The sequence below is a fragment of the Streptomyces sp. NPDC090021 genome, assembly GCF_044748225.1.
In the GTDB taxonomy this organism is placed as follows: Bacteria; Actinomycetota; Actinomycetes; order Streptomycetales; family Streptomycetaceae; genus Streptomyces.
The window spans coordinates 168,027-223,990 of the sequence record NZ_JBIVFO010000001.1; the positions used below are offsets into that span (position 1 = coordinate 168,027).

General features: G+C 71.6%; 51 protein-coding genes and 1 tRNA gene (2 of these 52 cut by a window edge). 33 read left to right on the forward strand and 19 right to left on the reverse strand.

All coding sequences use genetic code 11. From position 1 onward, the window contains the following. On the forward strand, positions 1–1,039 hold the end of the coding sequence (locus ACIPXC_RS00790) for an ATP-dependent RNA helicase (RefSeq protein ID WP_401611820.1). The gene continues 1,922 nt to the left of window position 1, outside the view; 1,039 of the gene's 2,961 nt are visible here — the last part of the coding sequence; the start codon falls outside the window, past its left edge; it ends in the stop codon at positions 1,037–1,039. On the opposite strand, the gene ACIPXC_RS00795 is transcribed toward ACIPXC_RS00790, so the two are convergent. The 3 genes from ACIPXC_RS00795 to ACIPXC_RS00805 all read right to left on the reverse strand — a co-directional run bounded on the left by ACIPXC_RS00795 (position 1,026) and on the right by ACIPXC_RS00805 (position 3,737). Next, positions 1,026–2,012: a DUF3068 domain-containing protein gene (locus ACIPXC_RS00795; RefSeq protein WP_401611823.1), complete on the reverse strand. Its 987-nt coding sequence runs from the start codon at positions 2,010–2,012 to the stop codon at positions 1,026–1,028. The genes ACIPXC_RS00790 and ACIPXC_RS00795 overlap by 14 nt on opposite strands. 13 nt (positions 2,013–2,025) lie before the next feature. Next, positions 2,026–2,166, reverse strand: coding sequence for an SPW_0924 family protein (locus ACIPXC_RS00800; protein WP_401611825.1), 141 nt, complete (start codon positions 2,164–2,166; stop codon positions 2,026–2,028). Between the two features lie 164 nt (positions 2,167–2,330). Next, positions 2,331–3,737, reverse strand: a complete 1,407-nt coding sequence (locus ACIPXC_RS00805) for a lytic murein transglycosylase (protein ID WP_401611828.1) — start codon at positions 3,735–3,737, stop codon at positions 2,331–2,333. A 183-nt stretch (positions 3,738–3,920) separates the two neighbouring features. Here ACIPXC_RS00805 and ACIPXC_RS00810 point away from each other — a divergent pair, with 183 nt between their 5' ends. Then, positions 3,921–4,781 (forward strand): DUF4184 family protein, encoded by an 861-nt coding sequence (locus ACIPXC_RS00810; protein WP_401611830.1) that lies wholly within the window; start codon positions 3,921–3,923, stop codon positions 4,779–4,781. A 62-nt stretch (positions 4,782–4,843) separates the two neighbouring features. On the opposite strand, the gene polA is transcribed toward ACIPXC_RS00810, so the two are convergent. Beyond that, on the reverse strand, positions 4,844–7,570 hold the full coding sequence (polA, locus tag ACIPXC_RS00815; protein ID WP_401611833.1) for a DNA polymerase I: 2,727 nt from the start codon (positions 7,568–7,570) through the stop codon (positions 4,844–4,846). 200 nt (positions 7,571–7,770) lie between these two features. Between polA and ACIPXC_RS00820 the strand changes: the two genes are divergently transcribed. From ACIPXC_RS00820 to ACIPXC_RS00855, 8 genes are all read left to right on the forward strand, one after another. After that, on the forward strand, positions 7,771–10,041 hold the full coding sequence (locus ACIPXC_RS00820) for an FdhF/YdeP family oxidoreductase (RefSeq protein WP_401611835.1): 2,271 nt from the start codon (positions 7,771–7,773) through the stop codon (positions 10,039–10,041). A gap of 54 nt (positions 10,042–10,095) precedes the next feature. Beyond that, positions 10,096–10,587 carry a PaaI family thioesterase gene (locus tag ACIPXC_RS00825; RefSeq protein WP_401611838.1) on the forward strand — a complete coding sequence of 164 codons (492 nt, stop codon included), beginning with the start codon at positions 10,096–10,098 and terminating at the stop codon, positions 10,585–10,587. A gap of 201 nt (positions 10,588–10,788) precedes the next feature. Next, a complete protein-coding gene (locus tag ACIPXC_RS00830) occupies positions 10,789–11,202 on the forward strand; it encodes a hypothetical protein (protein WP_401611840.1) in 414 nt (137 codons plus the stop codon). A 540-nt stretch (positions 11,203–11,742) separates the two neighbouring features. After that, the gene (locus tag ACIPXC_RS00835) at positions 11,743–12,975 is read left to right on the forward strand and encodes a branched-chain amino acid ABC transporter substrate-binding protein (protein WP_401611842.1); all 1,233 of its coding nucleotides are present in this window, start codon (positions 11,743–11,745) and stop codon (positions 12,973–12,975) included. Positions 12,976–13,092: 117 nt separating this feature from the next. Continuing rightward, on the forward strand, positions 13,093–14,025 hold the full coding sequence (locus ACIPXC_RS00840; protein WP_401611844.1) for a branched-chain amino acid ABC transporter permease: 933 nt from the start codon (positions 13,093–13,095) through the stop codon (positions 14,023–14,025). Positions 14,026–14,030: 5 nt separating this feature from the next. Then, a complete protein-coding gene (locus tag ACIPXC_RS00845; protein ID WP_401611847.1) occupies positions 14,031–15,761 on the forward strand; it encodes a branched-chain amino acid ABC transporter permease in 1,731 nt (576 codons plus the stop codon). Between the two features lie 5 nt (positions 15,762–15,766). Then, complete coding sequence (locus ACIPXC_RS00850) at positions 15,767–16,957, forward strand: ABC transporter ATP-binding protein (RefSeq protein WP_401611849.1); 1,191 nt, start codon at positions 15,767–15,769, stop codon at positions 16,955–16,957. After that, entirely contained in the window at positions 16,954–17,670 is a 717-nt protein-coding gene (locus ACIPXC_RS00855; protein WP_401611851.1) for an ABC transporter ATP-binding protein, read from the forward strand. Before ACIPXC_RS00850 ends, ACIPXC_RS00855 begins: the two co-directional genes overlap by 4 nt. A 72-nt stretch (positions 17,671–17,742) precedes the next feature. Here the strand turns inward: ACIPXC_RS00855 and ACIPXC_RS00860 are convergent, their stop codons facing one another. Beyond that, the gene (locus ACIPXC_RS00860) at positions 17,743–18,372 is read right to left on the reverse strand and encodes an ANTAR domain-containing response regulator (RefSeq protein ID WP_386459032.1); all 630 of its coding nucleotides are present in this window, start codon (positions 18,370–18,372) and stop codon (positions 17,743–17,745) included. Between the two features lie 124 nt (positions 18,373–18,496). Here ACIPXC_RS00860 and ACIPXC_RS00865 point away from each other — a divergent pair. Both ACIPXC_RS00865 and ACIPXC_RS00870 read left to right on the forward strand, forming a co-directional pair. Beyond that, positions 18,497–18,571: transfer RNA gene (locus ACIPXC_RS00865), tRNA-Leu, on the forward strand. Between the two features lie 109 nt (positions 18,572–18,680). Further along, positions 18,681–19,427, forward strand: coding sequence for a transcriptional regulator (locus ACIPXC_RS00870; RefSeq protein ID WP_401611854.1), 747 nt, complete (start codon positions 18,681–18,683; stop codon positions 19,425–19,427). Here the strand turns inward: ACIPXC_RS00870 and ACIPXC_RS00875 are convergent. From ACIPXC_RS00875 to ACIPXC_RS00885, 3 genes are all read right to left on the reverse strand, one after another. Then, the gene (locus ACIPXC_RS00875) at positions 19,424–20,008 is read right to left on the reverse strand and encodes a GNAT family N-acetyltransferase (protein ID WP_401611857.1); all 585 of its coding nucleotides are present in this window, start codon (positions 20,006–20,008) and stop codon (positions 19,424–19,426) included. The two genes, ACIPXC_RS00870 and ACIPXC_RS00875, sit on opposite strands and share 4 nt — an antisense overlap. Before the next feature lie 264 nt (positions 20,009–20,272). After that, entirely contained in the window at positions 20,273–21,700 is a 1,428-nt protein-coding gene (gene pyk, locus ACIPXC_RS00880; protein WP_401611860.1) for a pyruvate kinase, read from the reverse strand. Positions 21,701–21,845: 145 nt separating this feature from the next. Continuing rightward, positions 21,846–22,559 (reverse strand): SIMPL domain-containing protein, encoded by a 714-nt coding sequence (locus ACIPXC_RS00885; protein WP_401611863.1) that lies wholly within the window; start codon positions 22,557–22,559, stop codon positions 21,846–21,848. Positions 22,560–22,694: 135 nt separating this feature from the next. Between ACIPXC_RS00885 and ACIPXC_RS00890 the strand changes: the two genes are divergently transcribed. Continuing rightward, a complete protein-coding gene (locus ACIPXC_RS00890) occupies positions 22,695–24,497 on the forward strand; it encodes a bifunctional metallophosphatase/5'-nucleotidase (RefSeq protein WP_401611865.1) in 1,803 nt (600 codons plus the stop codon). 383 nt (positions 24,498–24,880) lie between these two features. Here ACIPXC_RS00890 and ACIPXC_RS00895 read toward each other — a convergent pair whose 3' ends face one another. From ACIPXC_RS00895 to ACIPXC_RS00920, 6 genes are all read right to left on the reverse strand, one after another. Continuing rightward, positions 24,881–26,290: a lysine N(6)-hydroxylase/L-ornithine N(5)-oxygenase family protein gene (locus ACIPXC_RS00895; protein ID WP_401611868.1), complete on the reverse strand. Its 1,410-nt coding sequence runs from the start codon at positions 26,288–26,290 to the stop codon at positions 24,881–24,883. Then, complete coding sequence (locus tag ACIPXC_RS00900; RefSeq protein ID WP_401612025.1) at positions 26,287–27,615, reverse strand: pyridoxal phosphate-dependent decarboxylase family protein; 1,329 nt, start codon at positions 27,613–27,615, stop codon at positions 26,287–26,289. The genes ACIPXC_RS00895 and ACIPXC_RS00900 overlap by 4 nt, the downstream gene beginning before the upstream one ends. 1,042 nt (positions 27,616–28,657) lie before the next feature. Further along, the gene (gene pepN, locus ACIPXC_RS00905; RefSeq protein WP_401611871.1) at positions 28,658–31,174 is read right to left on the reverse strand and encodes an aminopeptidase N; all 2,517 of its coding nucleotides are present in this window, start codon (positions 31,172–31,174) and stop codon (positions 28,658–28,660) included. A 37-nt stretch (positions 31,175–31,211) separates the two neighbouring features. Beyond that, entirely contained in the window at positions 31,212–31,571 is a 360-nt protein-coding gene (locus ACIPXC_RS00910; RefSeq protein WP_401611873.1) for a chorismate mutase, read from the reverse strand. Positions 31,572–31,639: 68 nt separating this feature from the next. Then, on the reverse strand, positions 31,640–32,188 hold the full coding sequence (locus ACIPXC_RS00915) for an ATP-binding protein (RefSeq protein ID WP_401611876.1): 549 nt from the start codon (positions 32,186–32,188) through the stop codon (positions 31,640–31,642). A gap of 226 nt (positions 32,189–32,414) precedes the next feature. Further along, on the reverse strand, positions 32,415–33,167 hold the full coding sequence (locus ACIPXC_RS00920) for a S1 family peptidase (RefSeq protein WP_401611878.1): 753 nt from the start codon (positions 33,165–33,167) through the stop codon (positions 32,415–32,417). A 172-nt stretch (positions 33,168–33,339) separates the two neighbouring features. Between ACIPXC_RS00920 and ACIPXC_RS00925 the strand changes: the two genes are divergently transcribed. The 14 genes from ACIPXC_RS00925 (at position 33,340) to ACIPXC_RS00990 (ending at position 46,290) form a co-directional block, all read left to right on the forward strand. After that, a complete protein-coding gene (locus ACIPXC_RS00925; protein ID WP_401611880.1) occupies positions 33,340–34,233 on the forward strand; it encodes a hypothetical protein in 894 nt (297 codons plus the stop codon). A gap of 219 nt (positions 34,234–34,452) precedes the next feature. Then, positions 34,453–35,130, forward strand: a complete 678-nt coding sequence (locus ACIPXC_RS00930) for an HAD family acid phosphatase (protein ID WP_401611882.1) — start codon at positions 34,453–34,455, stop codon at positions 35,128–35,130. 393 nt (positions 35,131–35,523) lie between these two features. Continuing rightward, a complete protein-coding gene (locus ACIPXC_RS00935) occupies positions 35,524–36,063 on the forward strand; it encodes a flavin reductase family protein (protein ID WP_401611884.1) in 540 nt (179 codons plus the stop codon). After that, positions 36,060–36,461 (forward strand): chorismate mutase, encoded by a 402-nt coding sequence (locus ACIPXC_RS00940; RefSeq protein ID WP_401611886.1) that lies wholly within the window; start codon positions 36,060–36,062, stop codon positions 36,459–36,461. The genes ACIPXC_RS00935 and ACIPXC_RS00940 overlap by 4 nt, the downstream gene beginning before the upstream one ends. A gap of 58 nt (positions 36,462–36,519) precedes the next feature. Beyond that, on the forward strand, positions 36,520–38,016 hold the full coding sequence (locus ACIPXC_RS00945) for an FAD-binding oxidoreductase (RefSeq protein ID WP_401611887.1): 1,497 nt from the start codon (positions 36,520–36,522) through the stop codon (positions 38,014–38,016). Between the two features lie 47 nt (positions 38,017–38,063). After that, a complete protein-coding gene (locus tag ACIPXC_RS00950; protein WP_401611890.1) occupies positions 38,064–39,242 on the forward strand; it encodes an acyl-CoA dehydrogenase family protein in 1,179 nt (392 codons plus the stop codon). A 33-nt stretch (positions 39,243–39,275) separates the two neighbouring features. After that, positions 39,276–40,238, forward strand: coding sequence for a methionyl-tRNA formyltransferase (locus ACIPXC_RS00955; RefSeq protein ID WP_401611893.1), 963 nt, complete (start codon positions 39,276–39,278; stop codon positions 40,236–40,238). A gap of 3 nt (positions 40,239–40,241) precedes the next feature. Continuing rightward, a complete protein-coding gene (locus ACIPXC_RS00960) occupies positions 40,242–40,748 on the forward strand; it encodes a cupin domain-containing protein (protein ID WP_401611895.1) in 507 nt (168 codons plus the stop codon). Between the two features lie 61 nt (positions 40,749–40,809). Next, positions 40,810–41,403, forward strand: a complete 594-nt coding sequence (locus ACIPXC_RS00965) for a TetR/AcrR family transcriptional regulator (protein ID WP_401611897.1) — start codon at positions 40,810–40,812, stop codon at positions 41,401–41,403. A 134-nt stretch (positions 41,404–41,537) separates the two neighbouring features. Then, positions 41,538–42,734 (forward strand): MFS transporter, encoded by a 1,197-nt coding sequence (locus ACIPXC_RS00970; protein WP_401611899.1) that lies wholly within the window; start codon positions 41,538–41,540, stop codon positions 42,732–42,734. Positions 42,735–42,784: 50 nt separating this feature from the next. Then, on the forward strand, positions 42,785–43,534 hold the full coding sequence (locus ACIPXC_RS00975; RefSeq protein ID WP_401612027.1) for an SDR family NAD(P)-dependent oxidoreductase: 750 nt from the start codon (positions 42,785–42,787) through the stop codon (positions 43,532–43,534). Between the two features lie 134 nt (positions 43,535–43,668). After that, complete coding sequence (locus tag ACIPXC_RS00980; RefSeq protein WP_401611901.1) at positions 43,669–44,142, forward strand: BBE domain-containing protein; 474 nt, start codon at positions 43,669–43,671, stop codon at positions 44,140–44,142. Continuing rightward, positions 44,139–45,494, forward strand: coding sequence for an amino acid permease (locus tag ACIPXC_RS00985; protein ID WP_401611904.1), 1,356 nt, complete (start codon positions 44,139–44,141; stop codon positions 45,492–45,494). Before ACIPXC_RS00980 ends, ACIPXC_RS00985 begins: the two co-directional genes overlap by 4 nt. A 64-nt stretch (positions 45,495–45,558) precedes the next feature. Then, a complete protein-coding gene (locus ACIPXC_RS00990; RefSeq protein ID WP_401611906.1) occupies positions 45,559–46,290 on the forward strand; it encodes a TetR/AcrR family transcriptional regulator in 732 nt (243 codons plus the stop codon). Positions 46,291–46,509: 219 nt separating this feature from the next. On the opposite strand, the gene ACIPXC_RS00995 is transcribed toward ACIPXC_RS00990, so the two are convergent. Then, the gene (locus tag ACIPXC_RS00995; RefSeq protein ID WP_401611909.1) at positions 46,510–47,421 is read right to left on the reverse strand and encodes an SDR family oxidoreductase; all 912 of its coding nucleotides are present in this window, start codon (positions 47,419–47,421) and stop codon (positions 46,510–46,512) included. Between the two features lies 1 nt (position 47,422). Next, positions 47,423–48,187, reverse strand: coding sequence for an SDR family oxidoreductase (locus ACIPXC_RS01000; RefSeq protein ID WP_401611910.1), 765 nt, complete (start codon positions 48,185–48,187; stop codon positions 47,423–47,425). A 56-nt stretch (positions 48,188–48,243) separates the two neighbouring features. Here ACIPXC_RS01000 and ACIPXC_RS01005 point away from each other — a divergent pair, with 56 nt between their 5' ends. Genes ACIPXC_RS01005 through ACIPXC_RS01025 form a run of 5 tightly spaced genes read left to right on the forward strand, consistent with a single transcriptional unit; the run spans position 48,244 to position 52,676 of the window. After that, complete coding sequence (locus tag ACIPXC_RS01005; protein ID WP_401611912.1) at positions 48,244–48,993, forward strand: enoyl-CoA hydratase family protein; 750 nt, start codon at positions 48,244–48,246, stop codon at positions 48,991–48,993. Then, a complete protein-coding gene (locus ACIPXC_RS01010) occupies positions 48,990–49,841 on the forward strand; it encodes a CoA transferase subunit A (protein ID WP_401611914.1) in 852 nt (283 codons plus the stop codon). Before ACIPXC_RS01005 ends, ACIPXC_RS01010 begins: the two co-directional genes overlap by 4 nt. Continuing rightward, complete coding sequence (locus ACIPXC_RS01015; RefSeq protein ID WP_401611917.1) at positions 49,838–50,599, forward strand: CoA-transferase subunit beta; 762 nt, start codon at positions 49,838–49,840, stop codon at positions 50,597–50,599. Before ACIPXC_RS01010 ends, ACIPXC_RS01015 begins: the two co-directional genes overlap by 4 nt. A gap of 4 nt (positions 50,600–50,603) precedes the next feature. Next, positions 50,604–51,695, forward strand: coding sequence for an NAD(P)H-dependent flavin oxidoreductase (locus ACIPXC_RS01020; protein WP_401611920.1), 1,092 nt, complete (start codon positions 50,604–50,606; stop codon positions 51,693–51,695). Positions 51,696–51,725: 30 nt separating this feature from the next. Beyond that, positions 51,726–52,676: a tyrosine-protein phosphatase gene (locus ACIPXC_RS01025; protein WP_401611922.1), complete on the forward strand. Its 951-nt coding sequence runs from the start codon at positions 51,726–51,728 to the stop codon at positions 52,674–52,676. Between the two features lie 61 nt (positions 52,677–52,737). Here ACIPXC_RS01025 and ACIPXC_RS01030 read toward each other — a convergent pair whose 3' ends face one another. Together ACIPXC_RS01030 and ACIPXC_RS01035 are read right to left on the reverse strand one after the other, a co-directional pair. After that, entirely contained in the window at positions 52,738–54,411 is a 1,674-nt protein-coding gene (locus ACIPXC_RS01030) for a DEAD/DEAH box helicase (RefSeq protein ID WP_401611924.1), read from the reverse strand. A gap of 101 nt (positions 54,412–54,512) precedes the next feature. Continuing rightward, positions 54,513–54,716, reverse strand: a complete 204-nt coding sequence (locus ACIPXC_RS01035; RefSeq protein WP_030028954.1) for a cold-shock protein — start codon at positions 54,714–54,716, stop codon at positions 54,513–54,515. A gap of 232 nt (positions 54,717–54,948) precedes the next feature. Here ACIPXC_RS01035 and ACIPXC_RS01040 point away from each other — a divergent pair, with 232 nt between their 5' ends. Continuing rightward, positions 54,949–55,590 (forward strand): SIMPL domain-containing protein, encoded by a 642-nt coding sequence (locus ACIPXC_RS01040; protein WP_401611926.1) that lies wholly within the window; start codon positions 54,949–54,951, stop codon positions 55,588–55,590. A gap of 25 nt (positions 55,591–55,615) precedes the next feature. On the opposite strand, the gene ACIPXC_RS01045 is transcribed toward ACIPXC_RS01040, so the two are convergent. Further along, on the reverse strand, positions 55,616–55,964 hold the 3' portion of the coding sequence (locus tag ACIPXC_RS01045) for an acetyl-CoA C-acetyltransferase (RefSeq protein WP_401611929.1). It continues 809 nt past the right edge of the window; the window shows 349 of its 1,158 coding nt (coding positions 810–1,158); the start codon falls outside the window, past its right edge; it ends in the stop codon at positions 55,616–55,618.

Below are 55,964 nucleotides of genomic sequence, written 5' to 3' on the forward strand. Positions count from 1 at the left end.
CGACGGGGCCGAAGCGGCAGCCTCGCCGGCGTTCGAGGCACGGGGTGCGGGGCGGAGCCCCGACGATGCCGCCGCCGGGCTCGTCGCCGCGCTGGCCTTCCCCGAGCGGGTCGCCCGGGCCAAGGGGGCGGGGGCCTTCCTCATGGCCTCCGGGACCGGGGCGGAGCCAGGTGACGGCTCGGGCCTGCGCAACGCGCCCTGGCTGGCCGTCGCCGTGGCCGACCGGCCCCCGCACTCGGCCTCCGCACGCATCCGACTGGCCGCGGTCATCGACGAGGACACCGCCCTGGCCGCCGCCGCGCACCTGCGGACCGACATCGAGGAGGTGCGCTGGGAGGGCGGGGACGTGGTCGCCCGCGCGGCGCAGCGGCTCGGTGCGGTCGACCTGGCCGTACGCCCCCTGCGCACCCCGGACCCGGCGCTCGTACGGGCCGCCCTGCTCGACGGGCTCCGCACCGAGGGGCTGGGGCTCCTGCGCTGGTCCCCGGAGGCGGGGGCGCTGCGGGCCCGCCTCGGATTCCTGCACCGGACGCTCGGCGGCGCCTGGCCCGACGTGGCGGACGACGCCGTACTGCTGGCGCGGGCCGACGACTGGCTGGAGCCGGAGCTGTCCCGGGCCGGACGGCGCGCGGACCTCGCCCGGATCGACGCCGGCCAGGCCCTGAACCGGCTGCTGCCGTGGGCTTCCGGCGAGGCGGTCCGGCTGGACGAGCTGGCGCCCGAGCGGATCGAGGTCCCCAGCGGCTCCCGGATCCGCGTCGACTACACCTGCGAACAGCCGGTGCTCGCGGTGAAGCTCCAGGAGCTGTTCGGGCTGGCCGAGACCCCGCGGGTGGCAGGGGTGCCGGTGCTGGTGCACCTGTTGTCGCCGGCCGGGCGGCCCGCGGCCGTCACCGCGGACCTGGCCTCGTTCTGGCAGGGCGGCTATCGGGCCGTCCGTGCGGAGCTGCGCGGCCGGTACCCCAAGCACCCGTGGCCGGAGGACCCGGCCACCGCCGAGCCCACCCGCCACACCAACGCCCGGCTCAGGCGGGGCTGATCCCTGTCCCCTCGACGTCCCGTACGCGACGGCCGCGGGCCTCCAGCCACAGCGCCAGCGCCAGCAGCGCGAGGCCGCCGGCGGCCAGGCCGGCCGGGGCGTAGGTGTGCAGCGCGAGGACCTTCGCGCGGTTCGCCTTGACCAGGTCGACGGTGTAGTCGGAGTAGTCCTCGCGCATGGTGACGTGCCCGGCGAAGGCGGTGAGCCTGCCGTCGGGACCGCCCGAGGCGATGCCGCCGCGCATCTCCTGCTGAATGTCCTGTTCGGCGTTGACGGGTGCCCCGGTCACGGGGTCGACCCAGAAGCGGACCTTGGCGGTGTACCAGAGGGTGGTGCCGGTGGCCGCCTCGATCGTCGCCGGGTCGATGCCCTCGATGGGCATCTTCTTCGGCATGGGCACCTTGGTCCAGGGGATGGTCTGCTCGAAGTAGTAGACGTCCATGCCCTTGAAGCGGCGCGGTCCGACGTAGTGGATCGGCGAGGAGGTACGGGTCTGGGCGTCGAAGTAGAGGTAGTCGCGCGGTTCGGTGAAGAAGGGCCACTTGAACTCGATGCCCTCGCGTCTGACGGCGTCGCCGTCGACCATCTCGCCCGTGGCGTGCACGGGGGCCTGGGTGTGGGCGTCGAAGATGTAGCGCTCGGGGATCTGGGAGACCATCTTGCCGTCGGGCCCGATGATGTAGGACAGCGTGTCCCAGACGACGACGTCCCGGCCGGCGCTGGTCTCGATCTCCCTGGACGCCTCCACGTTGCCCTTGAGGGTCTGGACGATCGTGACCTTGTCCACCTTCTTGGGCTGCATGCCGCCGGTGTAGTCGAGGAGGGTCGCGTCCTTCGCCTCGAGAACCATCTCCTGGTACTGGTTCGGCGGGATCTTGGCGAGCCGCGGGTACGCGTACCAGCGCAGCAGCGGCGCGAGGGCTGCGCAGAACACGGCAACGGCCAGCAGGACAAGGCTCGCTCTGCGTCGCACGGCCGGCCCTCCTCTACTTTCCGGGCGCGGGGGGCGCGGTGGTGAGCAGGGGCTTGGGGGAGGTCTCGCCTTCGGGCACCCCGAACGCCGTGATGGCGAACACGAGGGCCAGCGCGGCCGCGAGGCCGACGAAGGCGGCGACGAATGCGCGCATGCCGGGGCTCCGGAATCTGATGAGGCGTCAGAGATGGGGCACCGTAGCAACGCGGGGTCGAGATGAGAACCGTCACGGCGACGGCTTCCCCGCCGCCGGGCGGACGCGTCGGAGCCGTCCGCCCGGGTGGGCCGCGCCCGGACGGACGGTGTGGCGGGGGCCGGTCAGCTGCCGCCGGTTCCCGCGCCCGGGGCGCCCGACGGCGCGGGAGTGCGGGCGGGCTCCGGCGCGACCGTGGGCGCCGCGGTCCGGGTGGCGGTCGCGGTCGCGGTCGGAGTGGGCCGGGGCGCCGGGGTCACGGTCGGGCTCGGGGTGCGGGTCGGGGCGGGGGTCGGAACCGGTGTCGGCTTCTGCGCGGGCGTCGGGCTGGGCGTCGGATCAGGGGTGGGCGAGGGCGTCGGCGTGGGCGTCGGGCTCGGCTTCGGGTCCGGAGTCGGCGTGGGCGTCGGGTCCGGCGTAGGCGTCGGGCTCGGCTTCGGATCAGGGGTGGGCGAGGGCGTCGGCGTGGGCGTCGGGCTCGGCTTCGGGTCCGGAGTCGGCGTGGGCGTAGGCGTAGGCTTCGGGTCCGGCGTGGGCGTCGGGCTCGGCGTGGGCGTCGGGTCCGGCGTCGGCGTGGGGCTCGGCTTCGGGTCCGGGGTCGGCGTGGGCTTCGGGGCTGGCTGCGGGGTGGGGCTCGGCGACGGCACCGTGGGTGCGGGTGCCGTCGTACCGCCGCTGTCCGGGACCTCGTGCGTGCCCTTCAGGTAGTACGTGAACCAGGACCGCACCGTGCGCAGGTACTCCGTGGAGCGGTTGTAGGACAGCACCGCGCGGTCCAGGTCCGCCTCCAACCGAAGGTCCCTGGTGCCCGCGCACAGGTAGCGGGCGGCCGCGAGGGCCGCGTCGTGCACGTTGTTCGGATTGCGGCGCCCGTCGCCGTCCGCGTCCTGGCCCCAGGCCGCCCACGTGGAGGGGATGAACTGCATCGGCCCGACCGCCCGGTCGTACCTCGTGTCGCCGTCGTACGCGCCGCCGTCGGTGTCCGCGATGTTCGCGAAGCCGTTGCCGTCGAGCACCGGACCGAGGATCGGCCGCAGGGTGGTGCCGGCCGCGTCCACCTGGCCGCCGCGCGCCTGCCCGGACTCCACCTTGCCGATGGCCGCGAGGAGTTGCCAGCGCAGTCCGCATCCGGGGTCGCTCCGCCCGACCGTCCGCTCCGCCCGCAGGTACGCCGCGAGCACGCTCGCCGGTATCCCCTGTGCCCCTTCCCGCGGCTCCGTCACGACCGGCGCGGAGGGCTGTCCGGGCTGCGCCGCCGGGTCGGTGCCCGCCGTCGGCGGCGGCCCGTCCGGCAGCAGTACCTGCGGCGGCTGCGGGCTGACCAGCGGCGGCAGTTCGGTGAAGTAGGCCGAGTCGCCGCCGCTCTCCTGCGCCGGGAGCGGCCGGTCCGCGCTGCCGCCGGCCGCGACCGGCGCGTCCGGGACCGGGCCCGCCGGGCCCCGCGAAGCGGTCAGCGCGACGGCCGTCAGCGCACAGACCAGCGCGGCCGCCGCGCCCCTGCGCAGCCTGCGGCCGAATATCCGAGACGACATGAGCCGGACCCCTCCCCCTCGACGTCCGCGTGACCCTACGTCAACTCCCTGCAATGGGCACGCACCACGGGCCGGAATTCACCGGATCCCCACGTCCACGGGCAGCTCACGCATACTGTCGGGACGCTTCGGGCGCATTGGTCCGAAGTGGGAACGACAGCAGCGACGCACAGAAGAGGTGCCATGCCGTTCACTCTCAGCCATGCGGCCGCCGTACTTCCGGCCATCCGCCGGACCGGGCGTGCACGAGGTCCCCTCGTCGCCTCCGCGATGGTCCTCGGCTCCTTCGCACCGGACACCTTCTACTTCACCGACGCGGTCGTCGAGGGCTTCATGGCGTACGGGAGCGTCACGCACTCGATGCTCGGGGTCTTCACGCTGGACGCGTTGCTCACCGCCGCCCTCGTGGGCTGCTGGCTGCTGCTGCGCGAGCCGCTCGTCGCACTCCTGCCGCGCCGCCTGCGGGGCAGGGTCCACGCCTTCGTGCGGGGCGAGGAATGGCGGGCGCACCGTCGACTGCCCTCGCTCCTCGCCTGGTTCTACGTGTCGGCGGTCGTCGGTTCCCTCACGCACGTGCTGTGGGACAGCTTCACGCACCTGGACCGCTGGGGGACGAACGCCCTGCCCTGGCTCGGCGAGCCCGTCGCCTTCGGCTTCCCGCCGTACACCTTCCTGCAGTACGGCACTTCGGCGATCGCGGCCGGCGCGCTGCTGTGGTTCACGGCGACCGCGTTGCGCCGCCTGCCGGCGTCCCCGCCGCCCGCGTCGGTGCCGGTGCTGGGCCGCGCGGAGTACTGGGCTGCGCTGGCGCTGATCACGGCGGGCGTCGCGATCGGGGTGACCTTCCGCGTGGTCCGCTTCTTCACCTTCTTCGACCGGATCCGTACGCCCCTCGACATCATCCCGACCGTCTGCTTCGGGGCGGGCGGCGGCCTCTGCGTGGCACTGCTGGTCTACGGGGTCCTCGTACGGCTGCGGCAGCACCGCGACCGCGACCGGCCGCGCGCGGAGGAGGAGACGCGAACGCCCGTCCGCGCCGCCTGAGCGGACGGGGACGGGCGCTGCTCGCTCGTCGTCGCGCATCGCGCGTCGCGCGTCGCGCGGGATCAGTGCGCGGCGGACTCCCAGTCGGAGCCGACGCCCACCGACACGTCCAGCGGGGCACGGAGCTCGACGGCGGCGCCCATCTCCCGGCGCACCAGCTCCTCCACCCGCTCGCGCTCGCCGGGGGCGATCTCCAGCACGATTTCGTCGTGGACCTGGAGGAGCATGCGCGAGCGCAGGCCGGCCCCGGTGATGGCCTTGTCCACGCGCAGCATCGCCACCTTGACGATGTCGGCGGCGGTGCCCTGGATCGGGGCGTTGAGCGCCATCCGCTCGGCGGCCTCGCGGCGCTGACGGTTGTCGCTGTTGAGGTCGGGCAGGTACCGGCGGCGGCCGAAGACCGTCGCGGTGTAACCGGTGGCCCGGGCCTCGTCCACGACGCGCTGGAGGTAGTCGCGGACCCCCCCGAAGCGCTCGAAGAAGGTGTCCATCAGGCCGCGCGCCTCGGCGGGCTCGATGCCCAGCTGCTGCGAGAGACCGAAGGCGGACAGCCCGTAGGCCAGGCCGTAGGACATGGCCTTGATCTTGCGGCGCATCTCGGCGTCGACCTGGTCGCGCTCCACCCCGAAGACCTGGGAGGCGACGGTGGTGTGCAGGTCCTCACCGGAGGCGAACGCCTCGATCAGGCCCTCGTCCTCGGAGAGGTGGGCCATCACGCGCAGCTCGATCTGGCTGTAGTCGGCCGTCATCAGCGACTCGAAGCCCTCGCCGACGACGAAGCCGCGGCGGATGGCACGCCCCTCGTCGGTGCGCACCGGCACGTTCTGCAGGTTCGGGTCGGTGGAGGACAGCCGGCCGGTCGCGGCGACGGTCTGGCTGAAGCTGGTGTGCACCCGGCCGTCGGCGGCGATGGTCTTGACCAGGCCCTCGACGGTGACGCGCAGCTTGGCCTGCTCCCGGTGACGGAGCATGATCACCGGCAGTTCGTGGTCGGTCTGGGTGGCCAGCCAGGCCAGTGCGTCGGCGTCCGTGGTGTAACCGGTCTTGGTCTTCTTCGTCTTCGGCAGGTCCAGCTCGCCGAAGAAGACCTCCTGGAGCTGCTTGGGCGAGCCGAGGTTGAACTCGTGGCCGACCGCCGCGTGCGCCTCCTTGACCGCCTGCTGCACGGCGCCGGCGAACTGCTGCTCCATGGCTTCCAGGTGGTCGCGGTCGGCGGCGATGCCGGCGCGCTCCATCCGGGCGAGCAGCTCGGAGGTCGGCAGCTCCATGTCGTGCAGCAGCTCGGCGGCGCCGACCTCGGCGAGCTTGCCGGAGAAGGCGTCGCCCAGGTCCAGGACGGCACGGGCCTGCGCCATCAGCGCCTCGGCCTCGGCCGTCTCGTCGGCGCCGAAGGCGAGCTGCCCGTCCGCGGCGGCGGGGGCCAGCTCGCGGTGCAGGTACTCCGTGGACAGGGCGTCCAGCGCGAAGGAACGCCGGCCCGGCTTGACCAGGTAGGCGGCGAGCGCGGTGTCCATGGTGACGCCGGCGAGGCTCCAGCCGTGCTCGGGGAAGACCCGCATCAGCCCCTTGGCGTTGTGCACGACCTTGGGGCGGGACTCGTCCGCCGCCCAGGCCGCGAAGGCCCGCTCGTCACTCTCGTCCAGCTCGGCCGGTGTGAACCAGGCGGCGGCTCCCGCGGCGGCGGCCAGCGCGATCTCGGCGACGCTGCCCTGGCCCAGCGCCCAGCTGTCGACGGTCGCGACGCCCAGTGGCCCGCCCGCGTGGCTCTCCAGCCACGGCGCCAGCTCGCCCGTGCCCAGCACGGACGCGTCGAGCTCGACGCCCGCCGCGGGCGCCGGGGCGGCCGCCTCCTGCTCGGCCGCGCCCGGGTCCACGGCCAGCAGCCGCTCGCGCAGCGACGGGTTGCGGATCTCCAGCACGTCCAGCACGCCGGTCACCGCGGCCCGGTCGTACGGCAGGCGGCCCAGGTCCGCGGCGCCCCGGGGCAGCTCCACGTCCTTGACCATCTCGGTCAGGACCCGGTTGAGCTTGACGGCCTCCAGGTGCTCCCGGAAGTTCTGCCCGGCCTTGCCCTTGACCTCCTCGGCGCGCTCCACCAGCTCCGCGAACGACCCGAACTGCGTGATCCACTTGGCGGCGGTCTTCTCACCGACGCCCGGGATGCCCGGGAGGTTGTCGGACGGGTCGCCGCGCAGGGCCGCGAAGTCCGGGTACTGCTGCGGGGTGAGTCCGTACTTCTCCTCGACCTTCTCCGGCGTGAAGCGCGTCAGCTCCGAGACGCCTTTGGTCGGGTAGAGCACGGTCGTGTGCTCGGACACGAGCTGGAAGGAGTCCCGGTCGCCGGTGACGATCAGCACCTCGAAACCGAGGGCCTCCGCCTGCGTCGCCAACGTCGCGATCACGTCGTCGGCCTCGAAGCCGTCGACCGCGAACCGCGGCACCTTCATCGCGTCGAGCAGCTCGCCGATCAGCTCGACCTGCCCCTTGAACTCGTCGGGCGTCTTGGAACGGTTCGCCTTGTACTCGGGGAACTCCGTCGAACGCCACGTCTTGCGGGACACGTCGAACGCCACCGCGAAGTGCGTGGGCGCCTCGTCGCGCAGCGTGTTCGCCAGCATCGACGCGAAGCCGTAGATGGCGTTGGTCGGCTGCCCCGTCGCGGTCGTGAAGTTCTCCGCGGGCAGCGCGAAGAACGCCCGGTACGCCAGGGAGTGCCCGTCCATGAGCATCAGGCGGGGGCGGTCCGCTGCGGTCGTCTGGTCCGTCTTCTTCGATGCTGAATCTGCCACGTCCCCGATCCTAGGCGCCCCCACCGACAATTCCGGCCCCTCGCCCCCTCCGGCGCATCCGCCCCACCGGACGCCCCCGGCGCACCCGGCCGGGGCGCCGCGAGCACCGGACCGCCCTCCCCGAACCGCGTGGGGCGTGCAAGGATCGAAGTACGCGGCCACCCGTGCTGCACCCGTACGTACGCTCGAAGGGGAGCGCGATGGCGACCAAGCCGCCCACAGGCGATCCGGTACAGGACGCACCGCAGGTCACACCGCCCAAGCACGCGGCGGCCGGCCTTCCGGCGATCGGCCACACCCTGCGGATCGCGCAGCAGCAGATGGGCCTGGCCCGCACCGCCCGCACGCTCCTCAAGGTCAACCAGAAGGACGGCTTCGACTGCCCCGGCTGCGCCTGGCCCGAGGGCGACAAGCGGCACACCGCCGAATTCTGCGAGAACGGCGCCAAGGCCGTCGCGGAGGAAGCCACCCTGCGCCGGGTCACCCCCGAGTTCTTCGCCGCGCACCCCCTGGCCGACCTGGCCACCCGCTCCGGCTACTGGCTCGGCCAGCAGGGCCGCATCACCCAGCCGATGTACCTCCCCGAAGGCGGCGACCGGTACGAGGCCGTCAGCTGGGAACGCGCCTTCGCGATCATCGCGGAGGAGCTGACCGCGCTCGACTCCCCCGACGAGGCCCTCTTCTACACCTCGGGCCGCACCAGCAACGAGGCCGCGTTCCTCTTCCAGCTCTTCGCCCGCGAGTTCGGCACCAACAACCTGCCCGACTGCTCCAACATGTGCCACGAGTCCTCGGGCTCCGCACTGACCGAGACCATCGGCATCGGCAAGGGCAGCGTCTCCCTCGAAGACCTCCACCAGGCCGAGCTGATCATCGTCGCCGGGCAGAACCCGGGCACCAACCACCCGCGCATGCTCTCCGCCCTGGAACAGGCCAAGGCCGCCGGCGCGAAGATCATCTCGGTGAACCCGCTGCCCGAGGCCGGACTGGAACGGTTCAAGAACCCGCAGACCCCCCTCGGCATGCTCAGGGGCACCGCCCTGAACGACCTGTTCCTGCAGATCCGCATCGGCGGCGACCAGGCCCTCTTCCGCCTCCTCAACAAGCTCGTCATCGAGACCGAGGGCGCCACCGACGAGGCGTTCATCCGCGAACACACCCACGGCTACGAGGACCTCGCCGCCGCCGCGCAGGAAGCCGACTGGGACGAGACCCTCACCGCGACCGGCCTGACCCGCCCCGAGATCGAACGCGCCCTCGCCATGATCCTGGCGTCGAAGCGCACCATCGTCTGCTGGGCCATGGGCCTCACCCAGCACAAGCACTCCGTCGCCACCATCCGCGAGGTCGTCAACCTCCTCCTGCTGCGCGGCGACATCGGCCGCCCCGGCGCCGGCGTCTGCCCCGTCCGCGGCCACTCCAACGTCCAGGGCGACCGCACCATGGGCATCTTCGAACGGCCCGCCCCCGCCTTCCTCGACGCCCTCGACAAGGAATTCGGCATCACCTCGCCGCGCGGCCACGGCTACGACGTCGTCCGCTCCATCCAGGCCATGCGCGACGGCCACGCCAAGGTCCTCTTCGCCATGGGCGGCAACTTCGTCGGCGCCACCCCCGACACCGACGTCACCGAGGCCGCGATCCGCCGCACCGCCCTGACCGTCCACGTCTCCACCAAGCTCAACCGCTCCCACGCGGTCACCGGCCGGCGCGCCCTGATCCTGCCCACCCTCGGCCGCACCGACAAGGACGTCCAGGCCACCGGCAGGCAGTTCGTCACCGTCGAGGACTCCATGGGCATGGTCCACGCCTCCCGCGGCAACCTCGCCCCCGCCTCCCCCCACCTGCTCTCCGAGCCGGCCATCGTGGCCCGGACGGCCCGCGCCGTCCTCGGCTCCGCCTCCGCCACCCCGTGGGAGGAGTTCGAGCGCGACTACGCCACCGTCCGCGACCGGATCTCCCGCGTGGTCCCCGGCTTCGAGGACTTCAACACCCGCGCCGCCCGCCCCGAGGGCTTCCGCCTCCCGCACGCCCCGCGCGACGAACGCCGCTTCCCCACCAGGACCGGCAAGGCCAACTTCACCGCCGCTCCCGTGGAGTACCCCCACCTCCCGCAGGGCCGGCTGCTGCTGCAGACCCTGCGCAGCCACGACCAGTACAACACCACCATCTACGGCCTCGACGACCGCTACCGCGGTATCACCGGCGGCCGCCGCGTGGTCATGGTCAACCCCGCCGACGCTGCGGAGCTGGGTCTCGCCGACGGCTCGTACACCGACCTGGTCGGCGAATGGAAGGACGGCGTGGAACGGCGCGCCCCCGGCTTCCGCGTCGTGCACTACCCCACCGCCCGCGGCTGCGCCGCCGCGTACTACCCCGAGACGAACGTACTGGTCCCGCTCGACTCGACCGCGGACACCAGCAATACCCCGGCCAGCAAGTCCGTCGTCGTGCGCTTCGAACCGGCCTGATAGAACGACCTCAGGAATTGATGGTTAACGAGCGTTGACGAACGGAGCCTGACCATGGGTGAGCAGCACGCAGTGAAGTTCCCGCAGGAGGTCCTCGACGAGTACACGGCCCTGGGCGTCGACCTGCCCGCGCTGTTCTCGGCCGGAGACCTCGGCGAGCGCATGGACATCCGCATCCTGGAGGCCTCGGCCGACCGCGTCGTCGGCACCATGCCGGTCAAGGGCAACACCCAGCCCTACGGACTGCTGCACGGCGGGGCCTCCGCCGTACTGGCCGAGACCCTCGGCTCGATCGGCGCCATGATGCACGGCGGCATCAGCAAGATCGCCGTCGGCGTGGACCTGAACTGCACCCACCACCGCGGCGCCCGCACCGGCATCGTCACCGGCGTCGCCACCCCCGTGCACCGCGGTCGCTCCACCACCACGTTCGAGATCGTCATCACCGACGAACAGGACAAGCGGATCTGCACCGCCCGCCTGACCTGCCTGCTGCGCGACGTCGACCAGGTCGCCGGCGGCGGCGAGGTCCACGGGCAGGCCTGACCCCTCCCGCACGGCCCCGACGAGCAGGCCACCCGCCCGCCGCCGGGGCTCAGGGCCGCCGCGCCCGGACGCCCGCGCATCGACCGGGCACAGGAGCCGGGCAGGGGGACGCCGGTCGTCCAACCGCCCGGAATCCGCCACTCCGAACGCTGCGCGGTGACATCTGTTGTCTCACCGGTGGCCACCGCCTACCGTCCCCCCATGGGGACCTTGCCACGCACGGCCCGGTACGCCGCCCACACCCTGCTCGCGGCGCTCGCCCTGACCGGGTGCTCGTCCTCCGCACCACCCTCCGCGGCGGGCTCCGCGAGCCCCTCCGCCCCCACCCCCGCCCCCACCCCCGGCTCGCCCGTACAGGTGTGCACGAGCCTCGTGTCCTACTGGGCGAAGGAGACCCTCCTGGGCACGAAATGGTCCGGCCTCGACTGGGAGCAGAAGGGGCTTTCCAACGACCAGTACGCGATCCACGAGGACGCGGTGGCCGCGGGGCGCGCCGAGGAGCTAACTGCCGGGCGGGACAAGGCACTTGAGCTGATCGACCGGCTCGTCGCGCAGCGCTGCGCCGCGCAGGGCGGTGCGGCCGGGAACGGGCCGGACGGGCGCCCGCCGGTGTGACCGGCGTCACCGCATTCCGTGCAGCCTGTCCGCCTTCCGGGCAGATCCCCGCGTACGACCGAACCGCAGGTGGGAGGCCGTTCCGCCGCCCGGACAAGATCGTCCACAGCGGCGACATCTCCCCTCGATCATTACTCTGCGTAATGCCCAGGACGGCTCGAATCCACCTTTTCCCTTGAGAATGACCACCCGGAGGATTCCTTTGGGCACACGCAGCCACATTCGACTCAATTTGATCTAAGACAGGAGCATGAAGGGCTCAAGCCCCTTAGGGGAACTGCGATTTCTCACGATGCGGACGACCCCCGAGGTACCCAAATGTCCGGTTTGCTCAAACTACCGCCACACATTCTTGGCCTTGGCATAACAAGAGCGTCACATCCTCCTTTCCCGCCTCCCGGTGCTCGCCACCTCGGCCCTAGAGTCACGGCCAGTCACCGCGCCGCAGGGCGCGAATCAGCACGGCCGTGGACCTCTCCAGTGCGGCCCGGCGACCCAACGGCACCTCGACAGAGGGCTGCGCCAGGGAAAGGAAGAATCGTGCGACACCGTTCTCTGCTCATCCTCACCACCGTGATCACCACGGGAGCACTGACCCTCACCGCTTGCGGATCGCGCGACGGAGACTCCAAGGACAACGGCGGCGGCAAGAAGACCGTCGTCGTCATCGGCGTCGACGCCCCGCTCACCGGATCCCTCTCCTCTCTCGGTCAGGGCATCAAGAACTCCGTCGACCTCGCGGCCAAGACGGCCAACAAGAACAACGAGGTCCCGGGCATCGAGTTCAAGGTCGAGGCCCTCGACGACCAGGCCGTCCCGGCCTCCGGCCAGGCCAACGCCACCAAGCTCGTCGGCAACAAGGACGTCCTCGGCGTCGTCGGCCCCCTGAACTCGGGCGTCGCCCAGCAGATGCAGGGCGTCCTCGCCTCCGCCAAGCTGGCGCAGGTCTCCCCCGCCAACACCGCCCCCGCCCTCAGCCAGGGCGACAACTGGGGCAAGGGCGAGTTCAAGCGCCCCTTCGACACCTACTTCCGCACCGCCGCCACCGACACGGTGCAGGGCAAGTTCGCCGCCAACTACCTCTTCAAGGACGCCGGCAAGAAGAAGGTCTTCGTCGTCGACGACAAGCAGACCTACGGCGCCGGCCTGGCCGCCATCTTCTCCGACGAGTTCAAGAAGCTCGGCGGCGAGGTCGTCGGCACCGACCACGTCACCGTGAAGGAGACCGACTTCTCCGCCACCGCCGACAAGGTCAAGTCCTCCGGCGCCGACTCCGTCTACTTCGGCGGTCAGTTCCCCGAGGGCGGCCTGCTCGCCGACCAGATCAAGAAGACCGGCGCCCAGATCCCGCTCATGGGCGGCGACGGCATCAACGACCCGGCCTTCATCTCCGCCTCCGCCGAGGCCAACGAGGGTGACCTCGCCACCTCCATCGGCTACCCGGTCGAGAAGCTGGACACCGCCAAGAAGTTCATCGAGGACTACAAGGCCGAGGGCTACAAGGACCCCTACGCCGCCTACGGTGGCTACTCCTACGACGCCGGCTGGGCCGTCATCCAGGCCGTCAAGGCCGTCGTCGCCGCCAACAGCGGCAAGCTCCCCGACGACGCCCGCGCCAAGGTCGTCGAGGCCCTCGGCAAGGTCGCCTTCGACGGCGTGACCGGCAAGGTCGCCTTCGACCAGTACGGCGACACCACCAACAAGCAGCTCACCGTCTACAAGGTCGAGGGCGGCAAGTGGGTCGACGTCAAGAGCGACACCTTCAACCAGTAAGCCCGTAGCACCCAGCACCACCGGTAACACGCGCAACACCTGAACCAACGCCGCGCGAGGGCGCAAACAGTGCCCTCGCGCGGAGTCTTATCCGACACGCTCATCGGAGGCCCTGCGGTGCACGAACTGCCGCAACAGCTGGCCAACGGCCTGGCCCTCGGTGCTCTCTATGGCCTCATCGCCATCGGGTACACCATGGTCTACGGCATCGTCCAGCTCATCAACTTCGCCCACGGCGAGATCTTCATGATCGGTGGCTTCGGCGCACTCACCGCCTACACCATCCTCCCGACCGGCACCAGCCTGCTGATCGCGATACCAGTCATGATCGTCGGCGGCGCCCTCTGCTCCGTCGCCGTGGCCTGCGCAGCCGAACGCTTCGCCTACCGCCCCCTGCGCGGCGCCCCCCGGCTCGCACCCCTCATCACCGCAATCGGCCTCTCGATCGCGCTCCAGCAACTCGTCTGGCAGTTCTACCCGGACGCCAAGAAGGCAGTCAGCTTCCCCGAGTTCAGCGGCCCGTCCTTCAAGATCACCGACAGCCTCGCGATCCAGCGCGCGGACCTCTTCGTCCTCATCCTCGCCCCGCTGTGCATGCTCGCCCTCGGCGTCTTCGTCCGCAAAAGCCGCAGCGGCCGCGCCATGCAGGCCACCGCACAGGACCCCGACACCGCGAAGCTGATGGGCATCAACACCGACCGCATCATCGTCATGGCCTTCGCCATCGGTGCCGCGTTCGCCGCCGTCGCCGCCGTCGCCTACGGCGTCGACAAAGGCCAGATCAACTTCGAAATGGGCTTCATCCTCGGACTGAAGGCCTTCACCGCAGCCGTCCTCGGCGGCATCGGCAACATCTACGGAGCCATGGTCGGCGGCGTCGTCCTCGGACTCGCCGAAGCCCTCTCGATCGCCTACATCGAAGAGATCCCCGGCATGCAGCAGCTCGGCGGCGGCGCCTGGGCCAACGTCTGGGCCTTCGTACTCCTCATCGTCGTCCTCCTCGTGCGGCCCCAAGGCCTGCTCGGCCAGCGCGTCACGGATCGGGCGTGAGAACCATGACCACAGACACCACCCCGCAGACGCCGACACAGTCCGCGAAGCCGGCACCCGCCCCGACCACGCTCCTCTACGCAATCGTCGGCGGCAGCCTCCTCACCATCCTCAGCGCCTTCCTCGCCTGGACCTGGACCGACGAATTCCCCGGCGACCTCACCTTCTACGGCAGCCCCGCCGACCTCCAGTACGTCACCCTCGCCGGAGCCGCCCTCACCCTCGTCCACGCGCTCGCCGCGCTCGGCGTCAAGGGCTTCACCTGGCTCACCCCCGCCGGCTCCCGCAAGCCCATCTGGTTCCTGGCCCTCGGCAACGCGGCCGCCACCTGGTTCACGGTCATCGCCATCACCGTCGTCCTCGGCGGCGTGATCAACCTCGAACCCGGCGCCTACGTCGCCCTCGTCGGCTCCCTCGTCCCGGCCCTCGCCGCGTACAAGCTCCCCGACGACACCCGCAAGGCCACCCCGGCCCAGAACAAGCTGCCCTCCTGGGCCGAGATCCTCGTCATCACCGGCGTCTTCGCCCTCGGCCTCTTCGTCATCACCTTCGGCATCGACACCGACGACAAGGAACCGCAGCTCTTCGTCGCCTACCTCATCACGGTCGGCCTCGCGGCCCTCGCCCTGAACAAGTCCGGCCTCCTCGCCCGCTTCTCGGTCCTCACCGCGAACAACCGCCAGGTCACCCTCCTCGGCACCGCGGCCGCCGCGATCGCCTTCCCCTTCATCCAGCAGAGCGGCGACACCTACACACTGATCGCGGTCAACATCCTGATCTTCGCGACCGTCGCCCTCGGCCTCAACATCGTCGTCGGCCTCGCCGGCCTCCTCGACCTCGGCTACGTCGCCTTCCTCGGCGTCGGCGCCTACGCCGCCGCCCTGGTCTCCGGCAGCACCGCCTCCGCCTTCGACATCCACCTCCCCTTCTGGGCGGCGGTCATCTTCGGCGCAGTCGTCTCACTCGTCTTCGGCGTGGTCATCGGTGCACCGACCCTCCGCCTGCGCGGCGACTACCTCGCCATCGTCACCCTCGGCTTCGGAGAAATCTTCCGCATCGCCATGGGCAACCTCGACGGCACCTCCGGCCCCGACGTCACCAACGGCCCCAACGGCATCCCGAACGTCCCCCACCTCGAAATCTTCGGGTGGAACTTCGGCGAATCCCACATCGTCGCCGGCATCGAACTCGGCGCCTACGCCAACTACTACTTCCTGATGCTGCTGGTAATGGCCCTGGTCGTCGTGGTCTTCGCCCGCGCCGGCAACAGCCGCATCGGCCGCGCCTGGGTCGCCATCCGCGAGGACGAGACCGCCGCCGAAGCCATGGGCATCAACGGCTTCAAGGTCAAGCTCATCGCCTTCGCCCTCGGCGCCACCCTCGCCGGCCTCGCCGGCACCGTCCAGGCACACGTCAACACCACGGTCGTCCCCGAGAACTACGTCTTCGCCGGGCCCGTCCCGCCGAACTCCGCGTTCCTCCTCGCCGCCGTCATCCTCGGCGGCATGGGCACCATCCGCGGCCCCATCCTCGGCGCCGCACTCCTCTTCCTGATCCCGGCGAAGCTGGCCTTCCTCCAGGACTACCAGCTCCTCACCTTCGGCATCGCCCTCATCCTGCTCATGCGCTTCCGCCCCGAAGGCCTCATCGCCAACAAGCGCGCGCAGCTCGAGTTCCACGACGACACCGCTGACCAGGCCCCCAAGGACCTGGCCACCGCCAAGGCGGGGGCGTGAACGACATGACGACCACCACAGACACCACCACCACGACCAAGACCACGGTTCTCGAAGCCAAGGGCGTCACCATGCGCTTCGGCGGCCTCACCGCCGTCAAGGGCGTCGACCTCCAGGTCAACGCGGGCGAGATCGTCGGACTCATCGGCCCCAACGGCGCCGGCAAGACGACCTTCTTCAACTGCCTCACCGGGCTGTACATCCCCACCGAGGGCTCCGTCAGCTACAAGGGCAAGGTCCTCCCGCCCAAGCCCCACCGGGTCACCGAGGCCGGCATCGCCCGTACCTTCCAGAACATCCGGCTCTTCCACAACATGACCGTGCTGGAGAACGTCCTCGTCGGACGCCACACCCGCACGAAGGAAGGCCTCTGGTCCGCCCTGCTGCGCGGCCCCGGCTTCAAGAAGGCCGAAGCCGCCAGCGAGGCACGCGCCATGGAACTCCTCGCATTCATCGGCCTGGAGCACAAGGCCGACCACCTCGCGAAGAACCTCCCCTACGGCGAGCAGCGCAAGCTGGAGATCGCCCGCGCCCTCGCCAGCGACCCCGGCCTCATCCTCCTGGACGAGCCCACCGCCGGCATGAACCCGCAGGAGACCCGCGCCGCCGAAGAGCTCATCTTCGCGATCCGGGACATGGGCATCGCCGTACTCGTCATCGAGCACGACATGCGCTTCATCTTCAACCTGTGCGACCGCGTCGCCTGTCTCGTCCAGGGCGAGAAGCTCATCGAAGGCACCGCATCCGAGGTCCAGGGCGACGAGCGCGTCATCGCGGCCTACCTCGGCACCCCCTTCGAGGGCGAGCCGGGCGCGGCGGAAATCGCCGAGGTCGAGGCCGCCGAGGCCCACGCCGGGGCACACGCCAAGGCTGAGCCCGAGGCCGAAGCCGAGGCTGAGCCCGAAGCCGAAGCGGAGCCCGAGGTTGAGGCTGAGCCCGAGGCTGAGGCCGAAGCCGCAGCCGAGCCCGAGGTTGAGGCTGAGCCCGAGGCTGAGGCCGAAGCCGCAGCCGAGCCCGAGGTTGAGGCCGAAGCCGAGCCCGAGGCTGAAGCGGCCACCGGGACCGAGGCGGAAGCCGCGGACGACGACGAGGCCCCCGCGGCCGACTCGGACGCCGAGGCCCCCACCGCCTCGGACACGGACGCCGCCGAGGACAGCACCACCAGCACCACCCGCACGGAAGGAGAGGCCAAGTGACCGCACTGCTCAAGGTCGAGGACCTCAAGGTCGCCTACGGCAAGATCGAAGCCGTCAAGGGAATCTCCTTCGAGGTCAACGAAGGCGAAATCGTCTGCCTCGTCGGCACCAACGGCGCCGGCAAGACGACCACCCTCCGCACCCTCTCCGGGCTCCTGAAGCCCACCGCGGGCAGCGTCACCTTCGACGGCCAGCCGCTGATCGGCGTCCCCGCCCACAAGATCGTCGCCCTGAAGCTGGCGCACTCCCCCGAGGGCCGCCACATCTTCCCGCGGCTGACGATCGAGGAGAACCTCCAGCTCGGCGCCTTCCTCCGCAGCGACAAGGACGGCATCGAGAAGGACATCCAGCGCGCCTACGACCTCTTCCCCATCCTGGGCGAGCGTCGCAAGCAGGCCGCCGGCACCCTCTCGGGCGGTGAGCAGCAGATGCTCGCCATGGGCCGCGCGCTCATGTGCCAGCCGAAGCTCCTCATGCTGGACGAGCCCTCCATGGGTCTCTCCCCGCTGATGATGCAGAAGATCATGTCGACCATCTCCGAGCTCAAGGCCTCGGGCATGACGATCCTGCTCGTCGAGCAGAACGCCCAGGCGGCGCTCTCCCTCGCCGACCAGGCGCACGTCATGGAGATCGGCAAGATCGTCCTCTCCGGCACCGGCCAGGACCTCCTCCACGACGAGGACGTCCGCAAGGCCTACCTCGGCGAGGACTGACACAACGTGTGAGGCCCGCCTCCCTCGGGGGAGGCGGGCCTCACGCATGTTCCGGGGAGCCCGGGACGGGAACTACTTCCCGCCGCTCTCCTTCTTCTTCGACTCGGCGTCCTCGATGACCACCTCGGCGACCTGCTGCATCGACATCCGGCGGTCCATGGAGGACTTCTGGATCCACCGGAAGGCCGCCGGCTCGGTCAGCCCGTACTGCGTCTGCAGGATGCTCTTCGCCCGGTCGACCAGCTTGCGGGTCTCCAGCCGCTGCGACAGGTCGGCGACCTCCTGCTCCAGCGCGCGCAGCTCGGCGAAGCGGGACACGGCCATCTCGATGGCCGGCACCACGTCGCTCTTGCTGAACGGCTTCACGAGGTACGCCATGGCCCCGGCATCCCTGGCCCGCTCGACGAGGTCGCGCTGCGAGAACGCCGTCAGCATGAGGACGGGGGCGATGGACTCCTGGGCGATCTTCTCGGCGGCGGAGATCCCGTCCAGGACGGGCATCTTCACATCGAGGATGACCAGGTCGGGCCGGTGCTCGCGGGCGAGCTCGACGGCCGTCTGCCCGTCGCCGGCCTCGCCGACGACGGAGTAGCCCTCTTCTTCGAGCATCTCTTTGAGATCGAGACGGATGAGCGCCTCGTCCTCGGCGATGACGACCCGGGTCGTCAGCGGCGGAACGTGCGACTGGTCGGCGTCGGGCATGGGCGTCGACTCGTGCTCGGCGGTCACGGGGGCTCCTTGATACGGGGCATTACTGCTCCCCCGAGCCTACCGACCTCCTGTAAGGTGGTGTCACGCAGGGTTCCAGCAATCCTTCGTTTCTTAGGCCCCAGTACTCCAACTGGTTAGAGAGGCCGCTCTCAAACAGCGGACAGTGTGGGTTCGAATCCCACCTGGGGCACCTTTCCTGGAATTCCAAGGTCACGCCCATCTGGCGGACAGTCCCCCGTTCGGGGGAATGCACCCGGAACCGCAGGCGCTTCCGGAAGAAATTCCGCACCGTCGCCCGTATGTACGATCTGGCAACTCGGCGGCAGGCTCTGTCTCTCCTTGATGACGGGCGCAGTCTGAACGCGGTCAGCAAGGAGATGGGCGTATCCCGGGCGGCAATCCGAGCCTGGCGCGTCCGCATCGAACCGCTTCCCCGGCTCAACCAGTCTCAGCCGTGCACGGGCCCGACCGATCGGGAGGCGTACTCCTATCTCCTCGGCCTCTACCTCGGCGATGGGTGCATCAGCCTCCATCCGAAGGGTGGGCACTACCTGCGCATCGCATGCGCGGACGCTTGGCCCGGCCTCATCGAGCAGTGCCGGGCTGCGATTCTGGCGGTCCGCCCGGCCGACAAGGTCTACGTGCTGCAGCGCCAGGGTTGCGTCAACGTCACCAGCTACGGGCGGCACTGGACGTGCCTGTTCCCGCAGCACGGGCCCGGGAGGAAGCACGAGCGGCGGATCGTCCTCGAAGGCTGGCAGCAGGAGATCGTCGACGCGCACCCGTGGGAGTTCGTCCGTGGGCTGATCCACTCCGACGGGTGCCGGGTCACCAACTGGACCGTCCGCAACGGCAAGCGCTACGAGTACCCGCGGTACTTCTTCACCAACAAGTCCGACGACATCCGCAGGCTCTGTACCGACACGCTCACCGCGCTCGGCGTGGAGTGGACGGTCCTGGCCCGCGGCAGCGACCCGTTGAACGTGTCCGTCGCCCGAAAGGCGTCCGTCGCCCTCATGGACGCCCACATCGGGCCGAAGTACTAGGGGCCCGGTTCCGGGTCGGTGGCGAGGCGGGCGTGGAGGTGTTCGTCGTGGTGGCGGCCGTCGCCGAAGAGGTGGGACGCGCGCAGGACGCCCTCGGGGAGGTATCCGCAGCGGTGGGCGACGCGGCAGGAGGCCTCGTTGCCGGCGGCGTGGGCGAGTTCGATGCGGCGTGCGCCGGCGGTGCGGAAGCCCCAGGTGGTGACGGCCCGGGTGGCCCGGGTGGCGAGGCCGCGTCCGCGGGCTTCGGGCAGGAACCAGTAGCCGATCATGGCCTGGCCGTCGGCGCGGTCGGTCCAGCGGAGGTTGACGGTGCCGAGCAGGGCGCCGTCGGTGGTGGACAGCACCGCGAAGGCCGCGCCCGCGCCGCGGTCCCAGCCGTCCTCTCGGGCTTCGAGCCAGGTCCGGGCGGCTTCGTGGTCGGACGTCGGGAGGGGGTTCCAGAGGGCGATCTTCGGTTCGGACGCGGCGGCGGTGAGGTCGTCGAGGAGTTCCGGTCCGGCGGGCTTGCGGCCCCAGGGGTGGAGCTGTACGTCGCCGAGGTCGAGCGTGGTGCGGGCGAAGGTCCGTATGGAGGTGCTCATGGCGCCCTTCCTACTCGGCGCCCGGGCCTGTCGCCAGCGCTTTCCTTCGGTTGCGGCAGGGTGGCGACGATGTGGCGGAGTGCGTCGGTGGTGGTCGCGTATTCGGCTTCGGTCCGTATGAGGCCGTGGGTGGTCTCGGTGAGTCGGTCGCAGGCCGTGAGGTCGTCGTACGGGGTCGGGTCGGTGGTGGGGGTGCGCCGGGCCGTTTGGTGGGGCCCGGCGCGGTGGTGCGTGCGCGTGCGCGTGCGTGTGCGGGTGTGGGGGTCAGCGGACGGGGTCGCCGATGTGGTGGATGCGGACGAGGTTGGTGGAGCCGCTGACGCCGGGGGGTGAGCCGGCGGTGATGACGACGATGTCGCCGGTCACGCAGCGGCCGATGCGCAGGAGTTCTTCTTCGACCTGGGCGACCATGGCGTCGGTGGAGTCGACGTGGGGGCCGAGGAAGGTTTCGACGCCCCAGGTGAGGTTGAGTTGGGAGCGGGTGGCGGGGTCGGGGGTGAAGGCGAGGAGGGGGATGGGTGAGCGGTAGCGGGAGAGGCGGCGGACGGTGTCGCCGCTCTGGGTGAAGGCGACGAGGAACTTGGCGTGGAGGAAGTCGCCCATTTCGGCGGCGGCGCGGGCGACTGCTCCGCCTTGGGTGCGGGGCTTGTTGCGGTCGGTGAGGGGTGGGAGGCCTTTGGTGAGGATGTCCTGTTCGGCGGCTTCGACGATGCGGGACATGGTGGCGACGGTTTCGACGGGGTATTTGCCGACGCTGGTTTCGCCGGAGAGCATGACGGCGTCGGTGCCGTCGATGACGGCGTTGGCGACGTCGGAGGCTTCGGCGCGGGTGGGGCGGGAGTTGTCGATCATCGAGTCGAGCATCTGGGTGGCGACGATGACGGGTTTGGCGTTGCGCTTGGCGAGTTTGATGGCGCGCTTCTGGACGATCGGGACCTGTTCCAGGGGCATTTCGACGCCGAGGTCGCCGCGGGCGACCATGATGCCGTCGAAGGCGGCGACGATGTTGTCGATGTTGTCGACGGCCTGGGGTTTTTCGATCTTGGCGATGACGGGGAGGCGGCGGTCTTCTTCGTCCATGATGCGGTGGACGTCTTCGATGTCGTGGCCGCTGCGGACGAAGGAGAGGGCGATGACGTCGGCGCCGGTGCGCAGGGCCCAGCGGAGGTCTTCGATGTCCTTGTCGGAGAGGGCGGGGACGGAGACGGCTACGCCGGGGAGGTTGAGGCCTTTGTGGTCGGAGACCATGCCGCCTTCGATGACGCGGGTGTGGACGTGGGGTCCGTCGACGTGGGTGACTTCGAGGGTGACGCGGCCGTCGTCGACGAGGATGCGTTCGCCGGTGGTGACGTCTGTGGCGAGTCCTTTGTAGGTGGTGCCGCAGGTGTGGCGGTCGCCGGGGTGGTCTTCGACGGTGATGGTGAAGTCGTCGCCGCGTTCAAGGAGTACGGGGCCTTCGTGGAAGCGGCCGAGGCGGATCTTCGGGCCTTGAAGGTCGGCGAGGATGCCGACGCTGCGGCCGGTCTCGTCGGAGGCCTTGCGTACGCGTTGGTAGCGCTCCTCGTGTTCGGCGTAGGTGCCGTGGCTGAGGTTGAGTCGGGCGATGTCCATTCCGGCTTCGACCAGTGCTTTGATCTGGTCGTATGAGTCGGTGGCGGGGCCCAGGGTACATACGATTTTCGCTCGGCGCATGGGGCGAGCCTATTCCCCTACCAACGGGTAGGTAATCGCTTCCTGGTGTCCGCTCAACAACCAATGGGCAAAAGCTTGTTGACAATTGTTGAATGTGCGTGGGGGTGCTCTGATGAGCACCCCCGGGGCCCGTTATATCCGCGTTTCAGAGTTGGGGCGGGGTCATGGTGAAGCGGGCGTTCACCTGTGCGTAGACGGTCTGGCGCTGGGGTTCGAGGTCGAGCGGCGGGGGGCCGGCGTCCTCGGCGGTGCTGAAGGCCATGGTGCGCATGCCGGAGCCGCCGGGGGCCTGGGCGAAGGGGGTGGCGTTCTCGGCTCCGAGGTCGGCGAGTTCGACGAGGGCGGAGAGCCGGGCGCCTAGGGCTTCGGCGTATTCGCGGGCGCGCTGGACGGCTTCGAGTACGGCTTGCCGGCGGGCTTCGCCGTGGGCGGGCGAGGTGGGGCGCAGGGCCCACCAGGGGCCGTCGACCTGGGTGAGTTCGAGGTCGGCGAGGCGGGTGGTGAGTTCGCCGAGGGTGGTGAAGTCGCTGAGTTCGGCGGTGAGGTGGACGCGGCCGTGGTAGGCGCGGACGCGTTCGGCGCGGCCGTGGCGGGTGAGTTCGGGGGTGATGGAGAGGGCGCCGGTTTCGAGTTTTTCTACGGTGTCGCCGTGGCTCTTGATGAGGTCGAGGACGGTGTTGTTGCGTCGGGTGAGGTCTTCGAGCGCGGTGCGGCGGTCGGTGCCGCGGGCGCTGACGGTGATGGCGATGCGGGCGATCTCGGGGTCGACTTCGAGGCGGGCTTCGCCGCGGACTGCTACGCGGGGTACTTCGGGGGTTCCGTAGGGCTGGTGCGAGGCGTGCGCTGCGTCCTGGGTCATGGATTCACTCTCGCACTGTCGCCCGTTCGGGTGCGGTCATCGGATCGAAACCTGGCGGGGGTGTTGCGGCTTGTTACTGCTGGGTCAGAATCTACGCGCGTTGTTCGGGTTGTTCTGGCCTCACAGGGAGACGGTATGGCGTTCGACCGCAGGACTTTCATAGGGACCACGGCCGCGACGGGTGCGGCCGTCGCGTTGGCGGGGGCCACGAGCACCCCGGCGGCCGCCGCGCAGCGGGATGCGAGGGCGAGGGGTCCCCGGACGTACGCGTTCACGGTGATGGGGACGACCGATCTGCACGGGAACGTCTTCAACTGGGACTACTTCACGGACAAGGAGTTCGACGACAAGGCGCACAACGACGTCGGTCTGGCGAAGATCTCGACGTTGGTGGAGCAGGTGCGGGCGGAGAAGGGGCGGTGCAACACGCTGCTCATCGACGCGGGTGACACGATCCAGGGCACGCAGCTTTCGTACTACTACGCGAAGGTCGATCCGATCACGGCGCGGCGTGGTCCGGTGCACCCGATGGCGCAGGCGATGAACGCGATCGGTTATGACGCGGCGGCGCTGGGGAACCACGAGTTCAATTACGGCATTCCGGTGCTGCGGAAGTTCGAGGAGCAGTGTGATTTCCCGCTGTTGGGGGCGAACGCGCTGGATGCGAAGACGTTGAGGCCGGCGTTCGCGCCGTACAGCATGCACCGGCTGCGGACTCCGCACGGGCGGGACGTGAAGGTGGCGGTGCTGGGGCTGACGAATCCGGGGATCGCGCTGTGGGACAAGGCGAACGTGCAGGGGAGGATGACGTTCCCGGGGCTGGAGGAGCAGGCCGCGAAGTACGTGCCGCGGCTGCGTTCGATGGGCGCGGACGTGGTGATCGTGTCGGCGCACTCGGGGTCGAGTGGTACGTCCTCGTATGGTGACCAGCTGCCGTACGTCGAGAACGCGGCGGCTCTGGTGGCGGAGCAGGTGCCGGGGATCGATGCGATCCTGGTGGGTCACGCGCACACGGAGATCGCGGAGTACCGGGTGAGGAACAGGGCGACCGGCGAGGACGTGGTGCTGTCGGAGCCGTTGAAGTGGGGGCAGCGGCTGACGCTGTTCGACTTCGAGCTGGTGTGGGGGAAGGGTCGCTGGTCGGTGGCGAAGGTCGCGGCGAGGGTGCTGAACTCGAACACGGTGGCGGAGGACGCGAGGATCACGCGGCTGCTGTCGGACGAGCACCGCAAGGTCGTGGCGTATGTGAACCAGGTGATCGGTACGTCGACGCAGGCGATGTCGTCGGCGGAGGGTCCGGTGAAGGACGTGCCGATCATCGATCTGATCAATCATGTGCAGGCGGAGACGGTGAGGTCGGCGCTGGCGGGTTCGCAGTGGGCGGCGCTGCCGGTGCTGTCGCAGGCCTCGTGCTTCTCGCGGACGGCGGCGATCCCGGCCGGGGAGGTGACGATCCGGGATGCGGCGGGGCTGTACCCGTTCGAGAACACGATGGAGGCGCGGCTGCTGACGGGTGCGCAGCTGAAGGACTATCTGGAGTACTCGGCTCGGTACTTCGTGCGGACGGCGCCGGGTGAGGTGGTGGATCCGGCGAGGCTGACGAACGCCGAGGCGATTCCGGATTACAACTATGACGCGGTGTACGGGCTGTCGTACGACATCGACATCGCGCAGCCGGCGGGTTCGCGGATTTCGGGGTTGTCGTTCCGGGGGGAGGCGGTGGATCCGGCGGCGCAGTTCGTGCTGGCGGTGAACAACTACCGGGCGTCGGGCGGTGGGAACTTCCCGCATGTGCCGCAGGCGCAGCAGGTGTGGTCGAACTCGGATGAGATCCGCAACACGATCATTCAGTGGGTGAAGGCGAGGGGGACGATCGATCCGGCGCAGTTCGCTTCGGTGGACTGGCGGCTGACGCGGGCGGGTGTGCCGGTGTTCTAGTCGGTTCGTGGGGTGTGCGGCCGGGGCCTGCTGTGGCGGGTCCCGGCCGTTTCGCGTGTGCGTGGGTCGGCGTTTGCCGGAGGAGTGGGGCGGCGGGGCGGGGTGGCCGCCTGTGGTGGGGCTCGGTTGTTCGCCTGGTCCGGGGCGGTTCGCGCTGATGAAGGGGGCCGGTGCGCCGGGGGTGGGGGCGGTGTGGCCGGGGATGTCGCCGTGGTGGTTCCGGGCGGGGTGCTGCGCGGGTGCGGTGCCGGTGGGGGCGAGGGGGGTGTCGGGGTCGCCGGTGCGGGTGGTGGGGGCGTTGGGTGCGGTCGGGCCGGCGTCGGGGAGGAGGGTGGTGTGCCGGGCATGTGGGGGGGGTGGCCCGGCGGTGTGGTGGGGGGGGGTCAGGGGTGGTCGACGAGGGGGAGGAGTTCGCCTGCGGGGCGGGGGCGGGTGTGTTCGTGCTGTTCGAGGCCGAAGGTGGTGAAGGCGGTGCGTGGGGGTTGGGGGTAGGGGTTTTTGCCGGTGAGGGTGTTGAGGATGGCGGCGCTGCGCCAGGCGGCGAGGCCGAGGTCGGGGGCGCCGACGCCGTGGGTGTGGCGTTCGCCGTTCTGGACGAAGATGCTGCCGGTGACGGAGGGGTCGAGGATCATCCGGTAGCGGTCGTCGATGCGGGGGCGGCCGGAGGAGTCCTTGCGCAGGTAGGGGTCGAGGCCTGCGAGGAGGCGGGTGAGGGGGCGTTCGCGGTAGCCGGTGGCGAGGACGACGGCGTCGGTGGTGAGGCGGGAGCGGGCGCCTTGTTCGGCGTGTTCGAGGTGGAGTTCGACTTTGGTGGTGGCGACGCGTCCGGCGGTGCGGACGGTGACGCCGGGGGTGAGGACGGCGTCGGGCCAGCCGCCGTGGAGGGTGCGGCGGTAGAGCTCGTCGTGGATGGCGGCGATGGTGGCGGTGTCGATGCCTTTGTGGAGTTGCCATTGGGCGGGGACGAGGTGGTCGCGTACGGGTTCGGGGAGGGAGTGGAAGTAGCGGGTGTAGTCGGGGGTGAAGTGTTCGAGGCCGAGCTTCGAGTACTCCATGGGGGCGAAGGAGGGGGTTCTGGCGAGCCAGGTGAGGCGTTCGCGGCCGGCGGGGCGGGCGCGGAGGAGGTCGAGGAAGACTTCGGCGCCGGACTGGCCGGATCCGATGACGGTGACGTGGTCGGCACCGATGATGCGTTGGCGGTGGTCGAGGTAGTCGGCGGAGTGGATGACGGGGACGGTGGGGGCTTCGGCGAGGGGGCGGAGGGGTTCGGGGATGTGGGGTTCGGTGCCGATGCCGAGGGCGAGGTTGCGGGTGTGGGTGCGGCCGAGGGCTTCGGCTTCGCCGGTGGGGTCGAGTTGGGTGAAGTCGACTTCGAAGAGGTCGTGTTCGGGGTTCCAGCGGACGGCGTCGACCTGGTGGCCGAAGTGGAGTCCGGGGACGCGGCCGGCGACCCAGCGGCAGTAGGCGTCGTATTCGGCGCGGTGGATGTGGAACTGCTCGGCGAAGTAGAAGGGGTAGAGCCGTTCCTTGTGCTTGAGGTAGCTGAGGAAGCTCCAGGGGCTGGCGGGGTCGGCGAGGGTGACGAGGTCGGCGAGGAAGGGGACCTGGAGGGTGGTGCCGTCGATGAGGAGGCCGGGGTGCCAGCGGAAGTCGCGGCGCTGCTCGTAGAAGGCGGTGGCGAGTTCGCCGGCTCCTTGGTGGGGGAGGCCGTGGGCGAGGGCGGCGAGGGACAGGTTGGACGGTCCGATGCCGATTCCGACGAGGTCGTGGGGTGCATCGAGCTGGGCGGTCATCGGTGGGTGCTGCCTTCCAGGAGGGCGATGAGGGTGTCCAGGTCTCCCGCCGTGGTGTGCGGGTTGAGGAGGGTGGCTTTGAGCCAGAGGCGGCCGTCGGCGTGGGTGCGGCCGAGGACGGCGCGGCCTTGGTGGAGGAGGGTGCGGCGCAGGGTGGCGACGTCGTCGTCGGTGGCGTGGGTGGGCCGGAAGAGGACGGTGCTGATGGTGGGTGGTGCGTGGAGTTCGAAGTGGGGGTGTGCGTCGAGGAGTCGGGCGAGGTCCTGTGCGAGTCGGCAGGTGTGGTCGATGAGGTGGGTGAGGCCGTCGCGGCCGAGTGAGCGCAGGGTGGCGGCGATCTTGAGGGCGTCGGGGCGGCGGGTGGTGCGCAGGGAGCGGCCGAGGAGGTCGGGGAGTCCGGCTTCGGTGTCGTCGGTGGCGTTGAGGTAGTCGGCCTGGTGGGTGAGGGGGGTGAGGAGGGTGGTGTCGGGGACGGTGAGGAGTCCTGCGGCGACGGGCTGCCAGCCGAGTTTGTGCAGGTCGATGGTGAGGGATTGGGCGCGGCCGAGTCCGGCGAGTTTGTGCCGGTGGTGGGGGCTGAGGGCGAGGAGGCCGCCGTATGCGGCGTCGATGTGGAGGTCGGCGCCGTGGTGGTCGCAGAGGTCGGCGATGGCGGGGAGGGGGTCGATGAGGCCTGCGTCGGTGGTGCCGGCGGTGGCGGTGACGAGGGTGGGGCCGGGGGTGGTGGCGAGGGTGTCGGCGAGGGTGGTGGGGTCGAGGACGCCGGTGGGGGTGGGGAGTTCGGTGGCCGGGGGGAGGCCGAGGAGCCAGGCGGCGCGGGGGACGGAGTGGTGGGCGTTGGCTCCGTGCAGGACGGTGAGGTGGGGGCCGTGGCGTTCGCGGGCGAGGAGCAGGGCGAGTTGGTTGGCTTCGGTGCCGCCGGTGGTGATGAGGGCGTCGGGGTGGGGGGTGTCGTGGAATTCGGCGGCGAGGGCGCGGGTGAGGAGGGTTTCGATCGCGGAGGCGGCGGGGGCCTGGTCCCAGGAGTCGAGGGAGGGGTTGAGGGCGCCGGCGGCGAGGTCGGCGGCTACGGCGACGGCGAGGGGTGGGCAGTGCAGGTGGGCTGCGCAGTGGGGGTGGGCGGGGTCCGCGGCGCCGGCGGCGAGGGTGTGCACGAGGGTGCGGAGGGCTTCGTGGTCGCCGGTTCCGTGGTCGGGCAGGACCTCGCCGAGTGCGGTGCGGACGTGGGCGGTGACGGTGTCGGGGCCGCCGGTGGGGAGGGGGCCGTAACGGTCCTGCGCGCCGGTGCGGAGGGCGTCGAGGACGGTGTCGAGGAGGGGGCGCAGGGCGTGCGGGCCGGTGGCTCCGCCGGCGAGCGGGTTGCCGTGCGGGTTGCCGTGCGGGTTGCCGTGCGGGGTGCCGTGCGGGGTGCCGTGCGGCGCTGTCAACGGGACCTCCGGGGGCTGGGCCGGGGTGCGGTGTGCCGTGCGGTGTGCCGTGCGGTGTGCCGTGCGGCGCTTCACAGGACCTCCGGGGGCTCGCCGGGGTGCGGTCGGGGCACCCGGTCCGTACAACGACTCAGACCCGAATGGGGTAACCGCCGGGGTTTGTCGGACTCAGCGGCGGCCCGTGGGCGGGGCGGTTGAGCGGCCGCAGGGTTGCCGGGGTCGGCGTTGCCGCAGCCGGGGCGCCGGGGTCAGCCTTGCCGATGCCGGAGTGCCGGCGTTGCCGATGCCGGAGTGCCGGTGCCGGCGTTGCCGATGCCGGGGGCGGCCTTGCGTCAGGCGGAGTGCCGGTGGCGGGTTGACGGTCCGGGGTCAGCCTTGCCGATGCCGGAGTGCCGGGGGCGGCCTTGCCGCAGCCGGAGTGCCGGAGGCGGCGTTGCCGGAGGCGGGGTGCCGGTGCCGGGGTCGGGGCAGGATGCCGTCCGGGACTGCATGATTTATGGCGCCTCGGGTCGACCTGCCCAGGCGGGCTGCGGTTGCGCCAACAAATCACGTTTTACGTCCCGGACAGCATCCCGCCCCGCCCCCGTCCCCGGCCGCGCGGCCCCGCCGGGGTCGGGGACGGGCCGGGGACGGGCCGGGGTCGGGGACGGGCCGGGGACGGGCCGGGGTCGGGGACGGGCCGGGGACGGGCCGGGGTCGGGGACGGGCCGGGGTCGGGGACGGGCCGGGGTCGGGGACGGGCCGGGGTCGGGGACGGGCCGGGGTCGGGGACGGGCCGGGGTGTCGGCCGGGACGTAGAACGTGATTTGTGGCGCGGTATCCGCCCCTGCGGGCACTCCTGTGAAGGCGCGCCATGAATCGTGCAGTCCCGGGCGGCGCCCCGGACCGGCACCGGCCCCCGTTCCGCCGAGCCCCCCGCAGGGGTCCCGCAGGGTGAGGGTCAGCCTCGGACGCGGAGGGCGCGGGACAGGTCGTCCAGCTGGTCGACGAGCTTGCGGCGCAGGAGCGGGATGATGTCCGGGTCGGTGAGGCAGGCCCGGCCCGCCTTGAGGTTGGCCTCGCCGACGGCGTACGCCGGGAAGGCGTGGCGGCCTGCGGCCTCGGCGATGGCGGGTCCGCGGCGGGCGCCGAGGGCGACGGCGTCGGGGTAGAAGCGAGTGACGTACTCCGCGGTGAGATCGGCCTGTTCGGGCTGCCAGAAGCCCTGGGCGGTGGCGCTGAAGAGGTAGTTGGACAGGGTGTCGTCGTGGAAGAGGCGGTTCCAGGCGGCGGCCTTGGCCTCGGGGGTGGGGAGGGCGGCGCGGCAGCGGGCGGCGCCTTCCTCGCCGGTGGCGCTGGGGTCGGCGGCGAGGGCGGCGTCGATCTCGTCCTCGCCGATGGCGCCGAGGACGGCGAGGCGGCCGAGGATGCGCCAGCGCAGCTCGGGGTCGAGGGCGGGGCCGCCGGGGACGGTGTCGTCGGCGAGCCAGGCGGCGATGGTGTCGGGCTGGGTGGCGCCGGCCACGAGGGTGCGTACGGCGGTGAGCCGCATGCCGGGTTCGGAGCCGTCCTCGGTGCGGCGGAGGAGGTCGCGGGCGATGGTGGTGAGGGTGCCGAGTGCGGCGGTGCGGTCCTCGGGGGCGACGTAGCGGACGGCGACCTCGGTGCGGGCGAAGGTGAGGACGCCCTGGACGATGGCGAGGTCGTGTTCGTCGGCGAGGTGGGCCTCGGCGGTTTTCAGGTAGTCGTGCGGGTCGAGTTCGCCGTCGCGGACCATGTCGCGCAGGCAGTTCCAGGCGACGGCGCGGGTGAGGGCCTCGGGGATGCCGGAGAGGCCGCGCAGGACCGTTTCGAGGGAGGTTTCGTCGAGGCGGATCTTGGCGTAGGTGAGGTCGGCGTCGTTGAGGAGGAGCAGTGCGGGGCGCTCGCCGCCGGCCGAGATGATCTCGTCGGTGGGGATGTCGAGGTCGAGGAGTTCGCGCAGTTCCAGGATGCGGCCGTCGACGGGGTCGCGGTCGTAGACGCCGACGGCGATGTGGTGGGGGCGGGTGCCGGTGCGGTCGACGGTGAGGGTCCAGCCGTTGGTGCCGTCGGGGGCCTCGATGCGGGGGGTGAGGGTGTCGATGCCGGTGGTGCGCAGCCATGCGTCGGCCCAGCCGCGAACGTCGCGTTCGGTGTGGGCGGCGAGGGAGTCGATGAAGTCGGCGAGGGAGGCGTTGGCGAATCTGTGGCGGGCGAAGTGGGTGTTGATGCCGGCGAGGAAGTCTTTTTCGCCGAGCCAGGCGACGAGTTGGCGCAGGGCGGAGGCGCCCTTGGCGTAGGAGATGCCGTCGAAGTTGAGGAGGGCGGAGGCGGTGTCGGGGACGTCGTCGGGGGCGACGGGGTGGGTGGAGGGGCGTTGGTCGGCGTCGTAGCCCCAGGGCTTGCGGGTGACGCCGAAGTCGGTCCAGGTGTCGGTGAAGCGGGTGGCTTCGGTGAGGGTCTGGTAGCCCATGTATTCGGCGAAGGATTCGTTGAGCCAGATGTCGTCGAACCAGGCGAGGGTGACGAGGTCGCCGAACCACATGTGGGCCATCTCGTGGGCGATGACCATGGCGCGGGACTGGCGTTCGGTGTCGGTGACGGCGGAGCGGTAGATGAATTCGTCGCGGAAGGTGACGAGGCCGGGGTTCTCCATGGCGCCGGCGTTGAATTCGGGGACGAAGGCCTGGTCGTAGGAGTCGAAGGGGTAGGGCTCGGTGAATTTGACCTGGTAGCGGTCGAAGCAGGCCTTGGTGATGGAGAGGATCTCGTCGGCGTCGGCGTCCAGGTGGGGGGCGAGGGACTGGCGGCAGTGGATGCCGAAGGGCAGTCCGGCGTGCCGGGTGGTCACGCTGTGCCAGGGGCCCGCGGCGACGGCGGCGAGGTAGGTGGAGATGACGGGGGTGGGGGCGGACTGCCAGATGCCGGCGGCGGCGGTGTCGCCGGTGGCGGGGCGGTCGGCGAGGCGGGTGGTGATGCCGTTGGCGAGGACGGTCCAGTGTGCGGGGGCGGTGACGGTGAACTCGAAGACGGCTTTGAGGTCGGGCTGGTCGAAGGCCGGGAAGACCCTTTGGACGTCGTCGAGGAACATCTGGCTGTAGACGTACGTCTGGCCGTCCGCGGGGTCGGTGAAGCGGTGCAGGCCCTCGCCGGTGCGGGAGTAGCGCATGCGGGTGTCGAGGTGCAGCTCGTGGGGGCCCTGGGTGAGGCCGTTGAGCGGCAGCCGGTTGTCTTCGAGGGTGGCCGGGTCGAGGGGGTTGCCGTCGAGGGTCGCGGAGCGCAGTAGGTCCGGCTTCAGCTCCACGAAGGTGTCGCCGGTGGTGCGGGCGGTGAACCGGATGACGGTGGTGGAGTCGAAGGTTTCGTCGTCGCCGGTGAGGTCGAGGGTGACGGCGTAGTGGTGGACGTCGAGGAGCTGGGCTCGGAGCTGCGCTTCGTTGCGCTTGAGTGCGGACATGGGGCCATGCTGCCGCAGTGGGTGGCGCTTGCCCGAGCTACTGCTCTTCGCCGGCGGCGATCGTCTCGTGGTGGCGGATGACCTCGGCGATGATGAAGTTGAGGAGTTTCTCGGCGAAGGCGGGGTCGAGCTTGGCGTTCTCGGCGAGCTGGCGGAGCCGGGCGATCTGGCTGGCTTCGCGGCCGGGGTCGGCGGGGGGCAGCTGGTGGCGTGCCTTGAGGTGGCCGACCTGCTGGGTGCATTTGAAGCGTTCGGCGAGCATGTGGACGACGGCGGCGTCGATGTTGTCGATGCTGTCCCGCAGGCGGGCGAGTTCGGCGGTGACGTTCTCGTCGATGCCGTCGGCGGTGGCGTCCTGGCCGTCGCCGGTGCCGTTGTCGAGGTCGCTGATGTTCATGGTGGTCGAGAATACGTGGCGCGGGCCCGCAGGTCGTGGGGGTAGTCGGCCTGTGAGACGGGGCCGGGTCACAGGGGGAGGACGGCGGTGACGATCCAGCCGCCTTCGGGGCCGGGGCCGGCGGTGAGGAGGCCGCCGAGGGCCTGGGCGCGTTCGGCCATGCCGGCGAGGCCGTAGCCGCCGCCGCGGGCTTTTTCGGAGAGGCGGGCGGGTCGGCCGCCGTCGTCGGCGATGCGGACCTCCAGGCCGGTGGGGACGGTGCGGAGGCTGACGCGGACTGCGGTGGCGGTGGCGGCGTGCTTGCCGGTGTTGGTGAGGGCTTCGAGGACGATGCGGTGGGCGGTGGCCGCGACGTGGGCGGGGAGGCGGTCCTCCAGTCCGTTCTCGATGGAGAGGGTGACGGGCGGGCCGGTTCGGGAGAAGCGTTCGGTGAGGCCGCGGATGTCGAGGAGGAGGACGTCGGGGTGGTGTCCGGCGACGGCGGCGAGGGCGGCCTCGCCGTCGGCGACGTCGGCGACGTCGGCGAGGACCTCGATGTCCGGCTGGCTCTCCAGGATCATCCGGAAGCCGGTTCGGACCATTTCCTGGTCGTCCGCGATGACCACGCTGATCGCCATGCGCCACCTGCTCCGCTGTCGCCCGCTGCCGCCGGTTCCCTCCCATGGGACCGGTGGGCCGGTCGGCCCGCAACCGCACGGCGGGCCGCCGGGCGGGTGCCGCGAGGTCCGGACGGCGGTGTTCCGGTCTTGCGGTACGCCGGTCCACGGTACGGGGGCGGGTGCGGGTGCGCCTCGTCCTTCCGGCCGGTTCGCGGGTGGCCGGAAGGACGGGGCGGTGGGGGGACTACAGGGTCGCCGCGGCGCTCTTGATCTGGGCGGCGAAGGTGGAGACCTCGGTGTAGACGCCCGGGTAGTCGGGGCGGGCGCAGCCTATGCCCCAGCTGACGATGCCGACCTGGATCCAGGCTCCGGCGTTGTCGCGGCGGAACATGGGGCCGCCGGAGTCGCCCTGGCAGGTGTCGACGCCGCCCTGGTCGAGGTAGCCGGCGCAGATCTCCTCGCCGGGGACGAGGTCGCTGTAGGCGGCCTTGCAGGCGGCGTCGGAGACGAAGGGGACGGTTGCCTTCATGAGGTAGCGCTGCTGGCCGCCGCCTTCGCGGGTGGCGCCCCAGCCGGCGACGGTGAAGGTGCCGTTGTCGTAGGCCTTGGTCTCGGCGATCTTGAGGGTGGGCAGGTTGACGGGCTTGGCGAGCTTGATCAGGGCCCAGTCCTTGCCGGTGCCGTTGTAGCCGGGGGCGCGCAGGACCTTGGTGGACTTGACCTTGATGGCGCCGGCGCTCTTGAGGTCGACGACTCCGGCGGTGGCGGTGATGGAGGTGTTGTTGCCGGAGCCGCCGACGCAGTGGGCGGCGGTGAGGACGATCTGCTGGGTGTAGAGGGCGCCGCCGCAGCCCATGGAGAGGCGCACCATGAAGGGGAACTCGCCCTGGGCGGCTCGGGTGCCGCCCACGACGGGTGCGGTGCCGGCGGTGGCGGTGCCGGGCTGGAGGCTGACGGCCGCGAGGGCGACGGCGCCGACGGCGAGGGTGCGCTTCATGAATCGCACGAGGCTGGACACAGTCAACACACTGCCTTTCGTGGGGGGTTGGGCCGTGCGCGTCATCGGGGAATGACGGGTCCATGACACATCAGGAGAATGGCGGCCAACAAGAACGCAGTTTCGGCCAACTCCCGCCAGAGCGACAGGGATTGCGGTAAAGGGGCACCGGATGGAGAAGAACGGCGGTCGGGGCGGGACCATCGAGCACGGTTTTCCGCATCTGGCGACCGTGCGCGCATCGATCACCGCGCTGTACCGGCTCATGTCGGCCGACGGGGTCCGCGCCCACGCCCTGAGCCTCTCCCCCGCCGACGCGGCCTTCGAAGCCTCCGACGACCTGCACCTGGGCGCGCAGCGGGTGGCCTCGGCGGTCGTGCGCACGCTGCGGCTGCCCGAGGTGCGCACGGTGGTCGCGTTCCGGCCGATGGCGGAGGCGGCCGTGGTGGAACTGGGCGCGGGGCCCGATTACTTCATCGAGGTCAACGACCGTTTCCGCACCCATCGGCGGGACCTGGCGGCGGCGCTGTCACACGAGATCGCCCATGTGCTGCTGCACCGACTGGCACTGGCCTTCCCCGATCCCGCGGAGAACGAGATCCTCACCGACACCGCCGCCGCCTACCTGGGGGCGGGCTGGCTGCTCCTCGATGCCTACCGGGAGGACGCGCTCACCCACCAGAGGTTCGGCTACCTGACGCCCGAGGAGTTCGGCTACGTCCTCGCCAAGCGGGCCGCGCTGTTCGGCGAGGACCCGTCCATCTGGTTCACCAGCCCCCAGGCGTACGAGGCCTACGCGCGCGGGAGCGCGCCGGCGGCCCGGGACCACCGCCGGGCGCCGCTCACCACCGCCGGCCCGTCGGCGCGGCGGCGGTACGCGAGGGCGCGGCGCGGCGGGGCCGCTCCGGCCGGCGCGGCGTACCGCTTCGAGCCCGAGGACTCCGGCCCCGGGCTGCGGGTCAGCTTCCCGTGCCCGGTGTGCGAGCAGCGGGTGCGCGTACCGGTGCGCGGACGTCTGCGGGCGCGGTGCGGCCTGTGCCGCACGGTACTGGACTGCGACACGTAGTCCCGGCCCGCACACCTGCACGCCCGCACGCCCGCACACCTGCACACCTGCACGCCCGCACGCCCGCACGCCCGCACGCCCGCACGCCCGCACGCCGCATCCGGCTTGATCATTCACCGGTCGGTCGCAAAAAGTTTCCTACCGGCCAGTAGACACGGGTGCGGTTCTCGCCAACTCTGGTCACGTCCCTGCCAATTCGTGTCCGAGGAGCGCCCCCACATGCTCACTTTCCGCCGCACCCGAACGCCCCGTACCGCCGCCGTCGGCGTGGCCGCAGCCGCCGCCGTCCTGGCACTCGTTCCGGCCACCGCCGCCCAGGCGGCCCCGGCCGCCGCACCCGCACCCGTCTCCGTGGCGGCGAACGCCTCGGCGCCGGGCGGGAACGCGGCGATACTCGGCATCGACTACGCCACCTGGCAGCGGGAGGTGGCCGCCATCGTCGACGCGGCCCGGCCCGCCATCGAGCAGCGGATCGCGAACTCGCCCGCCGGCGAGAAGCCCGCCCTCGTCCTCGACATCGACAACACCTCGCTGGAGACGGACTTCCACTGGTTCTGGACCTACCCGACCCCCGCGATCGCCAAGGTCCGCGCACTGACCCAGTACGCCCACGCGCGCGGCGTCGCCGTCTTCTTCGTCACGGCCCGCCCGGGGATCATCCACTCCCTCACCGAGTACAACCTCAAGGCCGTCGGCTACCCCGTGTCGGGGCTCTACGTCCGCGACCTGCCCGACCTCTTCGAGGAGGTCAGCAGGTACAAGACGGCCAAGCGCGCGGAGATCGAGGCGCGCGGCTACACGATCATCGCCAACATCGGGAACAGCCCGACCGACCTGGTCGGCGGTCACGCGGAGCGGACGGTCAAGCTCCCGGACTACGGCGGCAAGCTCTCCTGACGCGCGGGGGGAGCCACCCGGCTCCCCTTCGCCCACGGCCCGCGCGCACGACCCGCGCACAACATGATGGCCCGACTGCGGTTCAGCCGATGGACCCAGCGGGTAGTCATACCTCAACGCACCGACGAAGACTCGGGCCCGACCCCTCGCCAGGGGGCCGGGCCCGCTTCCGTTTCCGGCCCGCTCCGGCCCCCCGCCGGCGGGCCCGCTCCTGGCCGCCCGCGTGGCAGGCCCGACAGGCCTGGCCAGCCGAGTCAACCCCCGCCGTTAACTCCATGGCCGAGAGCCCATTTCGTTTGCGTTAAAGGTGATCAACAGGGCCCTGACCTGGGTTTCCATCGTTACTAAACTCTGTTAAGTTTCCTTTCGCCGATAACTCCTGAGGAGGGGGACATGGCCACAACTCTGGGCCCAGCCAGGCCCGTACCCCGATCCGCATCCGCGCCGCCGGACGATCTCCGGTCCGTGATGCGGCTGTTCCCGACGGGCGTCACCGTCCTGTCGTCCGGTCGGGGCGTCCACGCGGCGGCGATGACCGCGAACTCGTTCGTCTCGATCTCGCTCGATCCGCCGCGCGTCCTGGTCTCCGTCATGAAGTCGTCCCGCACCCACCCGGCGATCGACGAGAGCGGGGAGTTCCAGGTCCACCTGCTCTCCGACCACCAGGGCGACCTGGCACGGCTGTTCGCCTCCCGCGACAAGCCCTTCGGGCGGGAGCTGGAGGAGCACTTCGCCACCGACGGCGAGACCTCCCACCCGTACCTGCCCGGCGCCCTGGCCTCGCTCGGCTGCCGGATCGAGGAGCGGTTCCCCGGCGGGGACCACACGCTCTTCCTCGCCCGCGTCGAACACGTACGGCCCGGCGAGGACACCGGCGGCGCGCTGCTGTTCCACCGGGGCCGGCTGACCCCCGCCCCCGCGGCCGCGCAGTGAGCCCCGGCCCGGGCCCGGCGGCAGCACCGGCAGCACCGGCAGTACCAGCAGTACGGGCCGTACGCGGAGCGATCACGGTGGCCGAGGACACCCCGCGGCAGATCGCGGCCGCCACCCGCCGGCTCGTCGGCGAACTCCTCGTCCGCAACGGACTGCAGCGCGACGCCGTCATCAGCCTGATGTTCACCTGCAGCCCGGACCTCACCAGCGACACCCCGGCCCTCGCGCTGCGCGAGGAGGGCTGGGAGGTGCCCGCGCTGTGCGCGGCCGACACCGCCTGGTCCGGCGCGCCCGCCCGCACCGTACGCGTCCTGGCCCACGTCACCTCGTGCGGCCCGCTCGCACCCGTCTACCTCGGCGACTCCGCGCCCACCCGTCCCGCGCAGTCCCCGGCGTAGTCCGCACCCACCCGTCGTCCACCTCACCGACCACCCACATCACGATCGAGGTCGAGACATGCAAGACCCGTCCCTGTACCCGGATCTCAAGGCCGTCCTGGAGGAACTGCAGGAGGCCCTCGGCGCCGAGCGCGTGCGGCACGACGCCACGGCGCCGCTGCCCCCGGCCCCCAACGTCTCCGCCTTCGCGGCCCGCGACACCCGCGCCGTGCTGCGCCCCGGCTCCGTCGCCGACGTACGCGCCCTCGTCGGCGCCTTCCACCACGCCAAGGCATCCGGCGCCGCGCTCCCCGGTCTGCAGGCCGTCTCCACCGGCCGCAACTGGGGGCTGGGCTCCAAGGAGCCGGCCGCCGGGCCCGTCGTACGCGTCGAACTGGACGGACTCGACGCCCTGCGCGAACTCGACACCGAGGCCGGCTACGCCGTGGTCGAGCCGGGCGTCACGCAGAAGGAGCTGTCCGAACGGCTCGACGGCACCGGCCGGATGCTGAACGTCACCGCGTCCTCCGGCCGCACCAGCGTCCTGGGCAACACCGTGGACCGCGGTGTGGGCCTGCGCCACCAGCGCACCGAGGACCTGCTCGGCCTGGAGGTCGTACTGCCCGACGGCGCACTCGCGCACATCGGCTGGTGGCCCGGCGACACCACCCACGGCAAGGGCGACGGCTTCAACCCGCTCGGCCTCGGTCCCAGCCTGCTGCACCTGTTCACACAGTCCGACTTCGGGATCGTCACCGCCGCCGTGGTCCGGCTGCTGCCGCGCCCGCGGCGCCAGAACACCGTCCGCGCCCGCTTCCACCGCGAGGCGCTGGCCGAGGCGGTCGACGCGCTGCGCACGTGGAAGGCGAACGGCCTGGTCTCGGGCGTGATCAAGGTGTACGACACCGCATCGACCGCGACCTACGGCGGCGGGGACACCGCCGGCGGCTACGTCGCCCACCTGAGCGTGGAGGGCACCGAGCGCTCGGCCGCAGCCCTCAAGGCCGCCCTGCTCGCCGAGATGGCCGAAACGGGCCTGTTCACCTCCGCGGCCCCCGCCGACGAGCAGCCCCCCGCCGCCGACGACGTCGTCGCCCAGGTGGTGGACGCCGCCTACCGCGGCTCGGTCGCGCACAACGAGCGCATGCTCGCCTCCGCGACCGGTGCGGCCGCCGACCGGGTAGACGCCGACGGCAACGGCTGGCTGTTCTTCCTGCCGTTCCTGCCCTTCGACGGCGCCTCGGTGGTACGGGCCCTGGACATCCTGGACCGCATCCACCTCGCGACCGGGATCCGGCCCGGCTCCACGGTCAACGCCCTGGACGCCGACGTCATCGACCTCGTGGTGTCCTTCCCGTTCGACCGGGCCACGCAGGCCGGGGCCGCCCACAGCGCCCTCGACCTCGCCCACACCTGGTTCGGCGAGGCCGGCCTGCGCCCCTACCGCCTCGACTCCGGGCACGCCCGCGCCGTCACGGGCGTCACGGGCGGTGCCGCCGCCGAGGCCGCCCTGCAGCGCGCCCTGCGCGCCGCCGTCGACCCCCTCGGGGTCATGGCCGCCGGACGCTACGCGTGAGCGCCGCCGCCCCGTCCCACCCGACCCGCACCCCTGATGAGAACGTGATGACGACGACGCCGTACGTACCCGACACCGCCGAGGCGATCCTGGACCGCGCCCGCGAGCTCGTCCCGGCCTTGCGGGAGAGCTCCGCGCGCATCGAGGCCGAGCGCCGGCTCCCCGAGGACGTCGTGGAACTGCTCCGCGGCGCCGGGGTGTTCCGTGCCGCCATGCCCAAGACCTGGGGCGGTCCGGAACTGACCTCGATGCAGCAGGCCGAACTCCTGGAGATCCTCTCCGCCGGCGACGTCTCCGTCGGCTGGTGCGCGATGATCGGCATGGACTCCGGCATCTACTCCGGCTACCTCGACGACGAGGTGGCCCGCGGGATGTGGCCGAACCTGGACATGGCCAACTCCGGCTGGATCTACCCGCAGGGCAGGGCCGTCCGGGTCCCCGGCGGCTTCCGCGTCACCGGCCGGTGGAAGTTCGGCTCCGGCTCCTCGCACTGCGACTGGCTGGGCGCGGGTGTCCACGTCTTCGACGAGGACGGCCGGCCGGAGGCCGACCCGGTGACCGGCGCCCCGCGGCACTGGCGGGTGATGATCGCCCGCCCCGGCGAGTACGCCTTCCACGACACCTGGCACACCACCGGTCTGGCCGGCTCCGGTTCGCAGGATTACTCCTGCACCGACCTGTTCGTGCCCGAGGAGCGGTCCTTCTCCTTCTCCGACCCCAAGCGCACCGGACCGCTGCACGCGACCCCGGACGCGATCCTGCGCAAGATGCCCGGCATCCCGCTCGGCATGGCGCGGGCCGCGCTGGACCACGTACGGGAACTGGCCGCGCAGCGCACCGACCGCGAGACCGGCACCCCGTGGCGGGACGACTACCGGATCCAGTCCACGATCGCGCGGCTGGAGGGCGAGCTGATCGCCGCCCGCGCCGGGGTGTTCAGCACGCTCCGGGTGCAGTGGGACGCGTTGTCCTCGGGCGACGTGCTCAGTGACGACGCCCGGGTGGCCACCGCGATCGCCCGGCGGCACGCCTTCCGCACGGCCCGGTCCATCGTCCACGAGCTCTTCGACCTCGTCGGCGGTTCGTCCGTCTACCGGCCGAACCCGCTGGACCGCTGGCTGCGCGACGCCAACACGATGTGCCAGCACGCCGTCGCCCAGGACTCCGTCCTGCAGCTGACCGGGAACGTCCTCCTCGGCGGCACCTCCGCCTCCCCCTTCTTCTAGCAGAGACCGAGACGAGAGAAGCGTCCAACCGTCATGGATCCCATACGTGTTGTGCTGTTCACCGAAGTCAACTCCAAACTCGGATCGCCGTTCCTGAGCATCCTGCACGGCCACCCGGACGTGGACCTGGCCGCCGTGGTCACCTCGCCGCCCGGGAAGCTGTGCTCGTACTTCACCGACGACGAGGAGGCCGTCGACGTCGCCGACCGGGCGCGCGCCCTGGGCGTACGCGTCCTGCGCCCGCGCTCGGTCAACGATCCCGACGCGGTGGAGGCGCTGGCCGCCCTGGAGGCCGACTACTTCGTGGTCGGCAACTTCCAGCAGCTGCTGGGGGCTTCCCTGCTGGACCTGCCGCGCCGCAGCGCCGTCAACTTCCACCCCTCGCCGCTGCCCGAGTTCGCCGGGCTCGCGCCGTTCTACTGGATGGTCCGCGAGGGCGCCTCGGCCAGCTCCGTGTCCGCCATCGAGATGGGCCGCAAGCTCGACGACGGCGACCTGCTGATGCAGCACCACGTCCCGCTCTCGGGCCGCGAGACCGGGCTGGAGCTGCGCACCATGCAGGAGCGCGCGAACGTCCTGATGCTGCTCGACCTGATCCCGCACCTGGTGGAGAACACCCTGGAGCGCACGCCCCAGGACGTCTCCCGCCGCTCCTACTACGGGCGACCGCGGGACGAGCACTACCGGCTGGACTTCTCGCTCCCGGCCGCCGTCGTGGAACGCCACGTCCGGGCCGCCTACCGCAGCCCGGGGGCGTGGTTCACCGCGCCCGGCGGGCAGCGCGTCCGGCTGCTGTCGGCGGCGTACGGCGAGGAGGACCGTCCGGCGCTCGGCGAACGGCCGCCCGGCACCCTGGTGCAGGGCGGCGGCGGGCTGTACGTGGCGTGCGCGGACGGCGACTGGCTGCGGCTGGTCACGGTGGAATGCGGTGGACGCGAGGTGGCCGTGGACGATCCGGCCTTCGCGCTCCTCGGCGAAGCGATGACGGTGGGGTGACGGATGTCCTTGTTCGAAGCGACGCAGCAGGCTGAGGTGCCGACGCAGGTGCGGCGGGTGCTGCACGTGCCGGCGGGTGGCGGGAAGGCCACCTGGCTGTCGGGTGACGTCTACAGCGTCAAGGCGGGCGCGGCGGAGACCGGCGGTTCCATCGCCGTGCTGGAGGCCTCCGTACCGCCCGGTGGGGGCCCTCCCCCGCACCGGCACGCCGACGAGGACGAGGCGTTCTACGTCCTGGACGGCCGGCTGACCATCCGGGTGGCCGAGAACACCTACGAGGCGGGCACCGGCGACTTCGTGTTCGTGCCGCGGGGGACGGCGCACCAGTTCCACAACCACTCGCTGCACCACGCGAAGCTGCTGCTCGTCTTCACGCCGGGCGGCGTGGAGAACTTCTTCCTGGAGGCCGGTACGGAGCCCACCGCGGGCGTGCCGGTGCCGGTGGAGGACCCGCCGGGCGTGGCCGAGGTGGGGGCGCGCCACGGTGTGATTCCGGCCAGTTTCGACTGATCGCGCACTGACGCACCGCCTTTCTGAAACGACCGGTTGGGAATGGGGTAGCCTCGTGACCATGGCCAGGCCCAAGGAGTTCGACCCGCAGACCGCCCTGGTGGCGGCGATGGAACTCTTCCGCCGCCAGGGGTACGAGGCCACCTCGATCCAGGACCTGGTGGACGCGCTGGGCATCAACCGCTCCAGCATGTACTCCGCCTACGGCTCCAAGCACGACCTCTACCTCAAGGCGCTGGACCTGTACTGCGCCGTGGAGGCGGACCGGGCCCGGGAGAGCCTCGCCGAGTCCGACGCGGGCCCGGCACTGCCGGTCCTGCGCGCCTTCCTCCTCTCCTACGTCGACTCCGCGCTGGCCGATCCGCTGCGCGGCGGGTGCATGGTCACGCACGGCGTGCTGGAGCGGCTGCCGGGGGACGAGAAGGCGGCACGGCGGCTCGGCGGTGCGCTGGGCTCGCTGGAGGAGGCGTTCGCCTATCTCCTGCTGCGGGCCCGGGTCTCCGGTGAGCTGGCGCCCGGTACCGACGTACGGTCCACCGCCCGCTTCCTCGTCACCCTCACCCAGGGGCTGCGCGTGATGGAGCGGGCGGCGGACCGGGACTACCTGACCCAGGTCGTCGACCAGGCCCTGGGGGGCCTGTCCCGTACCGCCTGACCGGCTTCCGACCGACGCTCGTCCCTCCCGCACGGCACCGCACTCCACCGCACCGCACGGCACCGCACCGCTCCCGAGGCACGCCTGCCCATGTTCTGGAACGATCGTTTATTTATAGAAAGGTGGTGACGGCCGTGCCCAAGGCCGTGTACGTCCTCGCCCTCGGCATCTTCGCCATGGTCACCAGTGAATTCGTGGTGGCCGGCCTGATGCCCCAGATCTCCGAGGGACTCGGGGCCACCATTCCCCAAGTCGGCTATCTGATCACGGCGTTCGCCGTCGCCATGGCCCTCGGCGGGCCGTTCCTGGCCACCGCCGTGCTGAGGCTCCCGCACAAGAGCGCCCTGATGGTCCTCTTCGCCGTCTTCCTCGGCGGCAACGTCCTGGCCGCCCTGTCCACCGACTACGTGACGATGGCCGTCGGCCGCGTCATCACCGGTGTCGCGTCCTCCGCGTTCTTCGGTGTGTCGCTCTCGGTCGTCGCCGAGATCACCAAGCCCGAGATGCGCGGCAAGGCCATCGGCGCCGCGATGAACGGCCTGATGCTCGGCACCCTGCTCGGCCTGCCCATCTCCACCTTCGTCGGCGGGCAGCTGGGCTGGCGGGCCGCGTTCTGGGCGATCTCCGCACTGACCGTCGTCGCGGCCCTGGCCACGGTCTTCGGCGTGCCCTCCGTGACCGGCACCGGGGCGGAGGGCACCTCCTCCGTGAGGGAGGAGATGCGCGCCTTCAAGAACCCGCGGCTGTGGCTGGTGTTCTCCACCTCCACGCTGATCATCGGCGCCACGTTCTCCGCGTTCAGCTACTTCACACCGATCCTCACCGAGCTCACCGGCTTCAGCGAGGGCGCGGTGCCGTGGCTGCTGGTCGCCTACGGAGCCGCGACCGTGGTCGGCAACAACATCGTGGGCCGGTTCGCCGACCAGCACACCATCGTGACCCAGCTCGTCGGGCTCGGCCTCAACATGGTCTTCCTCGCGGGCTTCGCCCTCTTCGCCGAGGTCACCGTGCCCGCGCTGATCTTCATGATGGGCATCGGCCTGGTCGGCGTCACGATGAACCCCTGCATGATCACCCGCGTCCAGCGCACCGCGAACGCCCGGCCGCTGGTCAACACCGTGCACTCCTCCTTCATCACGCTCGGCATCGTCATCGGCTCCTGGCTCGGCGGTGTCGGCATCAACGCCTACGGGCTGCGGGCCCCGCTCGTCCTGGGCGTGGTCATGGCCTTCCTCGGCCTGTTCACCCTCCTCCCGGACCTGCGGCGCACGAAGGGCGGTACCGGCGGCTCCGCCCCGGCCGCCCCCGAGCCGCAGCCTGCCGCGGCCTGAGCCCGGCACCCTGTCCGGTTCACCCCACTCCCCAGCACAGAAAAGGAATCATTGTGACGACCACTCTCCACGGCGTGGCCCTGGTGACCGGCGGCTCCCGCGGCATCGGCGCCGAGATCGCCCGTACGCTCGCCGCGCACGGCGCCGACGTCGCGATCACCTACCGCGCGAACAAGGAACAGGCCGAGGAGGTCGCCGGCCAGGTGCGGGCCCTGGGCCGGCGCGCCGTGGCCGTCGAGGCCGACGCCGCCGACGCCGAGGCCGTGACCGCGGCCGTGGACCGGGTCGTGCGCGAACTCGGCCCGGTGCGGATCCTCGTCAACAACGCCGGATACGCGGACATGACCTGCCCGCCGCTGGCCGAGGTGCCGCTGGCCACCCTCGACCGGACCCTGGACATCAACGTCCGCGGAGCCTTCCTCGCGGCGCAGGCCGTCGCCCGGTCCATGCCCGACGGCGGCCGCATCGTGAACATCGGCTCCTGCCTCGCCACGCAGGTGCCCGCCCCGGGCTTCACCCCGTACGCCATGTCGAAGGCGGCGGTCCATGGCCTGACCGTGGGGCTCGCCCGTGACCTGGGCGAGCGCGCCATCACCGTCAACCAGGTGGCGCCCGGATCCATCGACACCGACATGAACCCGGCCGACGGCCCGTCCGCCGACTTCCAGCGCGGCCTGAACATCTTCGGCCGCTACGGCCGCGCCGAGGAGATCGCGAGCGCCGTCCTCTACCTGGCGAGCGACGAGGCCTCGTTCGTCACCGGCACCACGCTGACCGTGGACGGCGGCGCCAACGCCTGACCGGCAGGCCCCTCACAGCCGCCGGGTCCCGGAGACGCATCGAGCCCCCTGCTCCGCTCCGGGACCCGGCTCCCCCACCGACACCGCACAGCCCCCACCACGTACCGCACTCGCGCCACGCAAGGGAACCTGTCATGCCGCATCTGGACCGTCGTGGATTCCTCGCCGCCTCCGCCGCCTCCGCCGTCGCCGCGGGCGCCGGTCTGGCCGGTCCGCTCACCGCCACCGACGCCGCCGCCGCTCCCGCGCGCGGGAGCGGCGAACTGGCCGCCATGCCGAACCTCCTGACCCCGCGTGAGCTGCCCTGGCTGGACGCGGCCCGGATGGTCGGCGCGCCGAACCCGGTGTGGGCCAACCCGCTGGCCCGGGTCGGCCTCAAGTCCGCCTACCACCGGCGGAACTTCACCGATCACCAGCTGCGGGCCGCGTACCGGCACCTGTCGCGGACCGGCAATCCCGACACCGATCTGGCCGATCCGGCGGTCAACACCTCCGGCGTCCCGTGGCACGAGCTGTTCTACAAGGGCAACTACGAGCGGCTGCGGGCGGTCAAACGCGCCTACGACCCGCACGGCGTCCTCCGGCACAAGCTCTCGGTCGCGCCGTGACGAGCGCCGGCGGGCAGGCGTTCCAGGGCCGCCACCTGACCATGATGGCCATGGGCGGCGCGGTCGGCACCGGTCTCTTCGTGGGCTCGGCCGAGACCATCCGCGCGGCCGGGCCGGCCGCCCTGGTCAGCTACGCGCTGGCGGGACTGCTGGTGCTGCTGGTCATGCGGATGCTCGGCGAGATGGTCGCGGCGCGTCCGATGGCGGGGTCCTTCGCGGACTACGCCCGGCTCGCCTTCGGCGACTGGGCGGGCTTCACGGTCGGCTGGCTCTACTGGTACGCCTTCGTCGCGATCGTGGCCGTCGAGGCGATCGCGGGCGGGCAGATCGTGCACGGGTGGCTGCCTCAAGTGCCGTCGTGGACGTGCAGCCTGGTGCTGCTCGGGGCGCTGACGGCGGTGAACCTGCGCTCCAGCCGGTCCTTCGGGACCGCGGAGTTCTGGTTCGCCATCGTCAAGATCGGTGCGATCACCGCGTTCCTGGTGCTGGGCGGTGCGTACCTGCTGGGCGGCGGTCCGTCCGGTCCGGCGCTGGGGAACCTCACGGCGCACGGGGGTTTCGCCCCGCACGGGTTCGGTGCGGTCCTCACCGCGACCGTCGGCGTCGTCTTCGCCTTCGGAGGTACGGAGATCGTGGCGGTCGCGGCGGCCGAGTGCCCCGATCCCGGGCGGGCCGTGGCGCGGGCCACCCGTCAGATCGTCTGGCGGATCCTGGTGTTCTTCCTCGGCTCGGTGCTGCTGGTGGTCGCGATCGTGCCCTGGCCGCGGATCAGCGGCGAGGAGAGCCCGTACGTGACGGCACTGGACCGGATCGGCGTCCCCTTCGCGGCGTCCGCGATGAGCGTGGTGATCCTGACGGCGCTGCTGTCCGTGCTGGGTTCCACGCTGTACGCCTCCTCGCGGATGCTGCACACCCTGGCCGGGCACGGGGACGCGCCGCGGTGGGCGGCGGCGCCGCGGCGGGCGGTCCTGCTCGGCACCGTGGTGGGCTGCGGGGCGGTCGTGGCGCAGGCGCTGAGCCCCGGGCGGACCTTCGCCTTCCTGCTCAACTCGACCGGTGCGGTGCTGGTCATCATGTATCTGGGGATCGCGCTCTCCCAGTTCGTACTGCGGGTGCGGACCGAGCGCGGCGAGCCCGAGCGGCTGACGTTCCGGATGTGGGGGTTCCCTTACCTGACCCTGTTGGTGGTGCTGGCTCTTTCGGCGATCCTGTGCTCCATGCTGTTCACCGCGCAGACGCGGCCCCAACTGCTGATGAGCCTGGGCAGTCTGGGCGTGGTGCTGGTGGCGTGCGTCCTGAGGCGGGCGTGGCGGCGTACCGGCGAGTTGCAGTTCGTCAACACGGTAAGGTAAGTGAACGGTGTTTGTACGGGGGGTGCGACACTCTTGCCGTGTCCCTGAGGAGGAGCCCCCCACCATGCAGACCCTGTCCCGCCGTGAACGCCTTCGGATCGAGACCACCGCGCAGATCAAGGAGGTCGCGCTCGAACTGCTCGCCGCCGGTGACGTCGCGGGGATCACCCTGCGCGGCATCGCACGCGAGATGGGCATGACGGCGGCAGCCCTGTACGGCTACTTCGACACCCGCGACGACCTGCTGGCGACGCTGGCCGCGGACACGTACAACCGGCTGGCCGACCAGCAGGAGGCGGCCCGTGACGCGCTGCCCGAGGACGCGACCGCGGCGCGGCTGCTCGCGGTCGCGGGCACCTTCCGGGAGTGGGCCCGCACCCATCCGGCGGAGTTCCGCCTCACCTACGGGGACAGCTCCCCGGGTTACGCCCCGACGGCGGAGAACGTCGTGGCGGCGGCCCGCCGGTGTTGCATGATCCTCCTCGGCCTGGTCGACGCGGCCTGGCCGCAGGCGCCCGAGCGGCTCAAGCGGGCCGAGGCGGAGTGGGCCGACTTCGTGCCCTCCCTGGCGGCGCTGGCCCGCGAGTGCTTCCCGCACCTCCCGCCGCAGGCCCTGCTGGCGTCGCTGCGCGTGTGGGGCCGCATGTACGGCCCCGTCGCACTGGAGGTCTACCGGCAGTTCGGCCCGGACGCCAACCCCCGGGTGCTGTTCCAGGCGGAGATGGACTCGGCCCTGGAGATGCTGGGCCTGGACAAGCCGGCCGCGGCGGCGGCCCGGGCCGCCGCCGCGACGTAGCACCGGCCGCCGCAGGACACCCCCGCAGCGGCCGGCGGTCTCAACCGGCAGGGCCCGGAAGGCACGGTGCAGGCCCGGCCGATCCAGAAGGCACGACCCAGGCCCGGCCGATCCGGAAGCCACGGTGCAGGCCCGGCAGGCTCCGGAAGGCACGGCCGGATCCGTGCGCGGGGGGGCGCCCCGGCACCGCACCCTGATCCGGCCTGATCGGCAGCCCCCTCAGCGCGCCCCGTACACCGGCAGTGGGGCCTCCGCCTGGGCCAGGAGCTCGACCGCCGTCTCGCCCGCCTCCGCCGGGGTCCACCTGGCCCCGCGGTCCGCGGTGGGGCCCGGCCGCCAGCCCTGCATGACCGTGATCCGGCCGCCCTCGGTCTCGAAGACCCTCCCGGTGACCCCGGCCGAGGCGTCCGCGCCGAGCCAGACCACCAGCGGTGAGACGTTCTCGGGGGCCATGGCGTCGAAGCCGCCGTCGTCGGGGGCGGCCATGGTCTGCGCGAAGGTCCGTTCGGTCATGCGGGTCCGCGCGGCCGGAGCGATCGCGTTGACCTGGACCCCGTACGGGCCCATCTCGGCCGCCGCGACCAGGGTCAGGCCGAGGACGCCGGCCTTGGCCGCGCTGTAGTTCCCCTGTCCGACGGAACCCAGCAGCCCCGCCCCGGAGGAGGTGTTGACCACCCGGGCGGCCACCGGGCGGCCCGCCTTCGACTCCGTGCGCCACCACGCGGCAGCGGCCCGCAGCGGCAGGAAATGCCCTTTCAGGTGGACCCGCATGACGGCGTCCCAGTCGTCCTCGTCCAGGTTCACCAGCATCCGGTCGCGCAGGAAACCGGCATTGTTGACCAGCGTGTCGAGGCGTCCGTAGGCGTCGAGGGCGGCCTCCACCAGGGAGTGCGCGCCCTGCGGTGTCGCGATGTCCCCGCCGTGCGCGACGGCTTCGCCGCCGAGCGCCTCGATCTCGCGGACCACCTGCGCCGCCGGGCCCTCCGGTCCGGGCAGCCCGTCCAGTCCCACGCCCAGGTCGTTGACGACGACCTTCGCGCCTTCGGCGGCGAAGGCCAGGGCGTGGGCCCTGCCCAGCCCCCGCCCCGCGCCCGTCACGATCACGACCCGGCCCTCGCACAGTCCCGCCATCTCAGCTCTCCTTGTTGACAGTTGCCGCATCCAGGAACGCCGGGCGCTCCCCGCCGCCGTGCACCAGCAGGCTCGCCCCGCTCACGTACCGCGCCCGGTCGGAGGCCAGGAAGACCGCCGCGTCCCCCACGTCGGCCGGTTCGGCGAGCCGCCCCAGCGGGACGGTCGCCCCCACCGCTGCGATCCCGGCCCCGTCCCCGTAGTGCAGGTGCGCGAGTTCGGTCCGCACCATGCCGAGGACCAGCGAGTTCACCCGTACCTCGGGCGCCCATTCGACGGCCATGGACCGGGCGAGGTTCTCCAGGCCGGCCTTGGCCGCCCCGTAGGCCGCCGTCCCCGGTGAGGGGCGGGTCCCGCTGACGCTGCCGATCATCACGACCGAGCCCCCGGTCCGGCCGAGCCAGGGGCGGGCCGCCAGCGAGGCCGTCATCGGGGCGAGCAGGTTGAGCTCGACGACCCGTGCGTGGCGTTCGGCGTCGCCTTCGCCGAGCAGCCGGTACGGGGTTCCGCCGGCGTTGTTGACCAGGCAGTCGAGCCGTCCGTGGCGGCGGGCGACCGCGTCGAAGAAGTCCCGTACCGCGGCCGGTTCGCGCAGGTCGAGCGCGGTGAAGGACGCCTCACGGCCGTCCGCCGAGACCGGTTCGTCCGGGGGCCGGCGGGCGCACACGACGACCTGCGCGCCGGCCGCGAGGAACGACCGGGCGATGCCGGCGCCGACGCCCCTGGTTCCGCCGGTGACGACGACAACCCTCCCGTCGAACTCCATCGGCTGCTACCTTCCTCACCTAACAAATGTTTGGTGGAAAGGTAGCTGATCCTCTCATGGGTGTCTCCACCTCCCGCCCGGACAAGGGCGTCGCACTGGTCACGGTCGACTTCCCGCCCGTCAACGCGCTGCCCGTGCAGGGCTGGTACGACCTCGCCGACGCCCTGCGGGCCGCGGGCCGCGACCCCGGAGTCCGGTGCGTGGTCCTCGCCGCCGGGGGCCGCGGCTTCAACGCGGGCGTGGACATCAAGGAGCTGCAGCGCGACACCGGCCACACGGCCCTCATCGGCGCCAACCGGGGCTGCTACGAGGCGTTCGCCGCCGTCTACGAGTGCGAGGTGCCCGTCGTCGCGGCCGTGAACGGCTTCTGCCTGGGCGGCGGGATCGGCCTGGCCGGCAACGCCGACGCGATCGTCGCCTCCGAGGACGCCGTCTTCGGTCTGCCCGAGCTGGACCGGGGCGCCCTGGGCGCCGCCACCCACCTGGCCCGGCTGGTCCCCCAGCACCTGATGCGCGCCCTCTACTACACCTCGCGCACCGCGACCGCCGCCGAACTGCACGCCCACGGCTCGGTCTGGAAGGTGGTCCCGCCCGGAGCGCTGCGCGGCGCCGCCCTGGAACTGGCCGCCGAGATCGCGCGGAAGGACGGCCACCTGATCCGGCTGGCGAAGGCCGCCATCAACGGCATCGACCCCGTGGACGTGCGCCGCAGCTACCGCTTCGAGCAGGGCTTCACCTTCGAGGCCAACCTCAGCGGGGTGGCCGACCGGGTCCGCGACACCTTCGGGAAGGAAGAGCGCGCATGAGCGACAAGTCCATGACCGTCGACGAGGTGGTCGGGCAGCTGCGCAGCGGGATGACCCTCGGGATCGGCGGCTGGGGGTCCCGGCGCAAGCCGATGGCCCTGGTCAGAGCTCTGCTCCGGTCCGAGATCACTGATCTGACGGTGGTCTCGTACGGGGGCCCCGACGTCGGCCTGCTGGCCGCCGCGGGCCGCATCCGCCGGCTCGTCGCCCCCTTCGCCACCCTCGACTCCATCGCTCTGGAGCCCCACTTCCGGGCCGCCCGCGAACGCGCCGCCTTCGCGCTCACCGAGTACGACGAGGCCATGTTCATGTGGGGCCTGCACGCCGCTGCCAACCGGCTGCCCTTCCTCCCCGTCCGCGCCGGCCTCGGCTCCGACGTGATGCGGGTCAACCCGGAACTGCGCACGGTGACCTCGCCCTACGGCGACGGCGAGGAGCTCGTCGCCGTCCCCGCCCTGCGCATGGACGCCGCCCTGGTCCACCTCAACCGCGCCGACCGCCTCGGCAACGCCCAGTACCTGGGTCCGGACCCGTACTTCGACGACCTGTTCTGCGAGGCCGCCGACGCGGCCTACGTCTCCTGCGAGCAGCTCGTCGAGACCGCCGAGCTCGCCAAGGCCGGCCCACCGCAGTCGCTCCTCGTCAGCCGGCACTCCGTCACGGGGGTGGTGCAGACCCCGAACGGCGCGCACTTCACCTCCTGCGTCCCCGACCACGGCCGTGACGAGGCCTTCCAGAAGCTCTACGCGAGCACCCCCTGGCCCGAGTTCTCGGCCCGCTTCCTGTCCGGGTCGACCGAGCACGACTACCAGTCGGCCGTCCGGGCCTGGCACGAGGAGCAGCAGTGACCCCGACGACCGCCACCACCGCCACGGCCACCGGCGGAGCCACCCGTGCCGAGTACTGCGTGATCGCGTGCGCCGAGGCCTGGCGGGGCGACGGCGAGGTGCTCGCCAGCCCGATGGGGCTGATCCCCTCCTTCGGGGCCCGGCTGGCGAAGCGGACCTTCTCCCCCGACCTGCTGCTGACGGACGGCGAGGCCATGCTCGTCGGGCTGGACGGCACGCCCGAGGGCTGGCTGCCCTACCGGCGGCACCTGACCATGGTCACCGGCGGCAGGCGGCACGTAATGATGGGCGCGAGCCAGATCGACCGGTTCGGAAACCAGAACATCTCCTGCATCGGGGACTGGGAGCGGCCGACCCGGCAGCTGCTCGGAGTGCGCGGCGCTCCCGTCAACACCTTGAACAATCCGGTGAGTTACTGGATCCCCAGGCATTCGACCCGGGTCTTCGTCGAGCGCGTCGACATGGTCAGCGGTGTCGGCCACGACCGGGCCGCCGAGGCCGGGGTGACCCGCTTCCACCGGCTGCCCCGGGTGGTCAGCGACCTCGGGGTCTTCGACTTCGCAGGCCCCGGGAACGCGATGCGACTTGCCTCCCTGCACCCGGGGGTCACCGTCGAGGAGGTCCGGGCGGCGACGGGCTTCGAGCTGGCGCTGCCCGAGGAGGTCCCGTACACGCGGGAGCCGACCGCGCACGAGCTGCGGCTGATCCGCGAGGTGATCGATCCGAAGGGTCTGCGCGACCGGGAAGTGCGGGTCTGATCCGGTGGAGACGGCGTTCACGAAGCTGGTCGGGGTCGAGCACCCCCTCGTGCAGACGGGCATGGGCTGGGTCGCCGGCCCCCGCCTGGTGTCGGCCGCGGCACGCGCCGGCGCCCTGGGCATCCTGGCCTCGGCGACGATGACCACGGACCAGCTGCGGGCGGCGGTCCGCGAGGTCCGCTCCCGCGTCCCGGAGGGGACCCCCTTCGGCGTCAACCTGCGCGCGGACGCCGGGGACGCGCCCGAGCGCGTCCGGCTGATCATCGACGAGGGGGTGAAGGTCGCCTCCTTCGCACTCGCGCCGTCCAGGGAGCTGATCGCCCGGCTGAAGGACGCCGGTGTGGTGGTCATCCCGTCGATCGGGGCCCGGCGGCACGCCGAGAAGGTGGCGGCCTGGGGCGCCGACGCGGTGATCGTGCAGGGCGGCGAGGGCGGCGGCCACACCGGTGACGTGGCCACCACCGTGCTGCTGCCGCAGGTCGTGGACGCCGTGGACATTCCGGTGGTCGCGGCGGGCGGCTTCGCCGACGGCCGGGGGCTGGTCGCGGCCCTGGCGTACGGGGCGGCGGGCATCGCGATGGGCACGCGGTTCCTGCTGACCTCGGACTCGACCGTCCCGGATGCGGTGAAGGCCGAGTACCTGAAGGCGACGGTCCGGGACGTCACCGTCACCACGGCCGTCGACGGGCTCCCGCACCGCATGCTCCGTACGGAGCTGGTCGACTCCCTGGAGCGGTCCGGCCGGGCCCGGGCGCTGGTCCGGGCGGTCCGGCACGCGGCGGGCCTGCGGAAGCTGTCCGGCCTGGGATGGCCGCAGATGGTCCGTGACGGCCTGGCGATGAAACACGGCAAGGACCTGTCCTGGAGCCAGGTCCTGCTGGCCGCGAACACTCCGATGCTCCTCAAGGCGTCCATGGTCGAGGGCCGTACGGACCTCGGCGTCATGGCATCGGGCCAGGTCGCGGGGGTGATCGACGATCTCCCGTCCTGTGCGGAGCTCGTCTCCCGTGTCATGGCCGAGGCCCACTCCGTGCTGGACCGTCTCCACGGGCCGCACGGAGCGCACTCGCCCGGCACCCTGCCACCACCAGGGTGATCCCCCTTCTCCGTCACAGGAGTCGCTCCCATGAGCCGTATCAGAATCCGCAGAGGGGCCGCGGCGGCCGTCACCGCCTTCGCCCTCGCCGCCCTGCCGACCGCCGCGCACGCGGCGGCGGCACCCGGAGCCGGGCTCGGCGCCCGGCACCAGCACCAGCACCAGCACCAGCACCAGCAGCAATCCGAAACGATCCGTCAGATCGTCCTCCAGGGCGCCGTCAACGTCCGCGACCTTGGCGGCTATCGCACCTGGACCGGCGGCCAGGTCCGCCAGGGACTCGTCTACCGCTCCGACGCACTGGGCAAGCTGACCGACGCCGACGTCACCACCGTCTCGGGTCTCGGCCTCACGAAGGTCGTCGACTTCCGCATCCCGATGGAGGTCCAGTACGACGGCGCCGACCGGCTGCCCGCCGGACTCGCCCCCACCGCACGCCCGGTCAGCGACCTCGGCCTCTACGGGACGCTCGTGGCGGCGATCGGCAGCGGGGACCCCGTCACCCAGGAGCAGATGCTCGGCGGTGGCCGCGCCGAGGCCTACATGCGCGACATCTACCGCACGTTCGTGACCGGCCCCGAGAACCGGGCGCAGTTCGCGGCGACCCTGCGGGAGCTCGCGGACGGCCGGCAGGGTCCGGTCCTGTACCACTGCACGTCCGGCAAGGACCGGACCGGCTGGATGAGTTACGTGCTGCTGCGCGCCCTCGCCGTGCCGGAGGAGACCGCCGAGCGCGACTACCTGGCGTCGAACACCTTCCGCGCCGCCTACGACGCCAGGGTGCGGGCGGGCCTCAAGGAGTCGGGCCGGATGCAGAACCCCGACCTGCTGATCCCGCTCCAGGAAGTCCGGCAGGACTACCTGGACTCGGCGACGGCGCAGATGGAGGCCGACTACGGCAGCTTCTACGGCTACCTGACGCAGGGCCTCGGCCTGGACCTGTGGACGCTGGCGAAGCTCCAGGACAAGCTGGTCCGGTAGCGGATACGACGACGGGCAGTGCGCGAGGCACTGCCCGTCGTCGTACGCCGTGGGGATCCGGTCAGACCGTGCGGCGGCGGCCCTGGCCGCCGGTGCCGACCCGGCTGCGCGCGGAGGCCGCCGCAGCGCCGCCGCCGGAGCCGCCCGTGCCGCGTCGGCCGCGCTCGCCGGAGCCGCCGGCCGAGCCGCCCTGGCCGCGGCGGGCCTGGCCCGCGCCGGAGGCCGCCGGGGCCTGCCCGGAACCGCCGCCGGAACGACGGGCGCGGCCGCCGCCGGCCGCCGGGGCGCCGCCCGTGGCGGAGCCGGTACGCGGGCCGCCCGAGCGGCGGCGCGAGCCGGAGCCCGAACCGGAGCCGCTGCGCGCCTTCGGCGCGGGCTGCTGCGGCACCTCCAGCACCACCGGGACGCCCGAGGGCTCCCTGGCGCCGGTGAGCCGGGCCAGCTCCTCGTCGGAGGACTTGATCTGGGCGGTGCGCGGGGAGATCCCGGCGTCCGACATCAGGCGCGTCATGTCCCGCTTCTGGTCGGGCAGCACCAGCGTGACCACGCTGCCGGACTCACCGGCCCGGGCGGTACGGCCACCGCGGTGCAGGTAGTCCTTGTGGTCGGTCGGCGGGTCCACGTTGACGACGAGGTCGAGGTCGTCGATGTGGATGCCGCGGGCCGCCACGTTGGTGGCGATCAGTGCGGTGACCTCGCCCGTCTTGAACCAGTCCAGGGTGCGGTTGCGCTGCGGCTGCGAGCGGCCGCCGTGCAGGCCGGAGGCGCGCACACCCTCCGCCAGGAGCTTCTTGACCATGCGGTCCACACCGCGCTTGGTGTCCACGAACATGATCACCCGGCCGTCGCGGGCGGCTATGCGCGTGGCCACGGCCTTCTTGTCGGTCTCGTCCATGACGTACAGGACGTGGTGCTCCATGGTGGTGACCGCACCGGCCGACGGGTCGACGGAGTGGCCGACCGGGTCGCTGAGGAACATCTTGACGAGCCTGTCGATGTTCTTGTCGAGGGTCGCCGAGAACAGCATGGTCTGGCCGCCCTCCTCGACCTGCTTGAGCAGCGCGGTGACCTGCGGCATGAAGCCCATGTCGGTCATCTGGTCGGCCTCGTCGAGGACGGTGATCGACACCTGCGAGAGGTCCGCGTCACCGCGGTCGATGAGGTCCTTCAGACGGCCGGGGGTGGCGACGAGCACCTCGGCGCCCCGGCGCAGGGCGCCGGACTGCCGGTTGATCGACATGCCGCCGACGACGGTGGCGATGCGCAGGTTGACGGCCGTGGCGTACGGGCTCAGCGAGTCGGTCACCTGCTGCGCGAGCTCGCGGGTCGGTACGAGGACCATCGCGAGCGGCGCCTTCGGCTGCGCGCGGCGGCCGGCGGTACGGGCGAGGAGCGCCAGGCCGAAGGCGAGGGTCTTGCCGGAGCCGGTGCGGCCGCGGCCGAGGAGGTCGCGTCCGGCGAGCGAGTTCGGCAGGGTCGCGGCCTGGATCGGGAAGGGCTCGGTGACGCCCTGGGCGGCGAGGGTCTTCAGCAGCGCCTCGGGCATGTCCATGTCCTCGAACGCGGCGACCGGCGGCAGCGCCGGGACGGTCGGCTCGGGCATGGTGAATTCCTGCGGCCGGGGGGCGGGCGGGGCGGACTTCTGACGTCCCGCGCCAGTCTTCGGACGCCCCTGGGCCGCTCCTCGTCCCCGGGCGGGGCGGCGGCTGGGTCGTGCGGAGCTGGAGCTGGTCATGCGAGAAAGCCCTCCTGAAACCGGCAGGTGAAACAAAGGTCGAGACAGCAGACAAGCCGGGGTCCGCACCTCGCGGCGCGGACCCCGGCATGCTGAAGGAATTAGGCGGGGATGATGTTCTCCGCCTGGGGGCCCTTCTGGCCCTGCGTCACGTCGAAGGACACGCGCTGGCCCTCGGTGAGCTCACGGAAGCCCTGGGTGGCGATGTTCGAGTAGTGGGCGAAGACGTCCGGGCCGCCGCCGTCCTGCTCGATGAAGCCGAAGCCCTTTTCCGAGTTGAACCACTTCACGGTGCCAAGTGCCATTTTGAATCTCCTGAATAGGCGGCAAGGGCCCCATCCGGAGATCCCGGTAAAAACAATAAAAGCGCCTGAGGACATTCCCGTCAGGCGCACATAGTTTCATGGGTACCACAACTGCAACGCTGCCTAAGCTAGCACACCTCCGTCCCGTGGTGTGAGCGAATGAGTGTGACCTCCACCCCCCTGGACTCGGAAGTCCCTGGTGGCGGGCTCCCCCGCCTGGTTTGATCATGGGATGGCAGCGATCAGAGAGCCCTGGGGGCTCAGTGTGCTCGGCGCGGGCAGCGTGTCCGCCGAACCCAGTCTCGCCTTCGTGGACCTCGCGGTCGACCTCCTCGCCCCGACGCCCAAGGTGGCCTTCGCCGAGGCGGGGGCGGCGGTGGCCCGGCTGCGCGAGACCCTGCGCGAGCACGGCGTACCGGACGCGGACGTCTCCGGTTCCCGGCTCCGGCTGACCTCGCAGTACAGCGGGTACGGCGCGGAGCGGACCTTCCTCGGCTACAGCTGCGAGGCGAAGTACACGGTGCAGACGGAGGCGCTCGACCGGCTGGAGCTGCTGATCGAGGACGCCGTCACGGCCGGGGCGAACCGTGTCGACGACGTCCGCTTCGAGGTCCGGGACAAGCCCGCGATGCGCGACGAGGCACGGGCCCGCGCGGTCGAGGCCGCCCGCCGCAAGGCCGAGGTGTACGCGGAGGCCTGCGGGACCGGACTGGGGGCGGTGATCCATATCCAGGACGTGAACCCGGAGTCGGTCGGCGGCCACGGCCACGGCGTCGGGCGCGCGGACCACGAGCACGACGGCACGCTCTCGCCGGGCTCGGTGCGCGTCGACGCCGCGGTCCTCCTCGGCTTCGCCCTGCTGCCCGCCTCCTGACACCCGCGGCGGGGGCGGCCGTCGGCTACAGGCGTTCGATGATCGTCACGTTGGCCTGGCCGCCGCCCTCGCACATCGTCTGGAGGCCGAACCGTCCGCCGGTGCGCTCCAGTTCGTGCAGGAGGGTGGTCATCAGCCGGACCCCGGTCGCGCCCAGCGGGTGGCCGAGCGCGATGGCGCCGCCGTTGACGTTGACACGTTCCGGGTCGGCCCCGGTCTCCTTCAGCCAGGCCAGCACCACCGGCGCGAACGCCTCGTTGATCTCCACCAGGTCGATGTCGGCCAGGGTCATGCCGGTCTTCTTCAGCGCGTACGCCGTCGCCGGGACGGGCGCGGACAGCATGCGGATGGGGTCCTCGCCCCGGACCGACAGG

What these genes read in the sequence shown, in the direction of transcription:
- ACIPXC_RS00800 (WP_401611825.1), bottom strand. Translation starts at nt 2,166, where the DNA reads ATGCGCGCATTCGTCGCCGCCTTCGTCGGCCTCGCGGCCGCGCTGGCC.
- ACIPXC_RS00805 (WP_401611828.1), bottom strand. Translation starts at nt 3,737, where the DNA reads ATGTCGTCTCGGATATTCGGCCGCAGGCTGCGCAGGGGCGCGGCGGCC.
- ACIPXC_RS00810 (WP_401611830.1), top strand. Translation starts at nt 3,921, where the DNA reads ATGCCGTTCACTCTCAGCCATGCGGCCGCCGTACTTCCGGCCATCCGC.
- ACIPXC_RS00820 (WP_401611835.1), top strand. Translation starts at nt 7,771, where the DNA reads ATGGCGACCAAGCCGCCCACAGGCGATCCGGTACAGGACGCACCGCAG.
- ACIPXC_RS00825 (WP_401611838.1), top strand. Translation starts at nt 10,096, where the DNA reads ATGGGTGAGCAGCACGCAGTGAAGTTCCCGCAGGAGGTCCTCGACGAG.
- ACIPXC_RS00830 (WP_401611840.1), top strand. Translation starts at nt 10,789, where the DNA reads ATGGGGACCTTGCCACGCACGGCCCGGTACGCCGCCCACACCCTGCTC.
- ACIPXC_RS00845 (WP_401611847.1), top strand. Translation starts at nt 14,031, where the DNA reads ATGACCACAGACACCACCCCGCAGACGCCGACACAGTCCGCGAAGCCG.
- ACIPXC_RS00850 (WP_401611849.1), top strand. Translation starts at nt 15,767, where the DNA reads ATGACGACCACCACAGACACCACCACCACGACCAAGACCACGGTTCTC.
- ACIPXC_RS00860 (WP_386459032.1), bottom strand. Translation starts at nt 18,372, where the DNA reads ATGCCCGACGCCGACCAGTCGCACGTTCCGCCGCTGACGACCCGGGTC.
- ACIPXC_RS00870 (WP_401611854.1), top strand. Translation starts at nt 18,681, where the DNA reads ATGTACGATCTGGCAACTCGGCGGCAGGCTCTGTCTCTCCTTGATGAC.
- ACIPXC_RS00875 (WP_401611857.1), bottom strand. Translation starts at nt 20,008, where the DNA reads ATGAGCACCTCCATACGGACCTTCGCCCGCACCACGCTCGACCTCGGC.
- pyk (WP_401611860.1), bottom strand. Translation starts at nt 21,700, where the DNA reads ATGCGCCGAGCGAAAATCGTATGTACCCTGGGCCCCGCCACCGACTCA.
- ACIPXC_RS00885 (WP_401611863.1), bottom strand. Translation starts at nt 22,559, where the DNA reads ATGACCCAGGACGCAGCGCACGCCTCGCACCAGCCCTACGGAACCCCC.
- ACIPXC_RS00890 (WP_401611865.1), top strand. Translation starts at nt 22,695, where the DNA reads ATGGCGTTCGACCGCAGGACTTTCATAGGGACCACGGCCGCGACGGGT.
- ACIPXC_RS00895 (WP_401611868.1), bottom strand. Translation starts at nt 26,290, where the DNA reads ATGACCGCCCAGCTCGATGCACCCCACGACCTCGTCGGAATCGGCATC.
- pepN (WP_401611871.1), bottom strand. Translation starts at nt 31,174, where the DNA reads ATGTCCGCACTCAAGCGCAACGAAGCGCAGCTCCGAGCCCAGCTCCTC.
- ACIPXC_RS00910 (WP_401611873.1), bottom strand. Translation starts at nt 31,571, where the DNA reads ATGAACATCAGCGACCTCGACAACGGCACCGGCGACGGCCAGGACGCC.
- ACIPXC_RS00915 (WP_401611876.1), bottom strand. Translation starts at nt 32,188, where the DNA reads ATGGCGATCAGCGTGGTCATCGCGGACGACCAGGAAATGGTCCGAACC.
- ACIPXC_RS00920 (WP_401611878.1), bottom strand. Translation starts at nt 33,167, where the DNA reads ATGAAGCGCACCCTCGCCGTCGGCGCCGTCGCCCTCGCGGCCGTCAGC.
- ACIPXC_RS00925 (WP_401611880.1), top strand. Translation starts at nt 33,340, where the DNA reads ATGGAGAAGAACGGCGGTCGGGGCGGGACCATCGAGCACGGTTTTCCG.
- ACIPXC_RS00930 (WP_401611882.1), top strand. Translation starts at nt 34,453, where the DNA reads ATGCTCACTTTCCGCCGCACCCGAACGCCCCGTACCGCCGCCGTCGGC.
- ACIPXC_RS00935 (WP_401611884.1), top strand. Translation starts at nt 35,524, where the DNA reads ATGGCCACAACTCTGGGCCCAGCCAGGCCCGTACCCCGATCCGCATCC.
- ACIPXC_RS00945 (WP_401611887.1), top strand. Translation starts at nt 36,520, where the DNA reads ATGCAAGACCCGTCCCTGTACCCGGATCTCAAGGCCGTCCTGGAGGAA.
- ACIPXC_RS00950 (WP_401611890.1), top strand. Translation starts at nt 38,064, where the DNA reads ATGACGACGACGCCGTACGTACCCGACACCGCCGAGGCGATCCTGGAC.
- ACIPXC_RS00955 (WP_401611893.1), top strand. Translation starts at nt 39,276, where the DNA reads ATGGATCCCATACGTGTTGTGCTGTTCACCGAAGTCAACTCCAAACTC.
- ACIPXC_RS00960 (WP_401611895.1), top strand. Translation starts at nt 40,242, where the DNA reads ATGTCCTTGTTCGAAGCGACGCAGCAGGCTGAGGTGCCGACGCAGGTG.
- ACIPXC_RS00965 (WP_401611897.1), top strand. Translation starts at nt 40,810, where the DNA reads ATGGCCAGGCCCAAGGAGTTCGACCCGCAGACCGCCCTGGTGGCGGCG.
- ACIPXC_RS00980 (WP_401611901.1), top strand. Translation starts at nt 43,669, where the DNA reads ATGCCGCATCTGGACCGTCGTGGATTCCTCGCCGCCTCCGCCGCCTCC.
- ACIPXC_RS00990 (WP_401611906.1), top strand. Translation starts at nt 45,559, where the DNA reads ATGCAGACCCTGTCCCGCCGTGAACGCCTTCGGATCGAGACCACCGCG.
- ACIPXC_RS00995 (WP_401611909.1), bottom strand. Translation starts at nt 47,421, where the DNA reads ATGGCGGGACTGTGCGAGGGCCGGGTCGTGATCGTGACGGGCGCGGGG.
- ACIPXC_RS01000 (WP_401611910.1), bottom strand. Translation starts at nt 48,187, where the DNA reads ATGGAGTTCGACGGGAGGGTTGTCGTCGTCACCGGCGGAACCAGGGGC.
- ACIPXC_RS01005 (WP_401611912.1), top strand. Translation starts at nt 48,244, where the DNA reads ATGGGTGTCTCCACCTCCCGCCCGGACAAGGGCGTCGCACTGGTCACG.
- ACIPXC_RS01010 (WP_401611914.1), top strand. Translation starts at nt 48,990, where the DNA reads ATGAGCGACAAGTCCATGACCGTCGACGAGGTGGTCGGGCAGCTGCGC.
- ACIPXC_RS01025 (WP_401611922.1), top strand. Translation starts at nt 51,726, where the DNA reads ATGAGCCGTATCAGAATCCGCAGAGGGGCCGCGGCGGCCGTCACCGCC.
- ACIPXC_RS01030 (WP_401611924.1), bottom strand. Translation starts at nt 54,411, where the DNA reads ATGACCAGCTCCAGCTCCGCACGACCCAGCCGCCGCCCCGCCCGGGGA.
- ACIPXC_RS01035 (WP_030028954.1), bottom strand. Translation starts at nt 54,716, where the DNA reads ATGGCACTTGGCACCGTGAAGTGGTTCAACTCGGAAAAGGGCTTCGGC.
- ACIPXC_RS01040 (WP_401611926.1), top strand. Translation starts at nt 54,949, where the DNA reads ATGGCAGCGATCAGAGAGCCCTGGGGGCTCAGTGTGCTCGGCGCGGGC.